The following is a 57,368-nucleotide window of genomic DNA, read 5'->3' on the forward strand; positions in this document are numbered from 1 at the left end:
CAACTGGGTGAACTCGGGCGGTTTTCGTTTCCACCTCAAGAGCGGCTCGATGACTTTGTCGACGGTGGAGGCCCGCGGCGTCCATACCGTTAATCAGGCCCCGTCGGTTTCGTTGACCTCGCCGGCCAGTGGCCAGCAGTTCCAGGCGCCGACCCAGGTCGCGCTGGCGGCCACCGCGTCCGACGGCGACGACGGCGTGCAGCGGGTGGAGTTCCATCTCGACGGCGCCAAGATCGCCGAAGACACCTCCGCTCCGTACCAGGCTTCGTGGAACGCCGTTGCGGGCAATCACTCGGTCATGGCGCGGGTGTTCGATACCCGCGGCGCCAGCGCCGATTCGAGCTACGCGACCGTCTCGGTCGCGCCTCCGGTTCCGCCGGTGGCGCCGGTATCGCGCAAATACGTCTACGACCCGCAGCAGCGGCTGTGCAAGGTCATCGAACCGGAAACCGGAGCGACGGTGACCGAGTACGACGAGGTCGGTAACGTTGCCTGGACCGCTGCGGGCTTGAACCTGCCGGATCCCGCGTCGTGCAATCGCAGCGAGGCGGCTGCGTCCGGGCGCGCGGTGACGCGCAGTTACGACGGGCGCAACCGACTGCAGACGCTCAATTTCCCGGACGGCCGCGGCAACCAGAGCTGGGAGTACTACCCCGACGGTCTGGCCAAGACGGTGACCACCAGCAACGAGGGCGCCGGGCAGGGCACGGTCGTCAACAGCTATAACTACGACAAGCGGCGCAATCTGACCGCCGAGGCGCAGGCCCAGCCCGGCTGGTACACCTGGTCCAGCGGCTACGGCTACGAGCCCGATGGTCAGCTGCGCTGGCACAGCTACCCCACCGGCACGGTCATCGACTACGCCCCCAACGCCCTGGGGCAGCCAAGGCAGGTCGCCACGACCGGCCAGACTTACGCCAGCAACGTCCGCTACTACCCGAACGGAGCGGTTTCGCAGTTCACCTACGGCAACGGCATCGTCCACGCGATGACCCAGAATGCGCGCCAATTGCCGCTGCGCAGCACCGACGCCGGCGCGCTGGATCTGCAGACCCGTTACGACCCCAACGGCAACGTCATTGAGATCCTCGATCTCGCCCGCGGCGAGACCTACGGCCGCTGGATGACCTACGACGACCTCGATCGCCTGATCGCGGCCGGTTCCTGCAGTTTCGGCGGCGACTGCTGGCATCGCTTCAAGTACGACGCCCTGGACAACATCAAATCCTGGTCCCTGGGCGGGGTGAAGGATCATCGCTATTACTACGACCCCAGCAACCGACTGACCAACGTCCAGAACGCCAGCGGCGCCAGCGTGATCGGGCTGGGCTACGACGTGCAGGGCAACCTGGAGAACAAGAACGGTCAGGTTTACGCGTTCGACTACGGCAACCGCCTGCGCCGAGTGACGGGCAAGGAGATCTACCGCTACGACGCCCTCGGCCGGCGCGTGCTGTCGGTGCGTGACGACTGGAGCACAACCAACCGGCTATCGATGTACAACAAGGCCGGCCAGATGATCTATACCGAGGCCGGCAACCCGCGCAAATCGCTGGAGCACTACTACCTCGGCAGTTCGCTGCTGGCGATCCGCGAGAACGACTGGGCCGCCGGCACGCCCGCGATCGTGCGCTACCAGCACACCGACGCCCTCGGAAGTCCGGCAGCGGTCACGGACGCCGCGGGCGCGGTGATCGAACGTACCGACTGGGAGCCCTACGGCGCGGCGATCGGCAAGCCCAACTACGACGGAGTCGGCTATACCGGGCACGTCATGGATGGCGGGTCGGGGCTGACGTATATGCAGCAGCGGTATTACGACTCCTTACTAGGACGATTCCTAAGCGTCGATCCAGTCACGGCGTACGATCAGCCGTTAGTGGCGTTCAATCGCTATCGCTATGGTAATAATGATCCCTACAAATTCACCGACCCGGATGGTCGCTTTGGGCGACCAGATCCACCGCACATGTGGATTACGGCAGTGGGTAAAAAACAAAATACCGACGGATCAGTTACCGTTCAGCGCATGATCAGTGCATCTGACACGATCTCGGGCCAGCCGACCGGAGGCGCAGTTGTCCTTCTTCCTCAAAGGTCGGCGGAAGGTGCCCCCGCAAAGGTAGGCGATGCCGTGCAGGAACGATTATTGAACTTCAGTGAAAAGGCAGGAAAGATCGTCGAAGTAACGAGTGGTCAAAGAACGGTCGAACAGAATGCCGCCGTTGGCGGTGCGCCAGCTAGCCAGCACTTGAATGACAATGCGGCAGATATCAGTATTCAAGGGAATACGCCTACGCAAACTGCTGATGCGGCATACGAATCTGGTGAGTTTAATCGAGTTAATGAATACACGAATGGCCGAGGAGTGCATGTTGATTTAAGGGAAAACGGCAATCAGGGAAGATTCGATAACTGGAGGCCAAGGGCGAATGAATAAGTATCTTTTTCTGTTGTTGTTTCTGACTTCATGTGGATCAGGTGACCGAAAAATCCCGTCCCAGCCTGCCGCTGTTCGCAATGATTCGAATGTGGGTGCTTACGTAGTCGACTCTGCTATGGGCAGGTTGAACGGGGTTTACGTGGGCATGAGTGAGTTTGAATTGTCTTCACTCAGGTATCCAGAGTCTCGAGGCGTTGTTAGGTTGGAGGGGGACGATTATGTCGCTATCGATGTTTCGATTGACGGGAAGGTGCCGATCGAGTGTATTTTGGCTGGGGATGGGAGCGTGGAGAGATTCTCAACCGCTTCGTCGTTGGTTCACGATGAGCGCGGAATTGGAGTGGGCGCTACGGTACGCGAACTGAAGATGGCATATCCCGCGGGCAGGCTTCTTGTCGGCGACGAAGACGGCCGATTTGCCCGCTTCGTTAATGGATCAAAAGTGGTCTTCTCGCTAGACAAGAGCAAAATCGATGATGTGTGTTTCGACAATCCTGTCGAGAAGTGCAAGGTTGACGAGCAGGGGGTCAAGGTGGAAAGAGTTGTTGTAAATAGGCATGTTTATTGAAAAAGGTTTAGTTGCAGACCGGCGCGGTTGGAATACGGCAACGGCATCGGCTACACAATGAGCCTGAGCGCGCCAGTTGCCGGCGCGTAGCATCAGGAATCATCTGAGCTCTAGCGGGTAGAAATGCCGGGAGGAGCCTATGGGGAAGGGGAGGTCGGCCGCTCTTTCGATCGCTATGTTAATTCTACTTTGTTCCGCAATCCGCTCTTGGTCGATGGATAGGGCGTCAACTGACGAAGTAAAGTTGCAGCGGGTCGACAGCGTGGGCCTAGCTGAGCTGTGGAACTCCGATGGTCCTCACTTGTTTACATCCAAGGATGGTCTGATTGTCGGATTTTGGCTGGCCGACCGGGAGTCCGCTCCGGCGCAGAACGGAAAAACATTGGTCGGCTTCTTCGCTGTCGGAACCGGCGATGTGGGCGAGATTCTGGTGGCTGTCAAGGTATGGTTGAACGGTTGTGATTTTTCTTCAGAAACTACGAAAAAATTCATCGAAAGGAATGGTCAGGTCGTGCTGTTTTTTCTGCCAAGCGGGTGCGCTTCGGCAGATCTGTGCGCCGAAACTATCGTTGCGCTATCGATCCGTCTCGGAGAAGGTGGCGCCTCCGTGCTTGTTAACGGAAAACCTGTGGGAGTGATTGAGGGGCCTTGATTTTTTGCTCTGCCAAGATTCAAGTCGTTCGGGTCGTATCGGAAGGTCGGGTGCATAGAGTTACTGCTCGGAGAAGAAGCAATGTCACGGCGTACTTGTTACGGATTAGTTCTACTTCTCTTGGTTGCGCCCGGGGCGTTGGCAGATGAGTCGGCAGCGAACCGACTTTCACATGCGCTCGTTGATGCCAGGTTTGTGGAATTGTATTTCGTATCCAAGACGGGTGGCTACGACTACAGCCCTGTCGAGATCAGGCGAGTCGCTTCAGTTCGATTGCGTAGAGAGTGCGGAAGGGACTGTGCAAACCTCATGGCGCCGGTCGTTTCTCATCTGCGAAATGCACGTGGCGGGGGGTGTCAGCGTGGACAGCAGGATGTTCTTATCGATTTGGGAGACGATGCGCATATTTTATATAGCTACTCCGGGCGCACTATCGAATATCAGGGGCGCTGCTACTTCAATCCAGAGGGTGTGAGAGGGATTTTGAGGTCTATTGAATTCTACTGATTGTTGGATTGGTGGCGTGCGAGTGGATATTCCGACAAATATTTCATTGATGATTGTCGGCTATCGGGATTTTCATGATGTGCCGCGCCTTATTCTTGCAAGCGATCTGGATGCGAGGTTCTGGATTCTTGATTGCCCATTCGACGATGAGGCCGATGAATACTCGCAAACCTATTCGGTCTTCTTTGTGGGTCATGATCTTCTTGAGTCGAAACGGTTGTTGGAATCCTGGCCGAGCCATTCGCGAGGACACAGCGTGGGGTCTATCGAGGTGGATCGAGTCCGTTTCGATAGCACGCGGCGTGCGGAATTTATCTGTACGTGATCCGCATGGATGGTCGTAGCGCGGACTGATTTTTCGTTGGCGATTTGCGAGTGTGCGACTGCGCCGAAAGGTCTGTATTGTCAAACGGACGGCCAGTCCATGCTCATGCCGGCAGGCACCAGGTGGTCAAGTGGCGACTATGTCGAAATCGCGGTGCTGTCGATCGAGGATTCGCAGCTCGAGCGGGCGCTGAAGGCAGCGTTGCTGCACGGTTTCGAAGCCGGCATGGGACGATGGGCGGCCATCGGAGTTCGCTTGCAATCTGGCGTCCTGGTCGAGCTGATCCGTTATGCCGACGTCGAAACAGACAGGTTTGCCTTGCGCGTCGACCGAAGTGCCGAACCCGCGCCTGCCCTGGCCGAGGTCCTCGCCCAGCTTGGTCTGGTGGAAGGGAGCGTCCTCTGGGTGGCCGATGCAGCGAAAGCGTATCGAGACTATTGCGATGAACGCTGAGCGGCTCGTCGTCTGGATGGAAGGGCAGTGGGGCGAAGACGGGTTTCTCGAAGCCTTGCGCCGCGGCGTATTCGACTCGGCCAGGGCGACGGAATTTCTTGCCGGATCGGGATCGATATCCATCGCAGACGATGCGCTCGTTCCCAGGCGACTGTTGTCGCTGGTGTGGTACTTGCCGCTCTACCTAAGTTGGCAGAAGGAGCGCGTCGTGGAGGTTTCCTCTATCGATCTGGTCGAGCGGTTTCTGAGAAGGACGTAAAAAATATCGAGGGTGGAGCCGCCCCAGGAGTAAGCCAACAGGGCGAGGTAGATAATGATTGAAGAAGACTTCACGAGAGATTGGTGTGATGCTCAGCTTCACGGGGTGGTCTGGGAGAATTCCGGTCGGGATCTCGTACTGAATGCGTTGCAAGCGAACGATGGGAGTTTGCGGAGTGTGAAGTTTAGCTGGGTGCACGAACTAGCTATTCGGTTGGACTTCGGGAAGATTGTGGCCGGAATGCCACTTGTTTGGGCGGCTGAATTTGAGCGATTGCCGAGCTCCGAGATTCGCGTCCTGGTCGATTTTGGTGACGTTGGGGAGAACCGGTTTATCTGCTCGGATGCTGATGTCTTGTAGATTGTTCGGTAAGTCGCAACCCTTATTTTTGCTGGGCAGGTTTTTTCCTGCACAACGATTTATCTGAGGCTATAGCCGAAAGTACGATAGCGGCTTTCGGCGTTGGTGTTACGTCTGCGCCAACGAAGGCTTGAAGGACTCTTCAGCGGCTGACTCGGGAGGGCAGGAAGTGCCGCCAAACGTGGCCGTCCCAGGGGCATCTCGTCCGCTCGCGCTCGGGCTGATCAACTGTATCTGCGTTGTGCTGCGGTCGGACCCGGCCCTGAGGCGGCGTCGGCCAAGGTCCGCCATGCGACAGCTGTGCCTTTCCACATAGAGCACTGAATATGATGAATTCCCTGGCGATCTCGTACATAAGGCGAAATCACGCCAAGATCGTCGTGTCGTTTGACATGGGGGCGGAGATCTTGTCGAAGCTGGCTCATGGCGCGCTAGGGGACGGCGTAAGTTCCATGGACATCAACGCCGAAGATGGCTTGTACTCGATCTCATGCGATAAGCCATGGCTGGTGATGGAGGCGTTCGACGACATGATTCCGTACCCGTCGCTGGCCGTTAACAGTTCCCGGATGGAAATACTGGTTTCGGCTTTCGCCGATTGGTTTGCGGTGGTGGACGCATTCACGGAGGTCCTTTCGCACGGCGTCAGGCCGCTTCTCGCCGACAAGATGATTTCGAAGCTCAAGTACCGCCAAGGTTTGGCTTTCTATCTGAATCCAGACCCGTCGCGTCAGCTTTGGCGCGCCGAGCTCGCTCCAGGTCCGGATTCTTTGTAGCGGAGAGTTGCGGCGATCGCGGAGCGGAAGCGCCAGTCAAGCTTGATCGAACCCCAATAAGACGAGGCTAGCCGCGAACGAGGCCGCCGCCACCCGGTTCGGCGTAGACCAGGCCCGCATCTCCACGCTGAAGTCGAAATCCGTCGCCGGGTGCGAGTCGGCCACGCGCCTCGCCGACCCTGATGGTCGTTTAAGTAAGGACGACCGGTCTCCAAGACGCGATACAAGCTCTATCGTCTTCAATTCACCTGGAGCTGCTGCGCAAATGGCGAGGCCGGCACGAGAAGCCGTTGATAGTGCCTTGCAATCGGCGTCCAGCGCTGCCACTCGGGTAAGGAGCTATACAAATTCTAACGGTGTGGAGATCGTCGTTCGAGGGGCTTCGATTGTAGGCGGCGAGGGCCAAGTCGTTGCGGGGGTTAAAGCATGCGCGGGCATTGCCACATGTATTGGAGTGGGATGCTTGTCGCTTTCGGGGAAAAGACATCCAGGAAGACATTACAGGTAAGGTTGGCTATCTTCGCAACAAGGCTCATTTTTTGGCGAGGCTACCGGCGACCTAGTGGTAGATGGTGCAAACGTAGTAACCTTCGATGCGGTTCTTCCGAAGCCTGAGGTCAAGCCTGGAGTGCGGCGGTTATTCAGAAGGTCGCCTTTTCCACCGAGGTCGTTAGTGGAAATGTAGGCGCAGCTGACACTATAAAGAGAGCGAATGACTAATGTCTGCCGAGATGCTGTTGGGGCTTTTATTTTTGTTTCTATTCGTGTTGACGGTGGTTCTGGTGATCAAGGCTGATCGGCTTTCAAAGTGGTTGCTCGTTGCTTCGAATATTGGTCTGGCGTTCGCAGCCTTGTTGCCAACGACTTTGGTTCGTTTGGGTATGCTTTCAAATGTGGGAAATGTCGGTACTTTGGCGGTGGCTTATTTTGTTTTTTTCTTCTTGGGCCTTCTTCTGATCAATTGGCGGAGCGGGTCGAAGTGAGCTGAAGGGAAGCGATTTGGTCGCTCTTGCGGCTGTCGTGTTGACTCTGTTTGTTTCTAGGCCATATTCGGCCTGATGAACGAAAGGTGACGATTCTTAATCGTAGGCAGGAGGGGCGGTTCATGCTCATGCCCGGTGTTCGTTGGCCAGCGGCGACTATGTGGAAATCGCTTTGGGCTGTCCATCGAAGATTCACAACTACAGCGAGCGTTGAAGGCAACACTGCTGCACGGTTTCGAGGCCGGTAAGGGGTGATAAGCGGCCATCGGAATTCGCTTGCTATCGGGTGTTCTCGTCGAGCTGATCGTTATGCCGACGTCGAAACGGGCAGGTGCTATCGACGATGCGTTCTACGAGCGATTTCTGACCTCGGTCCACAATGTGCTGGAAGAGGTCTTGGGCGTTCCCTGATCGAGGCGCCTGCGAAGGTGATTGCGGCGCTGCGAACGCGAACGTCACCAAGGACGTCGCGTCCGTAGCCCGCAGCCCTCAAGCCGCGTTAGCCGCCGCCACCGCCGCCCGGTTCGGCGTCGACCAGGCTCGCATCTCCACGCTGAAGCCGAAATCCGTCGCCGGGTGCGAGTCGGCCACGCGCACGGCCTGTTCGTAGCTGTCGGCGACGAAGAACAGCAGGCCGGAGACCATGAGGTCGTCGCTGCGGACCAGGTCGGAATGCGGGCCGACGTGGTGGCCTTCGGGGCTGAGCGAATGCGGGACGAGGCGGTGGCCGGCGTCGATCTTCTGCTCGACCCAGAAGGCGACGCTCTGCTTCAGGCGCAGTTCGTCGGTGGGGGCGAGCGGCTGTTGGCGGTTGCGGCGGAACAGCAGGACGTAGGTGTGCATGAGGCGTGCTCCTGGTGAGGCGATGGCCGCATGGGGCGGTCAAGAACTGTGATGCGGCGCATGCGGCGAAGGTTGCATACGCTGCCGTGCGGTCGCCTTCGGCCTGGGTCGAATGCGCCGCAACGGGTGCGAACTACTGTGTTCCCGGCAATGGCGGCTGGCTTGTAAAAAATCGGCGCCTGGCCGAGGCCGGCGGAACCGTCACGGGGCGTAGGGCGCCCGTGCCAACAAGCGCGCTCCGGGGCGAGCGGCTCAGGCGGGCGAGCGCAGAACCGGTTCGACCGAATCTGCGTGCTCAAGCTGCGTGCTCAAGCTGCTGGTTCAAGCCGCGTGCTCGAGCCGCGTGCTCGAGCCGCATGCTCAAGCCGCGTCGAAGTAAGCGCCCGGCGACCGGCCCGCGGCGCGGCGGAAGTCGTGGTTGAAGTGGGCCTGGTCGTAGTAGCCGGCGCGCAGCGCGAGTTCGGTCAGGTCGCTGCCTGGGCGATACAGGCTCAGGGCGCGTTCCAGCCGTAGCGTGGTCGCGTACCTCTTCGGCGTCACCCCGACGATGCGGCGGAAGCGGCGTTCCAGCGCGCTCTGGCTGAGGCCGATATATCGGCTCAGGGTTTCGATGCGCGCGTCGGCGGGCGCGCGTTGCAGCCAGTCGATCGCGGCGGCGACCAGCGGGTCGGGGCGGGCATGGCCGAGCCGGTGCAACAGATAGGCCTCCAGTCGGTCCAGGCGGGCCGCTGCGCCGCTCGCGGCGGCCAGTTGGTCGAGCAGGCGCTGCCGGCCACGGTCGGGTTCGTCCAGATCGTCGAGGTCGACGGTGGCCCCGGCGAACGCGTCCTGCGGCGGACGCAACAGCGCCGCGGCGCCGACCGGGGTGAACTTGGCCAGGACCAGGCTGTGGCCGCGCGGATGGGCATGGCCGCGCAGGCGGTCCTGCAGGCCGGTGAAGGCGGCCGCCGGCACGGCGCGTCCGTCGTCGAGCCGACAGCGCTCGCGGAACGAGAACGCGAGCACCGAGGCGGTGTCGGGCAGGTGGCTGTCGCGCACGTCGGCGAGGCATTCGACCGCGATCAACTGCTGCACGAACGGGCGCAACGCGGCGCAAGGCGCGCGTTGCAGCATGCGGATGTCGGTGGGCGAGGGCGCGGGCATGCGCGGAGGCGTTCCAGGGGCGCGCCTGCCGGCGGGGCGGCCAGGGCGTGCGACGGTGTCGAATGGGTTCGCGCCACGTTAGGCCGGACAGGCGGGCGCAGCAATCGACATTCGTCACCTCGTCGGGTGCGCGGCGCAGGGGGCTCGGTTGCGGCGAGGCGGAAGCGATGGGCGCGGGCTGCGATCCTGCGACGAAACCTCGCAGTCGCGGCTTGCCCGGCACGGCCCGGGAGCCGGGGCGAGCGTTGCGCCAGCCGGCGCATCACGTTACAAAGCGCCCAGCCCGCGGCGGCCGCCGCTGCGGGAGAGCTCACCCGGAACCCCTGCATGGCCGTCCTGTCCGCTGTCCTGTACTTCCTGACCCACCAACCGTTCTGGGCGTTCGTGCTGCTGTGCGGGCTGGGCTTGGGGTTGGGCTGGCTGTGGGGGCGCCGGCGCGGCCGCGGCTGGTGGGGCGGGATCAGCATCGCCTTCCTGCTGCTGGCCCAGGCCAATCTGTTCGCCGGCCGCTACCTCAATGCCTGGTTCCTCGACGCGGTCGGCACCGAGGGCTCGGCGGTGGTGACCGGCAGTAAGCGCACCAGCGCCAAGCTCAACAACAGCCCGGTCTACGCCTATGCGGCGGTGCTCAGGACCGCCGACGGGCGCGACGTCGAGCTCGCCTTCGACACCGTGTCGGCCGCGATCCACCCGGTCCGCAACGCTATCCTGATCCCGCCGAGGGGCGAACGCTTCGTCGCCAAGTACGTGCCCGGTTTCGAGCGCAATATCGTCATCCTGTCCGATCGTTCCGATTACGGCGCACGGCGGGCACTGGTCGAGGATCGCGCCGCGGTCGACCAGGCCGCGGCGCAACTGGCGGCGAGCCCCGACAACCCGACCTTCCGCGCCGAATACCGCGAGGCGCTGCGCGCGTTCCTGGCCAAGCACTACGGCTCGGACGATCCGGTGGTGAAAGAGTTCGAGCGCAAGAGCGCCGAGTTGGAGCAGGCCCCGCGCTGATCCGCGCCCGGCCTTGCGCGCCAGCGTGTGCGCCGCCGTTCGGCCGCGACGACCGTTTGCAACCGATTTGCGTTGCGCGGCGAACCCTTCGCCGCCGGCGACCTCGCCTGCGCGGGCCGCGGCCGCCGCAAAGCACACTGTCCGTTCCCGAACCGCGCGCACGTTACCGATATCGAGCCTGCGCTGCGCATCGCCGCAGCGCGGGCCGGACAAGAGGACGTCGGCGACAGCGGCCGCGCAGCGGCCTACGGGGGCAACATGAAAGCACGGATCATCGCGGCAGCCCTGGGGATCCTGGGCGGCCTGGCCGGCGCGGGCTGCGTCACCTATCCCGACCAGGCCTATTGGGGCGTGCACGACGCCAGGCAGGTCGGCAGCCGCTCGCAGCTGATGACGATCGAGATCAGCGAGAAGGGCAATCTGTTCCATCCCGAACAGCGCGAGCGCCTGCGCCACTGGCTCGGCGACCAATCGACCCGCGAGCCGATCGTCGTGTTCGTCAACGGCTGGCACCACGACGCCAGCGAGGACGACCGGAACCTGCGCGATTTCACCGGGTTCCTGGCCAAGCTCGAGCGCCGGCTCGACGACGCCGACGTGCCGGTCGACAGCGTCGACGGACTGTATGTCGGCTGGCGCGGCGACGAGTACGACCTGCGCCTGCCGGCGCAATGGCTGGATTTTCCGACCATCTGGCCGCGCAAGCGCGCCTCCACCGAAATCGGGCGCAACGGGCTGAAGGAGATCGTGGCGCTGCTGCAGGAACTGCAGGCGCAGCAATCGGCGCGGCCGCTGGTGATCATCGGCCACAGTCTCGGCGGTTCGGCGCTGTTCCAGGCGATGCGCCTGAACCTGAGCGGCCCGGCGCTGGACGGCTCGGAATACATCATGCTCAATCCGGCGGTGTCCGAGCTCGAGTTCGAAGGCTTGGAAACCGAACTCAAGCAGGCCTTGGCCGCGCAGTACGCGGCGCTGGCGCAACTGGAAGGCACTGCGGCCGACACCGCCTACAGCAAGCGCCAGCGCGAATTCCTCGACCGCAGCCATCGCAAGCTGGTGGTGCTGCAAGCCCAGGGCGACACTGCGGTCGGCTTCCTGCACCGGCTCGCGTTCAAGGGCACGCCGATCGGTTTCAGCGAGTCGAAGCAGACCCACACCGCGGAAATCTGCGGCGTCGGTAGTCCTTGTCCGCAGACCGACTTTCGCGGCTGTCAGCGCACCGTGCCGGCGGTGGTGCCGGAAGGCCGCGCCGGTTTCCTGATCACCGCGCGCGGCGCCGACGATGCGCAATGCCGGGAACGGACCCGCGAGCCGGTGTGGGTGATCGCCGGCCGCGACACGGTTTCGCGCAGCCACAACGACATCTTCAACGACGTCCAGGCCGATGCGCTGGCGGCCTTGGTGACCGACTCGATCGAACGCCAGGCCAGGCGCTGATCAGTCTTTCCCCGCGCCGGCACCGGGCGCCGGCGCGGGCGCGCCGTCCCGCAAGGCCAGGGCGAGGAACTGCGTGCCCGGCACCGGGTTGAACACGTAGGGCGCGATCGGCGCGAATCCCAGCGAACGGTACAGCGCTTGCGCAGGCGCCATGCTCGGCAGCGTGTCCAGGCACAGACGCGCGTAGCCGGCGGCGCGCGCCCGCGCGCAGATCCGCTCGGCCAGGCGCCGGCCCAGTTGCTCGCCGCGCGCCTGCGGGCGCACGTACAGGCGTTTCATCTCGGCATCGCCGTCGGCCAGCGGGCGCAGGCCGATGCAGCCCAGGGCCTGGCCGTCGCGCCAGGCGATCAGCACCTCGCCCAGCGGCGGCGCGTACTTGCCGGGCAGGCCGGCCAGTTCCTGCTCGAAATCCTGGAACGCCAGGTCCACGTCCAGGCTGTGCGCGTACTCGCGGAACAGTTCGCGGACCGGGTCCAGGTCCTGCGGCCAACGGGCGGGGCGGATCTCGATGCTCATGCGGCCTGGGATGTAGGAGGGCGATGCGGCGCTCGCAGGCACTGTACGCGCGGTGCCGCGAGCGCCGGAAACGCGGACCCGGCCGATGCGGCGCCCGACCGGGTCGCAATGCTGCAGCCTGCACCCTCGGCGGCCCGGCGTGAAGCGCACCGGGATCAAGCCGCGGGGAGCGGGGGCGAACCCGATCCGGCCGCGCCGCCGCACGGAACATCGGGCGGCGACGCAGGGGTCGTGCGTGGTCCCACCGGGCGCTCCGCCGCCGGCACCGTTACAATCCCCGCGCATTCGGCGCTGCGAGGGGGCGTCGCCGATGCCGGGCGCGACCGCGCCCACACCGGTCCGCTGCGGCGGCCGGCCTTTGTCGAATCCTGGAAACCGCGCCCATGCCCAAGCCCTCGCTCCGCACCGCGCTCGCCGCCTTGTTGGCCGTCGCCGCGTGGCCGGCCTGGGCCGGCGAGCTGCCGGTGACCTTCGTCGTCGCCGGGCGCAAGGTCGCGGCCACCCTGAGCCTGCCGGAGCGCGGCCGCAATCCGCCGGTGGTGCTGCTGTTGCCCGAATTCGCCGGCAATCGCGACGAACGCCGCGGCGGCGCGGTCAAGGAAGGCGTGTACGCACGCGCCGCGCAGCGCTGGGCCGAGCGCGGCATCGCCAGCCTGCGCATCGACTATCGCTACAACGGCGACAGCGACGGCCAGTTCGCCGACGGCAGCCTGGACGCGTACGTGATCGACGGCGTGCAGGCGCTGGAGTATCTGGCCGGCACCGGCAAGGTCGACCCGCAGCGCATGGCGGTGGTCGGCTGGGGCATGGGCGGCGCGGTCGCGACCGGGGTGGCCGCGCGCAGCCGTTATCCGCTCGACGGCCTGGCGCTGTGGAACCCGGACGTCGACGTCGGCGCGGCCTTCATCCAGCGTTTCGGCCGCGACAAGATCCGCCAGGGCCTGGCCGGCGCGGAGGCGCCGACCACCATCGATCTGGCGGTCGGGCGCACCATCGCCTTGAAGCAGCCGTTCTTCGTCAGCCTGTTCACCCTGTCGCCGCCGGCCGAAATCGCCCGTTACGGCGGCCCGCTGATGGTCGCCGTGGGCACCCGCGACGAAATCGGCGCGCCGCAACCGGCCCAGGCCGAAAGCCTGATCCGCTACCACGGCGGCGAAGGCGAACTGCTGGTGCTGCCGATGGACCGGATGTTCAATCTGAGCAAGAGCCAACGCCAGGTCGATGCGCTGATCGAGGCCACCGAGAGCTTTCTGCTGAATCACTTCCGCTAGCGCACTTCCGCTAGCCGCCACCCCCGCTAGCCGCGCCTGCGCGCGGCCGTCGCGCCGCCGGCCCTGGTGGAGCTGGGGTCAGTGCAACTGCGGTCGATGCGACTGCGCTCAGTGCGGCTGCGACACGCTGCGCATCACCTCGGTATTCAAGGAGCGCAGTTCCTGCCGCCGTTCCAGATCGGCGAGGGCGACGATGCCGCACAAGCGGCCGTCGCCGTCGACGATCGGCACGCGGCGGATGCGTTCGCGCATCATCAGGTCGGCGCATCGCTTGAGTTCGGCATCGGCTTCCAGGGTGATCGCCGGGCTGCTCATGCAGTCGCTGGCCGCGATCTGGGTCGGGTCCTGGCCGGAGGCGACCAGACGCACGACGATGTCGCGGTCGGTGACCACGCCGAGCGGGCGACGGTCCTGGTCGACGATCGGAATCTCGCCGACGTCGTGATCGCGCATCATCCGCGCGACGGTGCGCAGGGAGGTGTCCGGCTGCGCGCAGACCGGGTTGGGGGTCATGATGCTGTCGATATCCATCGTCGGTCGACTCCTGGGGACGGGCGGTGACTGAGGGATACGCCGGCGCCGCGGCGTGCGGCCGGATCGGTGCGGGGCTACAGCGGCCGCGAGTGAAGCGGAGCGGACCGCACGGCCCGCCAAGCAGGCCAGCGACGGGCGAGCGCTGACTCGGCGACTGGCTCGCCCGAGGGCTGGACCTGCTACCGGGGTGTTGCGCAGTCGCACCGGACTTCGGTCGCTTCTGCTCCGGCGCAATCAGCTTAGGCCGGCCCGCGTTAGCCAGGGATCAAAGACGGCTGCGCATCGCGCTAACGAAACGCTAGCCGGGCATCAAGGCATCGCGGCATCGCCGGCCGTTGCGGCGTGGCCGGCGCCGGTTTGTATCGCAATGTATCCACGGCCCCCAGCGCCGGGATCCGGATACAAAAACACGCTCCCGGCGACACGGTGCGGATACCGCGCACGGGCGAAATGGCGCCTCCGAAACGCAGCCGCCAACGCCCAGGAGCCCGCCATGTCCGCAATCGCGACCGTCCCCGATTCTTCCCCGCGCGCGCCGTTTCTGGCCCGCATCGACGCGGTCGGCCGCTGGCTGGCGCCGCTGGGCCTGCGCGCCCTGCTGGCCTGGGAGTTCTTCGAAGCCGGACGCGAGAAGCTGCACGGGCAGAACTGGTTCGCCGAACTGAGCGGACGCTTCCCGCCGCCGTTTTCTTGGCTGGGCGCCGACCTCAACTGGCATCTGGCGACCGGGCTGGAGCTCGGCGCCAGCGTGGCCCTGCTGCTGGGCCTGGGCACGCGCTACGCCGCCGCGGCGTTGTGGGTGCTGACCCTGGTCGCGATCGGCGCGGTGCACTGGCCGCAGCACTGGGACAGCCTGGCCGAGCTGTGGCGCGGCTACGCGATCAGCGACGCAGGCTACGGCAACTACAAGCTGCCGCTGCTGTACCTGGCGATGCTGCTGCCATTGATCCTCAACGGCGCCGGCCGGCTCAGCCTGGACGCGCTGCTCGCCCGCCGCGCACCGGCCGCGGTCGCCGCCGACCGCAATGCCTGGGGCTGGACCGCGCTGGCGATAGGCCTGTCGACCGCGCCCTTGTTGCCGGCGTTCGGCGCCACGGTGGCCGTCCTGGGCCTGGGCCTGCTGGCGCAGAGCCGCTTGCGGCGCCCGCAACCGCTCGCCGCCGCCTCTCTTTGAAGCCCGCCCCGCTTCCGCCCATCCCCAATCCCGTCGCAACAGCGACTCCCGCACGGCGCGCCCGTGCTTCCACTGGAGCAATCCCATGGCCCGTTCCGAAACCTGTAAACCCCATACCGACTCGCCCCGTTCCGACCTGCACGCCAGGCGCGCGTCCACCGGCGTGCTCGGCATCGCCCTTGCCGCGACCGTGCTGACCGGCTTGTTCGGCGGCTCCGCCTTCGCCATGCAGCCGCTGGCGCAGGGCTATCTGCTCGGCGCCGCCCACGCCGGCGCCGAGGGCAAGTGCGGCGAAGGCAAGTGCGGCAGCAGCAAGGCCGGCGCCAAGGCCGCGCAGGCCGAGGGCAAGTGCGGCGAAGGCAAATGCGGCGGCAGCAAGGCCGGCGGCAAGGCCGCGCAGGCCGAAGGCAAGTGCGGCGAGGGCAAGTGCGGCGACGCCTCGTTCGCCAAGACCGACCGTAGCGGCGATGGCCGGGTTTCGCGCGCCGAGCTCCTCGCCGTGGCGCCGCAGCGCGGTGCCGACTTCGCCAAGATCGACCGCGACCGCGACGGCTTCATTTCCGAATCCGAGGCCTACGAGTTCCTCAAGGCCACCTACGCCGCCAACGGCAAGCCGATGCCGGCCGGCCTGTTCGCCAAGCAGCCCGCCAACGGCCGCTGAGCGCGGCAACCCCCAGCGTCGCGCGACCCGTGCCCGGCACGGGTCGCGCGGCGACAAACCCGAGGACTTGTGATGGACACTGCACTCGATGCCCGTTCGGCCGGCCTCGGCCTGCGCCGCGGCCTGCTGCCGGAACTGCTGGCGATGGACGCCGGCGCGGTCGACTTCCTGGAATGCGCGCCGGACAACTGGATCGGCGTCGGCGGCCGCTACGGCGAAGTCCTGGCCGAGCTGTCCTCGCGTTTTCCCTTGAGCGCGCACGGTCTGTCGCTGTCGCTGGGCGGCACCGCGCCGCTGGACACGCAGTTGCTGCGCCGCACCCGCGAATTCCTCGACCGCCAGCGGGTCGCCTTGTACAGCGAACACCTGAGCTATTGCGCCGACGACGGCCATCTCTACGACCTGATGCCGATTCCGTTCACCGATGAGGCGATCGGCCATGTCGCCGCGCGCATCCGCCAGGCCCAGGACGCGCTGGGCCGGCGCATCGCGGTCGAGAACGTGTCCTACTACGCCGCGCCGTACCAGGCGCTGAGCGAGGCGGACTTCATCGCCGCGGTGCTGGCCGAGGCCGACTGCGATCTGCTGCTGGACCTCAACAACCTCAGCGTCAACGCGCACAACCACGGCTACGCGGTCGGCGAATTCCTGGACCGGCTGCCGGGCGAGCGGATCGCCTCGTACCACGTCGCCGGCCACTACGACGATGCCGAGGGACTGAAGATCGACACCCACGGCGCGGCGGTGCGCGAGGACGCCTGGACCCTGCTGGACCAGGCCTACCGCCGCTTCGGCGTGCGTCCGACCTTGCTCGAGCGCGATTTCAATCTGCCGCCGCTGGCCGAGTTGCTGCAGGAAACCCAGCGCATCCGCGCCCTGCAGAGCGCCCACGCGGTCGTCGCGGAGGCCGCCTGATGAGCGCACGCCTGCAGCAACAACAGTGGGCCCTGGCCCGGTACTTGCGCGACCCGGCCGCGAATCCGCCGCCGCCGGGGCTGGAACCGCGCCGGCTGCGGGTCTACCGCGAGCTGTTCTTCAACGCCGTCGAAGGCCTGCTGGCCGGCAGCTTCCCGGTGCTGCGCCAGAGCTTGCCGGCGCCGCGCTGGACCGCGTTGGTGCGCGGCTTCTATGCCGGACATCGCGCGCGGACGCCGTTGTTCCCGCAACTGGCCGCGGAGTTCGTCGATTACGTCCAGTCCTTGCCCGAGCACGGCGAGTGGCCGGCCTGGCTGGCCGAACTCGCGCATTACGAATGGATCGAGCAGGAACTGGCGCTCAGCGACGCCGTCCTCCCCGACGACGATCCGCAGGCCGATCTGCTCGACGGTGTGCCGCAGCTGTCGCCCCTGGCGCGGGTATTGGGCTACCGCTGGCCGGTCGCCGAACTGGGCCCGGCGTTCCTGCCGGCGCAGGCGCCGGCACAGCCGACCACCTTGCTGGTCTATCGCGACGGCGGACACGAGGTGCGCTTTGCCGGCCTCGCCGCGCCGGCCTATCGCTTGTTGAACGCGATCGCGCAGCGCCGCGCCAGCGGCCGCCGGCACCTGGCCGCGCTCGCTGCCGAGGCCGGGCTGAGCGATGCCGCCGATCTGCGCCGCTGGCAGGAACAAGGCCTGGACCTGCTGCGGCAGCTGCGCGCCGCCGGCGTGATTTTCGCCGCTACCGACACTCAAGGAGCTCTGTCATGACCGCAACCCGATCCGGATTCCGACTGCAAGGCTGGCTGTTGTTTTTCGCACTGGCGCTGCTGGTGCTGCTGATGTCCGCCGCGCTGCTGACCGCGCATTCCGACCCGGTCGCCGGTGTCCGCTCGGTGATCCGCGCCACCGCGCGCAGCTCGTTCGTCCTGTTCCTGAGCGTGTTCGTCGCCTCGTCGCTGGTTAGCCTGGTGCCGAACGAACTGACCCGCGCGCTGTTGCGCGAGCGACGCTATCTGGGGTTGGCGTTCGCGTTCTCGCACCTGGTGCACGCGATCGCGATCGTTCGTCTGGGCCAGCTGGATCCGGGCTTCTGGCCCGGCCGCAGCGCGCTGACCAACGTGCCAGGTTCGCTCGGTTACGCCTTCATCGTCCTGCTCAGCGCGACCTCGTTCCATGCCCTGGCCAAGCGCATGAGCGCGCAGGCCTGGAAGCGGCTGCACACCGCCGGCGTGTGGGTGATCGCCCTGATCTTCGCTCTCTCGTACTTCAAGCGCATTCCGATGAACGCCTTGTACGCGCTGCCGTTCGCGCTGTTGTGCGCCGCCGCCGCGGTGCGCGCGGTCGGTAAATGGGCGCAAGCCGACAAGCGCCGCCTGGCGCGGCAGCGCCGCGCGCCGTCCCCTCTGTCCACGAACCTGGAGTCTCAAGCATGAACCGCTCTGTCTTCGCCGCTTTCGCTTACGTCCGCCAGAGCGCACTCGTGCTCGGCCTGGCTCTGGCCTGCGCCGGCCTCGCGCCCGCCGCTGCCGCCGCCGAGACGCCGTCGCCGGCGCCCGCCACCACCGCGATCCTGGTCCACGGCGCCTTCGCCGATGCGGACAGTTGGGCCCAGGTGGCCAAGCGGCTGCAGGCGCGCGGCCTGCACACCGTCAGCGTGCGCCTGCCCCTGACCTCGCTGCACGACGATGCCGAAGCGACCCGGCGCGCGCTGCAGGCCGCGCCGGGGCCGGTGGTCCTGGTCGGGCATTCCTGGGGCGGCACGGTCATCACCGAGGCCGGCGACGACGCCAAGGTCGCGGCGCTGGTCTATGTCGCCGCATTCGCACCCGACGTCGGCCAGAACACGGCCGGGCAGGGCAGCGGCTATCCGACGCCGCCCGGGCTGGCGCACCTGGTCGCCGACGACGGCGTGCTGCGGATCGACGAGCAGGGCATGCTGCAAGACTTCGCCCAGGACTTGAAGCCACGCGTCGCGCGCGAACTGTTCCGCGCCCAGTTGCCGATCCATGCGCGGGCTTTCGACGACACCGTCGCCCACGCCGCGTGGAAGGGACGGCCGAGCTGGTATCTGGTCGCCCGCCAGGACCGGATGATCGCACCGCAGTTGCAGACCGCCACCGCCCAGCGCATCGGCGCCGAACTGCGTTCGATCGCCGGCAGCCACGCCGCGCCGCTGGCGCATCCGGGCGCGGTGGCCGAGGTCATTCTCGAAGCCGCCGGCAAGCGTCCGCCGCAAGCGGCCGCGCACGAGGAGGGCTGAGCCATGTCGGCTCCGCGATATGGGATGCGTACCGCCGTGGCGGCGCTGGCGACCGCGGCCTGCCTGCTGCTGGCCGCCTGCCGCGGCGATGCCCAGGCCGAGCCGGCGCGCCCGGCGCCGGCGCCGGAGTTCGTCGGCATCGAGCGCTGGATCAACGGCCCGCCGTTGACCCTGGCCGGACTGCGCGGCCGGGTGGCGCTGGTCGAGTTCTGGACCTACGCCTGCGTCAACTGCATCCGGGTGACGCCGCACGTCAACGAGTGGCATCGGCGCTACCGCGACCTCGGCCTGACCGTGGTCGGCGTGCACACGCCCGAGTACGAGGCCGAACGCGTACCCGGCAACGTCCAGGCGGCGGTGAAGCGCTATGGCATCGAGTACCCGGTCGCGCTGGACAACGACTACCGGACCTGGAACGCATACCGCAACCGGTTCTGGCCGGCCCTGTACCTGATCGACCGGCAGGGGCGGGTGGTCTACCGCCATATCGGCGAAGGCGACTACGACGTCACCGACGCCAAGATCCGCGAGCTGCTGGCGCGCCGGTGAGACGGCCGCGGCGGCGCGCGGCATAATCGCAACGGCACTCGCGCCGTCGTCCGGATTTTCAGGGTTGCTCGCATGGATCACGTAGATCACATCCTGGTCGTCGACGACGACCGCGAGATCCGCCAGATGGTCGCCGACTATCTGCGCAAGAACGGGTTGCGCGCCAGCGTCGCCGCCGACGGCCGCGAGATGCGCGCGGCGCTGGACGCCGATGCGGTCGACCTGATCGTGCTCGATCTGATGATGCCCGGCGAGGACGGACTGGTGCTGTGCCGCAACCTGCGCGCCGGCAAGCACCGCGCGGTGCCGGTGTTGATGCTGACCGCGCGCGACGACCCTACCGACCGCATCGTCGGCCTGGAGATGGGCGCCGACGACTATCTGGTCAAGCCCTTCGCCGCGCGCGAGCTGCTGGCGCGGATCAACGCGGTGCTGCGCCGCACCCGCATGCTGCCGCCCAATCTGCAGATCAGCGAGGCCGCGCGCCTGATCGGTTTCGGCCGCTGGCGGCTGGACACCACCGCGCGCCATCTGCTCGATCCCGAGGGCACCGCGGTGGCGCTGAGCGGGGCCGAGTTCCGCCTGTTGCGGGTGTTCCTCGACCATCCGCAACGCGTGCTCAGCCGCGATCAGCTGCTGAGCCTGACCCAGGGCCGCGACGCCGAGCACTTCGATCGCTCCATCGATCTGCTGGTCAGCCGGGTGCGCCAGCGGCTGCAGGACGACGCGCGCGAGCCTGCCTACATCAAGACCGTGCGCAGCGAAGGCTATGTGTTCAGCATGCCGGTCGAGCTGATCGGCGGTGAGGCGTGAACGCGCCGGCGCCGCGCGGCTGGCGGCTGCTGCCGCGCACGATCGCGGCGCGGCTGTACCTGGTGCTGTTCGCCGGGCTGTTGACCGCGCACGCGCTGTCGTTCGCGCTGTTGTTCTACGAGCGCTACCAGGCCGCGACCTCGATGCTGATGAGCAACCTGGAGCGGGACGTGACCGTCGCGGTCGCGATCCTGGACCGGGTACCGGCGCAGGAGCGCGCGAGCTGGCTGCCGTTGCTCAAGCGCCGCACCTTCCACTACCTGCTCGGGCCCGGGCAGGGCGGCGGGCCGCTGGCCAGCGACACCGCGCGCGAGTTCGTGGCCCGGGTCGGCGCCGCGCTGGGGCCGCGCTATCCGGTGCGGGCCAATGCGGTGTCGGCCGAACCGGAGCGGTTCCAGATCCATCTGCGGCTGAGCGACGGCGAAAGCCTGACCGTGCAGGTGCAGCCCTCGGCGATGCCGATCGCGCTCTGGCTGCCGTACGTGCTGGCGGTGCAGTTGGCATTGCTGCTGCTGTGCACCTGGGGCGCGGTGCGCCTGGCGACGCGGCCGCTGGCGCAGCTGGCGCGCGCGGCCGAGTCGCTGAGTCCGGCCGGGCAGGGGCCGCGCCTGCGCGAAACCGGACCGGTCGAGGTGGTCAGCGCGGCGGCCGCGTTCAACGCCATGCAGGACCGCATCGCTCAATACACTCAGGAGCGGCTGCAGATCCTGGCCTCGATTTCGCACGACCTGCAGACCCCGATCACCCGGATGAAACTGCGCTGCGAGGCGCTGGACGAGGGGCCGCAGCGCGACAAGACCCTGGACGACCTGGGCGAAATGGAGCGGCTGGTGCGCGAGGGCATCGCTTATGCGCGCAGCGCCCACGGCGCCGCCGAGGCGCCGCTGCGGATCGACCTGGACGCGTTCCTGCAGAGCCTGGTCTACGACTACCAGGACACCGGCCGGCCGGTCGGCCTGAGCGGCCGCAGCGAGCGGCTGTTGGTCACCCGCCCGCACGCCTTGCGGCGGATTCTCGCCAACCTGATCGACAACGCGCTGGCCTACGCCGGCAGCGCCGAACTCGAGCTGGGTCGCGACGGCGACACGGCGGTGTTGCGGGTCGCCGATCGCGGCCCCGGCATTCCGCAGGACCAGCTCGAGCAGGTGATGCAGCCGTTCTATCGCCTGGAAGGCTCGCGAAACCGCGACAGCGGCGGCACCGGCCTGGGCCTGGCGATCGCCCAGCAGCTCGCGGCCTCGGCCGGGGCGCGCCTGAGCCTGCGCAACCGCGACGGCGGCGGATTGGAAGCGATCGTGCGCCTGGACGACGTCGATGCGGCCTGAACCGCGCGTCGTCGGCTTGTAATGGATTTGTGCCGACGTGACCCGGTCGACGATTGGCCGGCGATTGGCTCGGCGCCGGCGCGGCAGATTGTTCCGGCTTTGTGATTCTGTGGCCGGCGCAGCGCCGGCGGTGACGGTTCTGCACTCCGATAGCGCGTCCGCCGATCTCGGCGACGTGTCCCCAGGAGAGAGATTCCGTGAATCGCCACCGTTCCCAACCCATCGTCCTCGCCTCGGCGAGGCGACGATTGTCCGCCGCCGCGTTGTTCGCCGGCGTCCTGCTGCTGAGCGGCTGTCCGCGTCCCGACGCCGCGCCCGCGCCTGAGGCCGAAGCGAGTGCCGCCGTCGAGGCGACCGCCGCCTCGGCGTCGGTCTCGTTCGGCGCCGCCGCCAGCCCGGTCGCCGCGTCCGCGCCTGCCGACGCCCGCGTCGCCGCCGCCGCCGAACCGCCCGCGCTGTGCAGCAGCGTGAAGCAGTACGGCATCACCTTCTCCTTCGACCGCGCCTATCCCTGCGGCCAGTTCGCCAACGGCGACTACTGGGTGGCGCCGGCCGGCGACAGCCAGGGCCGGGTGCGGATCATGTCGATCGCGCCGGGCTTCAGCAGCGGCCGCAACGGCTTCGAAGTCAATCCGACCAGCGTCAGCCGGCATGGCTTCGACCGCACCGCCTACGGCTACGACGCGCGCCTGGTGCCGGTGCTGCCGTATTCGGCCGCGCCGAACCAGTCCATCGTCAAGGCGATCTCGCGCAGCGGCGACGAAAAGACCTCGCTGGAAACCGCAGCGGTGCTGACCGTGCTCGCGGCGCCGCCGGCCGACAACGGCCGCGGCCTGTTCCGGCCGCCGTACTTCGGCACCAAGAAGCCGTTGATTCCGGTGGCGCGCCTGCGCATGGACCGACTGCCGGCCTACGCGCCGCTGCTGACCATGCCGGCGCTGAGCACGGTGACCCAGCGCTTCCGCCGGGTCCAGCTCGATCACCAGATCGGCTGGTCGGCCGACCAGATCCACCCCAAGCAAAACATGCCCGACTACGGCGCGCAGATCGCCATCGACACCGCTTCGGCCGCGCTGCGGCTGATGGTGCGCGACGACGACGCCCAGCGCCGGCAACTGGCGATGTATTTCGCCCAGTACGCGCTGGACCTGGACGCGGCGATGGCCGGCGGCCTGCATTTCTACGCCGACGGCGGCCATCGCCACGGCCGCAAGCTGGTGCTGACGCTCGGCTCCCTGTTGCTGGATGATGCGGCGATGGCCGCGCGCGTGCGCGACTTCCAGCACGACACCTACCAGGAAGACGGCCAGCTCAGCATCGGCGCCGGCAGCGGCCAGGTGCTGTTCGGCAGCCCGTGCACGATCGACGAGTATTGGGAGAACCAGAACACCGGCGCCAGCACGCGCGACTGCCGCGACCCCTACGGCTACATCGACGGCGGCCAGGAACCGGCCGGCTACTACCAGTTCTGCTGCACCGCCAAGGGCTACAAGGCGGCCGCGCTGGCGCTGCGGCTGATGCCGTCGCTGCGCTGCGTGTGGACCGACACCCGGATCCTGCTCTACGCCGACCGCTGGGTGAACCACGGCGCCTGGACCCAGCCCGACCCCTACCAGCCGCGCGGCAGCGGCGCGCTCGATTCGAACCCGAGCGACGGCATCGGCCGCTGGCCGGCACTGCACGGCGCCGGCCGCGACGACGGCTACTACGGCGACGACTTCGCCGACGCGATGTGGGCCGCCTACCGCGCCCAGGCCAGCGACACGGTGCAGTGCCAATAAGTCGGACCGAGCCCCAACCACGTCCCCGCAATGCGTCCCCCCCTTTGAAAAAGGGGGGCTAGGGGGGATTTGCTCTTGGCTCTTGGCTCTTGCCTCCAAGCCCAAAACCCAAAGCAAATCCCCCACGCGCCGATTCCTGCATCGTCACCGATCAGCGCAACGCGCAGCCCCCTCCTCAAAGGGGGCTTTTTTCGTCCCATGATGATCGACCCAGGCGCCGAAAGGCGGCCCGATCCATAGACAGCCAAGCCGCACCAACGCATCACCCACATCCGGTCAGACCATTCCCCCCTTTGAAAAAGGGGGGTAGGGGGGATTTGCTCTAGCTCCCCAGCCGAGCGCCGATGCCCCATGGCCGCGTCCGACGCCCTATGCCGTTTACGACGTCGTGAGCGCGCACCGTTCTTCGGCCGCCGCGCTCGCGCCGGCATGGCGGCGCCGCAAGCCGCCCGACAAACCACGGTCGACAGGGGGACCGGATGGCAGGAACGATCGCAGGACCGATGCGAGGCTGGGGCGCGGTCGCGCTGCTGGCGATGACGGCGCCGGCTTGGGCGCACAAGCTGGCGACCCATTCGACCGCCGAAGAACGGCGCCTGGCCGGCATCGGCAGCAGCAGTTGGATCATTCTCGAACGACAAGTCGCGCAGTGGTCGATGGTCGCCTTCACCGAGCCGGTGCACGAGGAAATCACCAACCGCATCTACGGCTGCAACGGCGATTGCGCCGGCCGCGATGCGCTGGACGCGCCGGGGCCGGTGTTGGCCGGAGTGCGCTGGAACGACGATCCTCCGTTCCGCATGACCGCCAAGCAGGCCCGCGGCATGCGTTGCAAGACGGATCAAACCATTCGCTTCGAGACCCAGCCCCTGTGCTGGGGCAGTCTTTTTGCCGATGCCAACAAGGGCGCAGCGGCCGGCAAACGCTACGGTCCCGGCGATGCGATGCTGTACCGCAGCCATTTCGGCGACCTGCAATTCCTCCATGCCATGGCCAGCCGCGACGGCGAGACTGCGGCCGATACCAAGGCCAAGCTGATGGGCTGGATGGAGTTCGCCTGGCGCACCGCGCAGGGCGAATACAATCTGGATACGCGGCTGAAGGACTCGCCCATTGCGCCGATCCAGCAAGCCTTCGGCCAGAGCGAATGGCGCGTGCTCGATCTTTACACCCAGGGCGCCAGCGGCGGCCTGCGCCGCTATTACCAGGACGTGGCCTTCGGTTCGCTGCTGCATGCGTTGCAGGACAGCTATGCGGCCGGCCATGTCGAGCGCGAAGAAGCCAGCGGCCTGCGCCAGTGCGCGATCGGCGCCGACCGTGTGGCGGCGCCGGGCGCGATCCTGGAGTTCCACGCCTACAACCGCCAAGACCACGGCCGCCATGCCGAGGCCGACACTCGCGCGGCGTTCCTGCGTCGCTTCGAAGAAAAGGGCAACATGGTCGAGGTCGGCCGGGCGTTGCTGCGCGCACGCGACGAAAAGCGCAGCTGGAGCGAAGTGCAACCGTTCTTCGACTGCGTATTCGCCTTGCAGGCGCCGGATGCTCCGGCCGGGCCGGGCGAATTCGGCCGCGGCCAGAGCGCCGACTGAGGCGCGCCCAGCGGGCGCCAGTATGCTGTCGCCCGCCATCTTCGCTGCACGCCGGACGCCGCCCTGAACCGATACCCGCATTGGACCGCCTTGGCGCTCGCGCTGGTCAGCCTGCCTGCCGGAGCGTCCTACAGCGACGGCGCCTACGGCTTGTTCCTGGCGCTGTTCTCGGTGCCGGTGGGCTTGGTCGCGATCGTGCTGACCACGGTGCTGTACTGGAAGCGCGCGTTTCGTTCCCGCGGCTTCGCCTACGGCTACGTCGCGCTGTTCTGCGCCGCCGCGCTGAGCGTGGTGGCGATGTCGACCTCGGCCGGCGAGACCGCCTCGGTGCTGACCGTGGCCGTGGTCGAAGCGATGCTGCTGCTGCCGATCGTCGGGCCGGCGCTGCTGCAGTGCTGGTCGGCCGACGAGCGCGACGAATGAGCCGTCGCGGCGCATGAGCTAGTCTGTGCCGATATCCGCGAGGTCACCAGCATGCTCATCGACGGCGCCTGCCATTGCGGCAACCTCCGCTACACCCTGGACTGGACGCCGGAGCCGGACGCGATCCCGGCCCGCGCCTGCACCTGCACCTTCTGCGTCAAGCACGGCGGCGTCTGGACCGCGTGTCCGAGCGGATGCCTGGAGGTGACCGTGCGCGACCCGCAAAGCGTCTCGCGCTACGCCTTCGCCACCGGTACCGCCGACTTCCACGTCTGCGCGATTTGCGGGGTGGTGCCGGTGGCGACCAGCGTGATCGACGGACGCCTGTACGCGGTGGTCAACGTCAACACTTTCCATGCGCTCGATCCGGCGCTGCTGCAACGTTCCGCGTCCGACCTGGACGGCGAATCGCAGGCCGCGCGCCTGGCGCGCCGAGCGCGCAACTGGATCGGCCGTGTGACGGTACGCGCCGCGGACCGGGACGGCGCCGACCTCGGCGAACGCTAGGCCTTGCGTCGGCGCATTTCGGCATGGCGCCGGTTCGGTGCGCGCCGATCGCCGGCGGGGAAGCCGCGCTCAGCGCTCGAAGCGCATCATCCGTCCGGCATTGCGGCGGTGTTCGCGGGGAATGTCGTAGCCGCGCGAGCTCAAGGTGAAGCCGACGCCGAGCATCGAAGCGGCGAACGGACCGCATTGTCCGCGGCCAGGGTCGGAAATCAGCACTTCCGCCTCGGGCGTCGCGTAGTTTCGGATCAGATTGAGCAACGCTGCGATGTGGTCGCGTTCGTAAAGCACGTCGCTGCCGACGATCAGGTCGAACTTGCCGATGGCGCGGTCTTCCGGGCGCTCCCAGGCGAGGTCGTTGTAGGGAATCGGCTTCAGGCCGTTGAGGCGGGCGTTGTGGGTCAGGAACTCGTTGGCGAGCGGATGACGGTCGCTCGCGGTGATGTCGGCGCCGCGTTGCTTCAGTACCAGGCTCGACAGCCCCAGGCCGCAACCTATTTCCAGGATCCGTCTGCCGTCGATCCGATACGACAGGCTTTCCCGGGCCAATTCGACGCCCGCCGGCCACAACTGTCCGAACAGGCTCCACAGCGCCGCGGGAACGCCGGCGCGTTCGGCCGTCCGATCGGGGTCGTGGAACTGCTGGCGATCCTTCAGGGCGCGAATGCGATAGACGACGTCGCCGATCGGGACGTCGATGAGTCGGGTGCAGAACGGCAAAAAACGCCTCGTATGGCGCTGTCGCGCCGTGTCAGGCAGGGACGGGCGATGCCGTCGATGGATCGCGGATTGCCGGGTCGCGGATCGACCATACGCGCATATTCGGCGAATAGCGAGGTTTATTTCGTTTCGCCCGTTCATCCGTTCCAGCGCGCATACTCGCATGAAGATTGTGGAGAGGCGCTATGGAAGAACACGTGGAGTGGTTCCACTTCACCTTGTGCCGCGATCAATCGGTAGGTCCGATCGAATTGCGCCGGATCTGGATGGAAGCGAGCGGAACGACCAACATCTCGGTCGGTCGCGATTATCGCGCCATGCTCGGCAAGCGTGCGGTGGTGTATTCGTTGCGCGCATCGCCGCGGTTGGCCAACCTGCACGCGATCGAAGCCAGGTTGCGCTTCCTGCTCGCCAGCGCGCGCTTGAACAGCGTGCTTACGGTAGTTACGCATTGAGGTGATGCATGCAACTGTTCGATATAGCGGTCGGCCGGTGCCGGACGATCGAGGACGGAACCATTACCGTCGGGCTCGACAGCGCGATCGTCAGCCGCCTGGTGCCCGGTTATCCGTGGCGGATGTCGGGCACCAGCGTGCTGCGGCTGAACTCGAAGCTGTGCAGCAAGCGCTTCCCGCCGGCGCCGGGACAGGAAACCTTCCTGCAGCGCGAGGAACTGATGCGCAACCCGAGCGCAAGCCTGGATCTGCTCGGCGACGGCAATTTCGTTTCGGTTCGCCTGCGCGCATTGAGCGACGGCGAAGAGCCGCAGATCGTCAAGCCGGCGACCAAGACGCCGCGTTCGAACCTGCCGCAACCGCGCCGCTCCTGAGCGCGCCGCGGCAGCGGGTTCGGCGACGGGCCTTGCGATGCCGCCATGCCGCCCGGACGCATCGTAGGCAGGCATCGGCGCATCGCCGGACGCTATCCCGGCGCTTGCGCTGGGATAGCCGGACGGGATCGAGCCCCGCTCAGTCCGTCAGCGCCGAAAACGCCTGTTGCAGGTCCGCCAGCAAATCGCGCGGCGCTTCCAGGCCGATGTTGAAGCGCACCAGGTTGCGTCCGGGTACGCCGTGGTCGCGGCGCAGGCCGAAGAAGGGCATGACCAGGCTGGTCACGCCGCCCCAGCTGTAGCCGATCTTGAACAGCTGCAGGCGGTCGATCGCGCGCACGATCGCATCGACCGACAGCTCGGGCCGGAACACCACCGAGAACACGCTGGCCGAACCGGTGAAGTCGCGGCGCCAGATCTCGTGGCCGGGGCTGCCGGGCAGGGCGGGGTGCAGGACCCGCTCGACTTCCTCGCGCATGGCCAGCCATTGCGCGACCTCGAGCGTGCTGGCCTGCAACTGGCCCAGGCGCACGCCCAGGGTCTGCAGGCCGCGCAACGCCAGGCTGCAATCGTCCGGCGAAACGCCCATGCCGAGCAGCTGATGGGTGTCGCCGATGCGTTCGTACAAGACGCGGTCGCGCACGGTGACCGAGCCCAGCAACAGGTCGCTGTGGCCGCCGATGTATTTGGTCAGCGCCTGCATGGTGATGTCGACGCCGTGGGCGAAGGCGTCGAACAGCACGCCGGCGGCGTAGGTGTTGTCGAGCGCGACCGGCACGCCGGCGGCGCGCGCGGCCGCGGCGATCGCCGGCACGTCCTGCACTTCCATGCTCACCGAGCCGGGGTTTTCGCACCACACCAACTGGGTGTTCGGCCGCAGGCGTTCGGCGATGTCGGCGCCGAGCAGGGGCGGGTAGTACTCCGCTTCCACGCCCAGGCGCGTCAGCACGCGGTCGGCGAGTTCGCGGTTGGGGCCGTAGGCGTTGTCGGGGATCAGCACGTGGCCGCCCGCGGACAGCAGGCTGAGGCCGATCAGGCTGATCGCGGCCTGGCCGCCCGGAGTGAGGAAGCAGTGCCGGCCGCCTTCCAGTTCGGCGATGCGCGCGCCCAGCTCCAGGCTGGTCGGCGTGCCGTACAGGCCGTAGCTGTACGGCACCTGCTGCTGGTCCCAATGATCGAGCACGCGGCCGGCGCTGGAGAACAGCGTGGTCGAGCCGCGGTAGGTCGGCGTGGCGAGCGATTGGAAGCCTTCGGGGGCGCGCGCTTGCGGGTGGATCAGTCTGGATTGCCAGGAGAGCGACATGGGGAGTCCGATGCGATGACGTGGGTCGCGCCGATCGGCGCATGACCCGAGTCTAGCCGCGTCGCACCGCGACTGCCTGCGCAGTCGCGCACACCGGCCCGCGCCGCTCCTCGGCGCGGCGCGCTCAGTCCGCCGCAGGCCGGCAGTCGCGGTCCAGCGGCGCCGGATCGGCGCTGGCGCAGACCTTGAAGCCCGGCGCCAGGCCGACGATTTCGCGCCGATCGCCGACCGCCACGGCGAAGCGTTCGGGTGCGGCCGCAGCGACGAACAGGCTGTAATGGCATTGGCCGCTGCGGCTGGCGGCGCACTCGAAACGGCTGATCTCGCCGGTGCTGCGCACCTGGCTGTCGATCGCGATCTTGCCGTCGACGCTGACCCGGTGGGCCACGGTCTGGCCGCCGCCGCTGCAGCCGAACAGCGCGAGCAGGTAGTAGATCAGGGCCATGAGGTTGCGCATGAGATCGTCCTTGCAGTGGGGAAAGCTCGCATTGCGCGCAGGGCATCGCCTGCGCCCGCACGCCGCCGTTACATGGCCCGGAACAGCGCCATGAACGGCTGGCTGACGCTCAGCGTCTCGCTGCGCTGGCGCAGGCGCACCGTGCCCTTGCCGCTGTCGTCGCGCACGATCGAGGCGATCGCCTTCAGATTGACGATGGTCGAGCGATGGATCTGTTTGAACAGGCTGGCATCCAGCACTTCCAGCAGTTCGCGGATCGGCTTGCGCAGCACCGCTTCGCCGTCGGCGGTCACCACCGTGGTGTATTTGTTGTCGGCGCGGAAATAGATCACGTCGTCGACCAGGATCAGCCGGGTCTCGCGGCCGGCGCTGGCGGTGATCCAGGTCAGCGCCGGCGCTTCGGGCTTGCTGCGCTGCGTGCCCAGGCGCTGGCTCAGCTCGGCGATCGCCTCGCTGTCGGCGGCGGTGCCCGACTGCTGCTGCAGCCGCTGCACGGTCACCGCCAGCCGCTCCGGGGTCACCGGCTTGAGCAGGTAGTCGATCGCCCCATGCTCGAAGGCGTCGATCGCGTACTGATCGTAGGCGGTGACGAACACGATCCGGGTCTGCGGGCTGACGTCGGCGGCGGCGCCGGCGACATCGACGCCGGTCAGCCCGGGCATGCGGATGTCCAGGAAGGCGACGTCGGGCCGGTGCTCGGCCAAGGCCTCCAGGGCCTCGGCGCCGTCTTCGCATTGGGCGACGATGCGCAGCTGCGGCCAGGCCTCGCCCAGCGCCTCGATCAGGGCCTGGCGCAGCAGCGCTTCGTCTTCGGCGACCAGCGCGGTGAAGGCGGGCTTAGCCATGGGCGGTGTCCTCTTGCCGTGCCAGCGGCACGCTCAGGGTGGCGGCGACGCCTTGCGGGAAATTGGCGACCACGGCCAGTTGCGCATCGTCGCCGTAGACCAGTTGCAGGCGTTCGCGCACGTTGCGCAGGCCGATGCCGGTGCCGCTGTTGGCGGCGTTGAAGCCCAGTCCGTCGTCGGCGATGGTGATCGCCGCGCGCTGCTCGTTGCGCCGCGCCAGGATCCACACCGTGCCGCCGCCGGGCTTGGGTTCCAGGCCGTGCTTGATCGCGTTCTCGACCAGGGTCTGCAGCATCATCGGCGGAAACGGCATGCTGCGCAGCTCGTCGGGCACGTCGATCTGCAGCTCCAGACGCGCGCCCATGCGCAGCTTGAGGATCTCCAGATAGGCGCGCGAACGGTCCAGTTCCTCGCCCAGGGTCGACAGCGCGTCCTCGGTGCGCGGCAGCGACTTGCGCAGGAAATCGATCAGGTGGCCGAGCATTTCGTCGGCCTTGGCCGCATCGTTGCGGGTCAGGTACTGGGCGCTGGCCAGGGTGTTGTAGAGGAAGTGCGGTTCGACCTGGGCGTGCAGCAGGCTCAGCTTGGCCACCGCCAGTTCCTTTTCGGTTTCGGTGCGGGTGACCGCGGCGCGCTCGTTGCGGCGGCGCTCGGCGATGCGCCGGGTGATGGCGCGGACGATGGCCTCGGCGTTCTCCAGGTTGGTGCCGCCGTCGACCCGGAACCAATCGCTCCAGGCGCCGGCCTCCGGCTCGCAGATCAGGATGATGCGCCCGCTGTCCTCGCCCGGGGTCACCGTGGCCTGGATCTGGTTGCGGCCGTGGCCGCGCAGGCCGGTGAGGTCGCGTACCTCGCGGTCGCGGCCGTATAGGTTGTGCCGGCGCACCTTGGCCCGCACCTGCAGGCTGTCGCGCGCGCTCTCGATTTCCTCCACCCGAGGCAGCTCGCGGATCGCTGCGTCGAGCAGGTCGAAGGTTTCGCCGGCCTCGAACGGCACCTCGATCTCGCGCCGCTGGCGGTTGTGCAGCGCGCCGCGGTCGATATGCCCGGCGATCAGCCGCACCCGGCGCACGTGGCTGAAGGCGCCGGTGACCACGTAGGCCACTACCAGCGCGCAGATCAGGAACAGCGGGGTCGAGTCCTGATACTGCAGTCCCGGGGTTACCGAGGCGAACAAGGCCATCAGCAGGAACAGGCCGAACCAGGCCAGGGCGAGGCGGGCGATGAAGAAGAAGCTTCGGATCACGAGGGCTGTGCCATGACGGGATGGGCGCAGCATAGTGCTGCGGCGCGCGAGCGGAAGTAGGGCAGCGACGAAGGCGGGGTGGCGGCGATGAAGCCCGGGCGCGGCGGCGCGAAGCTCCGGCGCCCGGTCGGCGGCCGGCGCCGGCTGCGCCGCGGGCGGCGGCCGGTGCCGGCTGCGCCGCCGGGCGGCGGCGCAGGGGCCTCGCTCGGGTTTTGTGATCGCCAGCCTGCTTCGAAAACCCATTCAGTCGCCGTCGCATATTCCGCAAGGCGTTTGGTTAGGCTAAGCGGCAACAACCCGGAACTGCGCAAATGGATTTGCCGCCCGCACCCACGACGCCCGCCGTTCATCGCCCGCGCACGCGTCGCCCCGGTCTTTCCCGCCCATTGCCGCGACCGCGGCCGTTCGCGTTCTACATGCGACCGGCGCACCCAGCCGCGTCCCCCGTTTCGAATTCTCCCCCTGGCCGTCCCCGCGGCCGCCACGCATGAACCGTCCAAGGAACCGACGCATGCCGCCCATCGATGGAACGAAGCCCCTGAACTTACCGCCGCGCGGCGCCGTGCCGCGCACCTGGCTGACCGGCCTGCTGCTGACCGCCGCCGCCCTCGGCGGCACGGCCCAGGCCCAGGAAGCCGGCAAGCAGTGGACCAGCACCTGGACCAGCAACGGCCCGCGCCTGACCGAGCGCGAGATCCAGCAGGATATCGAAGCCCTGTTCGCGCCGTACTCGTCGTACGGCCCGCTCAGCTTCCAGGTCGTCAGCCAGGTCCACCTGCCGGACCGCACCGCCTACTACTACGGCATCGAGCCGATGCCGCCTACCACCGAGCCGTGGTCTTACACGCATTCGACCGAGCCGGACTACACCCCGGGGCCGACCTTGGAGGGCGTGGTCGATCAGCTGAGACAGCACCTGGACCAGCGTAGCCTGGACGAGGGCTGCACGCCGAACACCGCGATCGCCCTGGCGCCGGACTGGGAGATCAGCCTGACCTGGGTCGACGACAAGACCAGCGCGGTCGAGACCCGGGCTTACGACGCCAGCTATGTGATCAAGGATGCCGATGGCGTCTGCGGCTTCACCGCCAATGACAGCCAATACCTCGAGCGGACCCGCGACGTGCATTGCCCCAACACCGTCGCGATGAGCTGGGACGCCGCCGAGCAGGCCTGCGCCGGCGGCCTGCAGCCGATGGCCTACCTCAGCCCGCCGTTGGTGCTCGACTGCCCCGACGGCGGCTGCGACCCTGCCTCGGGCGACAAGACCCGTCCGGAACCGGACTTCGACCTGGGCTGGGTCTCGTTCGGCCGTACCTATCACTCGTCTTCCTCGTCCCAGCAGGGCGGCTTCGGCCTGGGTTGGACCCACTCGCACAACCTGCGCCTGAGCCTCGGCGCCGACCCGGCCACGCCGTCCGACACCACGCAACATTTCGGCCTGATCCAGGCCGACGGCGGCCAGGTCTCGTTCAAACCGCTCGGCGCCGGCGTGTACGAGGCGCGCGACGGCAGCGGCGACCGGCTGGTCGCCGACGGCGCGCAGTGGCTGCTGTACCGGATCGAGGAAGTGGCGCGCTTCGACGCGCGCGGCCGCCTGCTCGAACGCCGCTTCGAGGACGGCAACGTCCTGGCCTATGCCTACGACGACCTCGGTCGGCTGGCCACCGTCACCCACCACAGCGGCCGCAGCCTGGTGTTCGAATACCTCGGCGCCGGCCGCAACGCGCCGATCGCCGCGATCCGTTCGGCCGGTGCCTTGCTGGCAAGCTACGGCTACACCGACGGCCTGGTGACCAGCGCGACCTATGCCGGCGGCGGCACCCGCACCTATCACTACGAGCACCTGCAGTACAAAAGTGCCCTGACCGGCGTCACCGGCGAAGACAGCCTGCGCCAGAGCACCTTCGGCTACGACGCCAAGGCCCGGGTCGGTTCCAGCCAGAACGCCGGCGGCGCCGACGGCCGCACCCTCAGCTACCCGGCCAGCGGCGGCGCGGTGATCACCGACGCGCTCGGCAAGCAGACCACCTACGCGCTGGGCCCGGCCAGCCCGAGCAACCAGCCGCGCAAGATCGGCAGCATCACCGACCCGCGCGGCACCGCCACCCGCACCTTCTATACCGAGACCGTCGACTTCCGCCGCCGCCTGGACACCGTCACCGACCGCAACGGCACCCAGACCAAGCACAGCTACGCCGAAGCCAACGACCCGGTCACCGGCCAGCCGGCGCGGACGCACACGGTCAAGGAGGCCGTTGGCCTGGCCCAGGAACGCACCAGCCTGGAACGCCGCGACATCGCCGGCAACCGCACCGTGCTGACCCAGCTCGGCAACCGCGAGACCCGGATCGTCCGCAACGCGCGCCTGCAGCCGGTCACGGTCACGGTTCGCGACACCACCACCAACCAGACCCGCACCACCACCTACGCCTACTGCGAAGCCGCCGACGTCGCCGCCGCCAACAGCACCTGCCCGACCCTGGGCCTGCTGAAGTCGGTCGACGGCCCGCGCAGCGACGTCAGCGACTTAGTGACCTACCAGTACTACGGCAGCGACGACAGCACCTGCGCCACCCAGCCGGCGCTGTGCACCTACCGCAAGGGCGACCTGCGCAAGACCGTCGACGCCCTTGGCCGCGCCACCGAGATCCTCGGCTACGACCCGCAGGGCCGGCCGCTGTCAATCCTCGATGCCAACAACGTGGTCACCGACTACGAGTACCACCCGCGCGGCTGGCTGGCCGCGACCAAGTTGCGCGGCGCCGACAACGCCGTCGAAACCGACGACCGCATCACCCGTATGGAGTACTGGCCGACCGGCCTGCTGCGCCGGGTCACCCCGCCGGGCGGCGCCTACGTCACCTACAACTACGACGCCGCCCAGCGCCTGACCTCGGTGACCGACAAGGCCGGCAACAAGCTCCAGTACACCCTGGACAAGGCCGGCAACCGCAAGCAGGAGGACACTCAGACCCCGACCGGCACGGTCCGCCAGACCCTGTCGCGGGTGTTCGACTCGCTGGGCCAGCTGCACCAGGCCAAGGACGCCGCCGCCCACGCCACCACCTTCAGCTACGACGCCGACGGCAACCCGGACCTGACCACCGACGCCCTGGGCCGGATCAGCGACCAGAACCACGACCCGCTCAACCGGCTCAGCCGACTGCTGCAGGACGTCAACGGCCTGGCGGTCGAGACCCAACTGGCCTACAACGCCTTCGACCAGGTCACCCAGGTCACCGACCCCAAGGGCCTGAACACGGTCTACGCCTACAACGGCTTCGGCGACCGCACCCAACTGAGCAGCCCGAACACCGGCATCACCGATTACAGCTACAACCCCGCCGGCCAACTGGCGACCAAGAAGGACGCCAACGACGCCATCGCCCACAGCTACACCTACGACGCCCTGGGCCGGCCGAAGACGATCTCCTACGGTTCGGGCAGCAACGACGTCGAATACGACTACGACACGGTCAACGCGGTCTGCGCCGCGGACGAGACCTTCGCCCTGGGCCGGCTGACTGCGTTGCGCACCGAAGCCACCGAGCTGAAGTACTGCTACGACCGCTACGGCCAGCTGGTGCGCAAGGTGCAGGTGGTCGACAGCAAGTCGTTCACGCTGCGCTACGCCTACACGACCTCCGGCCAGGTGCGCACGATCACCTACCCGGACAACGCCATCGTCGACTACGTCCGCAACACCCTGGACCAGGTCACCGAAGTGGGCGTCAAGCCGGCCGGCGGCGTGCGCACGGTGCTGCTCAACGGCGTCGCCTACGAGCCCTTCGGCCCGGCCACCGGCTGGACCTACGGCAACGGCCGCAGCCTGGCCCGCAGCTACGACCTCGACTACCGCGCCAAGACGATTCATGACAACGCCGCCGGCGGCCTGTCGCTGGGCTACGGCTACAACGAAGTCGGCGAGCTGACCGAGCTCAAGGACGGCCTGCAGAGCGCGGTGCTGGCTAAATACGACTACGACAACCTGGGCCGGCTCAAGATCACCCGCGACGGCCCCAGCAACACCCCGATCGAAACCTACGGCTACGACGCCACCGGCAACCGCACCAGCCTGCTGCATGGCGGCACCACGACCACCTACACCTACCCGACGACCAGCCACCGCCTGAGCAACGTCGGCGGCGTCGCCCGCGGCTACAACGCCGTCGGCAACACCACCAGCATCGGCGGCACGGCCAAGGAGTTCGTCTACAACGGCAACGACCGCATGAGCCAGGTCAAGCTGGCCGGGGGGGTCAACCGCAGCTACCGCTACAACGCCAAGGGCGAACGCGTGGCGGCCACGAACGGCGCCAGCGGCCCGGTCGCCATCTACACCCTGTACGACGAAGCCGGCCACTGGCTCGGCGACTACGACGCCAACGGCGCCACCAAGCAGCAGGCCGTCTGGCTGGGCGAGTCCCCGGTCGGCGTCCTGGCCGGCGCCGGCACCGCGCAGAAACTGCACTACATCCAACCCGACCACCTGGGCACCCCGCGCACGGTGATCGACGCCACCCGCAACGTCGCCATCTGGAGTTGGAACGCCAAGGGCGAAGCCTTCGGCAACGATGCGCCCAACCAGGACCCGGACCAGGACGGCACCGCCTTCGTGTTCGACCTGCGGTTTCCGGGGCAGCGGTTCGATGCGGCTACGGGGCTGAACTACAACTACTTCCGGGATTACGATGCGGGGAGTGGGCGGTACTTACAATCCGATCCACTCGGCCTGAATGATGGGGTTGCACTTTATTCCTATGTGCAGGGTAATCCGCTTAAGACTATGGATCCCCTTGGGCTCCAAGCTATGCCAGTACCCGGACCAGGGGGGATGCCAATTCCCGTTATGTTGCCGCCGCCGACAACGACGTTCCCTAGTAATAGTGGTGTTAGCAGCGATTACTGGTATCCGTCACGTCCGCCAAACACAAGAATTGTTGAGCGGGGCGTGTCGAATGCCGTTGATCATATATCCTTCGTGAATTCCTCCATTGGGAAGGGGCTGCATGTTTGGGCGACGCTCAATTTTTTACCATACGCGTCAGCTTGGGGGGCTTTTGCCAAGCCGCCCAAGGATGCTTATGACCCAAATGGTTCAAAAGCGCCTGGAAAGCCCGGAGCCGAAGAAGGTTTCTGTGATCCAAAAGGTGGAGAGGACTGGGTTCCTAACCCTAACAAGAAAGGTAAAGGCCATGGGTGGCTCGATGTCGACGGAAATGTATGGGTTCCAACTGGGCACGCCCCTGGCCTAGCTCATGGGGGGCCTCATTGGGATGTGCAAAAACCTGATGGCACTCACGTAAATGTTTATCCGGGCGGGCGGAGAAGATAATGTCGTCTTATTTCATCGAGCTGGAGACGGAGTCTCCGGTGTTTTTTTCTGATTTTGACGAGGATCTGTTCTTTGGGTGGCTTAATAAAATAGAATCAATCGCAGAAGTGCGTGGCGAGGGGGTGTTTATAAAAATAAACATCTCGCTTGAACGGCTGGATGAAGAGGGTTTTCGTGAGTTAATCGCGATTTTTACGCGCTTTGGGTTGAATGTGGCTGAGCTTAAGAAGCTCGATTCGGATATTTTCTTGGCTTGGCTTCATAATCCGCGAGCTTATTGGTACGAGAAAATGTTTAAGTGAGTGCTGGGTCACGAATCGCTGAGCCGGGATAGTCAGGTCATAACGCCTTCTTAAAGTAAGGTTGGGTCAGAACACGTCCCGAACCAAAACTACGGAAGGCGCTCTGGTCCGCTGCATGGAGGGCGACAATGTGTACAAGTTGAGTAATTACCCGACACCGGGCCTCGGTAGAGGCGGTTAGGCGGCGCGCGTCTCGCAGCGACGTATCGGAAGGGCAGGCGATAGCCGGGCAAATGTGCACTCTTGGGGCTGGTATGTTGCGCGCTTCGGTGAAGGGAGGGGCGGGTGAGCGGCTGGAAACTTGTTTTGGTCACCGCAGGCCTGTGGTGCATCGGCGGGGCGGCGCACGGCGCTTCGCCGGCGACGGAGCGGTGCGCCAGGCTGCACGAAATCCGCAGTATTCCGCTGAGCGAAGGATGGCCGGAGACCGACCCTGCTTACCTGGCGATCAGCGCGAACCGGGAGGCGGCCCGGGCCTGTTTGCTGGACCGTATCGGCGATGCGACGCCGATGCGCGACCCGCGGTCGGAACCGACCAAGGTCGACGTTTTCGCAGTCGGCGACTTGGCGTTCTTTCTGCTTGTCGATTTCAAGATGTTGCCGTTCGAACAGTTGTTGCCGCCGGAGGTCCGGCGGCAGTTGCCGGAGCGGGGCGTGTTCGCGTATTTCGAATGGGTCGGCAAGCCGGGCAATCGAGGCCGGTTGCAGCGCGTCGCCCGAGATTGGTCGAAAACCCATGCGCGTGACTAGCGAAAGCCGCCAGCATCGCTTTCTGCGTTGGTTTGCGGATACGCCGACAGCCGCGCTGCGAGTACCAGCCTGATGCCTGTCGCCTTCGTTGTTCTGAAGCAGGATGCGCCATGCGCATGGTCGCGAAAGCCGGGTTGTCCCTGTTGGTCCTGATCCCGCTGCTGTACCTTCTGGCTCGGATCTTCGCCGTGCTCGAACGAGATTATTCGATGATCGAGATGGACTGGAACCACGACGGCGCTACGTCGATCCAGGAGTTCCTGCAATCGAGCGATGTGGAGGGGCGGGCGATTGAGCGGGGCGGCCAGCGATGCATCGAGTACTTTTCGTACAAGGACGGTCTGCCGATAAGTGTTCGCTGCGAGGGCGGCGCGGCGCTACCGGGCGCGCGGCGAATTCATCCGCTACGACGAGGGTGGGCGCTCGATCGAGCGATTTTCGGTGGCGCAGGCCATCGCTTCGCCACGTGAGCCTTGATCTCGACCGCTCGGTTGGAGCGGCAAGCAGGCGGTCGGCCTGGCCGTAGCGCCATTGTGACCGTATTGGCAAAACCCGGCCGTTCGGATAGTTTGGCGCCCGCCAAGGACGGTAGGGGGCCGCCTTTCGATGACTGCGACTACTGGCGCGCTGATCGCGCTTCTGGCCTTGACCGGGGGCACTGCCGCGGGCAGCGGTCCGGCATCGGCCGCCGCGGCCGAGTCGCGCCCGGCTGGGGTTGCGGCTCCGGCTGCTACTCCGGTTTCTCGGCAAGCCCCGGAGTCGTCCGCCACGCCGATCTCTCCCGTGTCCGCTCCGGCGCCTGTCCTGATCATTCCCGCCGACACGCCGGTTAGGCTGGAAATCGCCACGGCGCTCAGCTCGGCCAAGGCCAAGCGCGGCGACAAGTTCTCCTTGCGCCTGGCGCAGGCGCTGAGCGTCGGCGGCGCCGAATGGCTGCCGGCCGGAACGACCGGCGTCGGCGAAGTCGTGCACGCCGCGCGCCGCGGCGCCAGCGGCAAGCCGGGCGAATTGCTGCTGGCCGCACGCTATCTCGAACACCAGGGCCGGCGCCTGCCCTTGCGCGGTTTCAGTCTCGGCGGTACCGGCAAGAGTCGCGAGGGCGTGGCGGTGTCGGTCGGCATCGCGCTGGGAATACCCGGTTTGTTCGTGACCGGCGGCGAGATCGAGATCCCGGCCGGCACCCAGGCCGGTGCGCGCACGGCGCAAGCCGTCGACTGGGGATCCGGCGCCCCGACCGTCTCCGATTCCATCGTTCCCGCGGCCGCCGCGCCGAGCGCGGGAGCCGCCACATCCGCTGCAACATCCATCACCTGGGAAGTCGTTCAATGAAGCTGTCGTCGCTGCGCGTCCTGCCGTTCGTCGTTTTGCTGCCGCTGTCGGCGGCGGCCACTCCGGCAGGCTGGAATTACAAGGCCGTGGACCCGGCCAAGCAGGTGCAGGCGCAGAGTGCGCCGGTCGTGCCGGTGGCGTCGAAGGGCGATTCCGCGCGCTCCGATGCGCCCGTGGCCGCGCCGAAACCCGGCACGGCCACGACCGCGCCGGCGGCGACCGTCGACGACGCCGTACAGACGTTCGCGCTGGAAGGCGAAAGCGACGCCGCGCCGGCGACGAGCGAGGCGGCGCCTGCCGTCGCCGCGGCAAGCCCGCCCGTGCCGGTCGCCTACGCGGTTCCTGCCGTCTCTGGCGGCCGGATCGCGCCGCCGCCGGCCGGCAAAGGCCAGGTGGTGTTCTTCCGGCCGTCGAACTTCGTCGGCGGCATGATCGGCTTCAAGGTCCGCGAAGGTAAGACCGAGCTCGGCAAGCTGCGCAGCGGCAAGTACTTCGTCGCCTCGGTCGAGCCGGGCGCGCACGAGTATGTCGTGCATTCGGAGACCAAGGACGTGCTGAACCTGGAGGTCGAGGCCGGCGAGACCTATTACGTACAGGGTTCGATCACGATGGGCTTGTTGGTCGGCCGGCCGAACCTGTCGCCGTCCGATCGCGCCGCGTTCGAGGCGGTGGCCGACAAACTCAAGCTGGCCCAGTAAGCCGCGCACCAGCCGGTCCAAACGCGAACGCCCCGCAATCGCGGGGCGTTTCGTTTTCGCGGCGAAGCATGCGGGGCCTCGCGTTCAAGCCGATTCGCGCACGCCCTTCTTGCTGCGCTTGACCTGGTACATCGCCTGGTCGGCCTTCTCCAGCAGCTCGCCCAATTCCTGGCCGTCGTCCGGGTAGACCGCATAGCCGATGCTGGCGTCGAGCGGGATCGGGCGCTGCTCGAACTCGAACGGCGGCTGCAGCGATTCGGCGAAGCGGCGGGCGCGGGTTTCGGCGCTGTCGCCGCGTTCCAGCCGCGGCAGGATCACCGCGAATTCGTCGCCGCCGACCCGGGCGACGGTGTCGCCGGCGCGCGAGCTGCTTTTCATGCGTTGGGCAAACTCGCGGATCGCGGCGTCGCCGGCGCGGTGGCCGTGACGGTCGTTGACCGGCTTGAGCCCGTCCATGTCCAGGTTGAGCACGGCGATGCGGCAGGCGTCGCGCTGGGCCAGGGCCAAGCTATGGCGCAGGCGGTCGTAGAACAGGGCGCGGTTGGGCAGGCCGGTGAGGGCGTCGTGGGTGGCCTGGTGGAACAGCTCGTTGGTCTCGTACTTGGCGGCGTGGTACATCGCCGCGGCGATCAGGCCGGACATCAGGTCGAGCACCTGCAGGTCGGCGTCGTCGAAGCCGGCGGTGCGCGCCGACATCACTTTGAGCACGCCGACCGTGGATTCGTGGTGCTTCAACGGCACCACGATCATTGAGCGCAGGCCGACCGCGCGGCAGGCCTCGCGGTCCACCCGCGGATCGGTTTCCGAATCGTCGCAGCGCAGCGGCCGGCCTTCGGCGACGCAATGGCCGGACAGGCTGGCGTTGCGGCGCAGGCGCATGCCCAGGCTGGATTCGGCGATGCCGGCGGCGGCGCGGTAGACCATGTCCTCGCCCTCGGCCAGTTCGACCACCGCGCCGATCGCGCCGGTCAGGGTCTGGGCGCGCACGGTCACCAATTGCATCACGCCGCCGAGGTCCAGGCCGAGCCGGGCGATGTCGGTTTGGGTCTGGATGACCTTGAGCAGGCGCTCGGAGGGGTCTTGCACGATAGGGTCTTGCACGATCGGGTCCTGCATGTTCGCTACGCTGCCCGGACGACGGCCCAGTATAGACCGCGGGCCCGGCAGCGGAGGCGCGGACGCTGGGCCACCTTCGGGCTGCGGCGTTCCAGGCCGGGGTTTGCGGCCGCCGTCGCAGGCTCAAGGTGCGCCAGCGCCAAGAAAGCACATTATCCGGGGCGACGGACGGCGGTCCCCTGGCGCCGAATGGAAGGGGGGTACGCGCGTGGTGGCGTTGAGTCGCCGCCGAGTACTCGGCCTGAGACTGGCCGCGGCGCGTTTGGCGGCCGGACAAGAGTTCACACGGGATCTGGCTGCGGGATCTGGCTGCGCCGTGCCGCCTGCGACCTTCAGGCGCAGGCTCCCATGCACGCAGCCGACCGGTAAGCAACGGGCGCTGCTGGCGGTATCGAAGGCGCAGCGATGCAAAGCTCGGCTGCGATCTTGCTCAGTTTGGCGAAAGCAGGCCGGATTCCGCGGGCGTCTTCAAAACCATCGCTGGACCGGCGAACCTTGGCCCAGGGAAAAGGGGCCGACATCCGTCTTCTATCAGGCCGGCGCGCCTGGCCGGTGCCGATCGGGCCTGGACGAAGTGGATTGAATGATACGCGCCGCGATCAGCGGCAGCGCGGCGCACGCCGCAACCGGAGAAGCACCGCAAGGACACAGCGACATGCCCGCCCCATACCGATAAACCTGACTTCGGCCGCCGCGTCGTTTGGCCTCCGCGCGTTTGTGCGCCGCGGCGGCGCGCGTGCGGCTGTGGATCGATCCGTCTCGGCCCGGCGCCGCTTCGCTGGCCGAGTTTTCGTATAGCTCAGTGAAGGACTCCACGTGACTTCCACACTTCGCCTGTCCGCCGCGGTCGCCGCCGCGCTCGCATTCGGACTCGCCGCGGCCGGCGGTGCCCGCGCCGAAATATCCAGTCCGACCGTGATCGAGGACTACGACGGTCTGACCAAGGGCGTGGCCGTGACCGCGCTTACCGCCGACGGCATGTTCGGCGACAGCACGAGCCTGTTCGATGGCGCGACCACGTTCACCGCGACCGATGTGGCGCTGAAGACCAACAGCGCGCTGACCGTGAGCATCGGCCGCAAGCTCAGCAACGCCGGTCTTTCGCTCAATACCTGGGCCAATACCGATCCGGACAAGGCGGTGTTCGGGCGTTACTGGACGCTGGATATTCCCCATATCCATGGCGTTTTCGACCGCCGCACCGGTTGGGTCGTGCGTGATCGCGAGTACCAGGGGCCGGACTTTCCCGATAGTTGGAGAGGTTCGACCCAGCGCTGCAGCGTGGCCGACTACACGCCTCCGACCGTCCCGGACAACGTTTCCAGCGGTCCGACCAAGACGCCGTCCTACGGCCCGACCGATTACTGGGCCGGCAACACGATCAATATTCCCGGGGCGGGCGAGGAACTCGTGCAAACCCTGTCGGGCGCTCACCTGCGACCGAGCGATGGACTGGCTTACTACGGCGGCACCAAGTCGAACTGGAAGGTTTCCTGCCTGCCGAGCATCCGCAATGGCGCGGGCGAGGGATTCCTGGCCGTGCTGCCTAACGGCCACCGGTATACGTTCGACTGGATGGTGGTGCGCAAGAGCAAGCGGATCATCGGCATCCCGACCGACACCACCGGATCGGTCGGAATCGACCGCGACGAAATTTTCCTGTACGCGACCCGGGTCGAGGATGGCCTGGGCAACTGGCTGAGCTACGAGTACGACCCGGCCAACCCGCACCGCCTGCTGTCGATCCGTTCCAACGACGGCGTCGAGGCCAGGCTGGGTTACAACGCCGCTGGAAAGATCGAGACCATTTCCAGCGCAGGACGGACCTGGACCTACGAGTACAGCAAGTACGGCAGCAACCCCGACGCCAACTATCTGCTCGCCGCTACGGTGCTGCCCGACGGAGGGCGTTGGGGCTACCAGTACAGCGATCAGTTCGAGATCGTCAACGCCAACGTCAAGAACGTGTGGCAGCAGTGCTGGCCGAACGTCGGCACGATGAGTTCGGACAAGCAGCCCGGACCGGCCGAGACCAGTTTCCTGACCGTCAGCCACCCTTCCGGCGCGGTCGGCGAGTTCAAGTTCCGCAAGCTCATGCACGGCACCAACCGTACCGTGGGCAGCTGCATCACCCGGCAGGAAGCCAGTTGGCTTTCGGTGCGCCTGGTGGGGGCGCCGATGGCCTACACCGTGGAGTCGCTGTACTCGAAAACCGTGACCGGTCCCGGCATTGCGCCGCTGAACTGGAACTATCGCTACAAGCCGTCCTGGAGTTGGCAGGCCGATTGCCAAGTGCCGGGCACCTGCTATGTCCCGTCCGAAACCACGGTGGTCAACCCGGACGGCTCGGTCAACGCCTACAAATTCAACAACGACTACAAGTCCAATGTCGGCGAGTTGATCGAAGCATCGATCAAGGACGCTGGCGGCAGGGTGCTGCGCACGCTCACGAACGCCTACGTGGAGACCGCGGAGGGTCAACCCTTCCCGGCGGCCAACGCGAACATTCCGGCATCGAATTCGATTTCGGGCAGCAAGGGATACCTTGCCAACCGGCCGCTCAAGACCCGCCAGATCGTCCAGGACGGGGTGACCTTCGTTACCGAGAACCAGATTTTCGATAGTTTGGCCCGTGTCCTGCGTTCCACCGGGTACAACACGCTCGGTTATAGCCGCAACGAAGGAACCGAATACTACGACCATGCTGGCAAGTGGATTCTCGGCCAGGTATCGGCCACGTCGGTCAACGGCGTCGAGACAGCGCGTGCGGAATTCGATCCGGCCACCGCGTTGCCGGTGCGCGCTTTCGCCTTCGGCAATCTGAAGAGAACATTCGGCTACCGCGCCGACGGCAACGTGGAAACGGTCAAGGACGGTAATGGCCAGATCACCGTCTATGCCGACTGGAAACGCGGCGTGCCGCAGAGCATTCGCCGGCCGGCCACCCCCGAGAGCCCGGCTGGCGCGACCGAAAGCGCCGTGATCGACGACCGCGGCTGGGCGACGTCCACCACCGACGAGAACGGGTTCACCAGCCAGTACAGCTACGACGGCATGGGACGCCTCGCAGGCGTGGTCTACCCGCAAGGCGATACCGTCGATTGGCACCCGGTGACCCAGGAGTTCGTACGCGTAGCGGCTCCAGAATACGGTTTGGAAGGCAACCACTGGCGCCGGGTGTCGGTGTCCGGAAACCGCCGTAGCGACACTTACTACGACGCGTTCCTGCGGCCCGTGCTGGAAATGGAGTTCGATCTGGGCGATGCCAGCCGCAATACCCAGAAGCAAGTGTTTACGCGTTACGACAACATGGGGCGGGTCGCGTTCAAGTCCTTGCCGACCCGGCACGTCGGCGACTTCCGCCAGTCGATGCCAGGCACGTCCTACGCCTACGACGCGCTGGGGCGCCAGACCGCCGCCGTCCAGGACTCGGAGCTGGGACCTCTGACCACCTTCACCGAGTACCTGTCCGGCTTCAGGCGCAAGGTCACCAACCCGCGCGGCCTGGCGACGACAGAGACATTCCAGGTTTTCGGCGAACCCGGCTACGACGCGCCGGCGGTGATCGACGCGCCCGAAAGCGTGCGTACCCAGATCATGCGCGACGCCTATGGCAAGCCGCTGGAAATCCAGCGTACGTCGGTGGCTCAGTGAGGCCGCGCCATGGATAGCATCCGACCGAACAGTAAAAACCGCTCCGCCGCCGCCGCGCGTGGGGACCTGGTCCGAGTGGAGAACAAGGCGTTGAATTCTGCAGGGGTATTGGAGTGGGCGACCAACGCCAGGTCGTTGGCGTCGGCATGGCTGTTGGTGCTGCTGTCCGCGTTGCCGTCCTTGGCGACCGCGGCGCCGGCATGGATCAAACTCACGCCGCCGGCCCAAAGCAGCTATACGGTCCCGGTGTCGTACGAGATCGTGGCTTCCTCCGGCAACGGAACCAGCGGGTCGAGTGTCGAATCGATCGAGAACATCACGATCTATCGCAACGACCAGCCGGTAGCCAGCTACCGCAGGGGCGGAACCCTGGTCGAAGCCGGGCTGGCACCGGGCACGTATACCTATCGGGCGACCGGCAAGGCCGTGAGTATCTATCAGGGCGAAGATCGGACCCGCAACCTGGCGACCCCGTCCTTCACCATCACGGTCAACCCACCGCCCGCGTTGTACAACGAGGCCGAATTCGTATCGCAGACGTTCTCCGACACCTCGCCGACGATGTACTCGGGCGAGACCCGGACCCTGAGCGTGCAGATGCGCAACACGGGCACGACCACCTGGGCGTCGTCGCGCGCGTACGCGCTGGGCTCGCAGAACCCTCGCGACAACGGCAACTGGGGCATGGGGCGGGTGTATCTTCCGCACGACGTCGCGCCCGGCCAAACCGTCGCGTTCAACATGACCTTGACCGCGCCGCAGGTCAGCAGCCGGATGGTCGGCTACTACGTGCAATGGCGGATGGTCCAGGACGGGGTGGAGTGGTTCGGCCAGCAGACGACCGCGCAGCATGTTTACGTCAATCCCGTTCCGACCGGATCGCTGAGCGCCCAGCCCAATCCTTGCGAACTGACCAAGGGCGCCACCAGCTGCGGTACCACCTTGAGTTGGCAGGCCGTGGCCGACTTGCCCGAATTGTGGCGCAGCGACATCAACGGCAGCGGCGCGGTAAGGCTGCTGGCCCAACCCGGAACGGGCGAGAACAAGACCTCGGTCGCGGACATCACCGAGGCCGGCAGCCGCTTCGAGGTGCGGGGCGACGGCCGCGTGCTCGCGTCCGTCGATGTCTACGCACGTCGCCCGCAACCGGTGATCACCGGCAATATCGACGGCTTCACCGCCGACGGCAGCGCGCTGCTCGGTTGGGCCTGCGCCACCACCTACCAGGCGCCGGTGAACGTGCAGATGTACGTCGGCGGTCCCGCCGGTGCGACCGGCTCGGCGCTGATCGGCACTTATCCCGCAAACCAGGCCAGCGAGGCGGGCGTCGCCGCGGCGTGCAAGGTCGATGGCGGCAACTACCGTTTCGCGATTCCGATCAGCAACGAGCTGCGCAGCCAGTACGCAGGCCGATTGGTCTACGTCTATGGCGTGTCGCCGGTGGGCGGCGAGAACCTGGCGGTAGCCGCATCGGGCCGTTTCGGCGTTCCGGCGCCGCAGGTGCCGGTGACCCAGCCTAATACCCGTCGTTACGTCTACGACGCGCAACAGCGCCTGTGCAAGGTGATCGAGCCGGAAACCGGGGCGACGGTGACGGACTACGACGGCGAGGGCAATGTCGCATGGTCGGCTTCCGGCCTGAACCTGCCGGCCACCGACAACTGCAACCGCAGCGAAGCCGCGGCGTCCGGCCGCGTCGTTTCGAGAACCTACGACGCGCGCAACCGGCTCAAGGACCTGGCCTTCCCCGACGGGCGCGGCAATCAGAGGTGGGAGTACACGCCCGACGGCCTGGCGAGCAAGGTCGTGACCTATAACGAACCGGACAACGGTGCGCCGGTCGAGAATCACTACAGCTACAACAAGCGCCGCCTGCTGATCGGCGAGGCCATGGCGCAGCCGGGCTCGCATCGTTGGGACCTGGGCTACGGCTACGATCGGATCGGCAATCCGGCCAGCCAGGTCTACCCGACCGGTCTGGCGGTGACCTTCGAGCCGGACGCGCTGGGGCAGCCCAAACGGGTCAGCAGTCCTGGTGCGGTATACGCGTCGCAGATCGACTACTACCCCAACGGCGGAATGCAGCGCTTCGTCTACGGCAACGGCGTGGTGCACACCATGTCGCAGAACCTGCGCCAGCTGCCGCAACGCAGTACCGATGCCGGCGTTATCGACCTGGAAACCGTGTACGACGCCAACGGTAATGTCGGCGCCATTTACGACCGGGCACGAGGGGACAACTACAGCCGGACGATGGAGTACGACGGCCTCGACCGGCTCAAGTCGGCCGGCTCGTGCAGTTTCGGCGGCGATTGCTGGCATCGATTTACCTACGATGCGCAGGATAATCTGCGTTCTTGGGTGTTGCCGGGAAGCAAGGATTATTCCGCCTACGTCTACGACGAGCGTTCGAGATTAACGAACGTTCGCAACAGTCGAGGCGAATCAATCGTTGGCTTGGGCTACGACCCGCAAGGTAACTTGGAGAACAAGAACGGGCAGGTCTATGCTTTTGACTATGGCAATCGCCTGCGCGTCGTTGCCGGAAAGGAAGGATACCGGTACGACGCCAACGGGCGCCGTGTTGCCAGTTTGTCGATGGCGGGCGCCGTGCGGGCGGTCTTCATCTACGATGCCTCAGGGCAGCCGGCATATATCGAGAACAATGCCGCGGGCGCGACCAGCGTCAATATTTTCCTGGGCGGTAGCCTACTCGCCGCTCGCGAACTGGCGGGGGGCGTCGAAAGTACGAAGTACAGCCATAACGACGCATTGGGCAGCCCTGTGGCCGTGACTGCGGCGACCGGGGAGGTGCTTCAGCGTACCGACTACGAGCCGCTCGGTAAGACAATCGGAGATGCGATCTACGATGGTATCGGTTACGCGGGGCACGTGATGGACGGGCTGACGGGCCTGGTTCAGATGCAGCAGCGCTACTACGACCCGCAGCTCGGGATATTTCTCAGCGCAGATCCCGTGTCTGCTCTGAGCGATCCTGTCGGAATGTTCAATCGTTACAGATACGCAGCAAGCAATCCCTACTCGTATGTCGATCCCGATGGGCGTCAGTGTCAGAAGATAACCGGATCCAATATTTGCGGGGGAGAGAGCTGGGGCAAGCTCTCGATTACTCAGGTTAATCCAGCGGGCGAAGGGGATACGCAAAAAGGCAGTTCTCCGGCAGCCAACCAACGCACCGAAGCCGCGTCGCTCGCTAGGGCCTCGTCTGGCGCACCGACTTCCGACGGCAGGATTCCGGTGCCGGGCGTCGTTGGGTGGAAGACCGGCGAGTACGACATGTCGAGGACTCCCGAACAGTTGGATTCCTCGGGCATGGTCATTACAGCGGCGGCAGCGTTAGGCGCAGGGGCTATGGCGTGGGAGGCCGGAGCCCCTTACGCCGCCGCGGCGACGAGCGGGCTGATTTCCAGCGCCAAAGGCCTCTATAAGAACCTATCGTTTGATGGGCCGTCGGCGGGCGCTTGGCACGCTAATGGCCGGTTGTTCGGCGTTCGCTGGAAACAAAGCCAATGGGGCGCACGCCTCGACCTGCACCCGCTCAAGCACAGTGGCAAGACTCCTATACTGCATATCAACTTTGGTCCTCCGTCGCGGGGCGAAGCGGCTCACCTGATTCTGTTCGATCCTCGTTGGATTAGAAGGGAAGGAAAATGAATGTTCAGGAAATCAAGCGGCAGCTCATCGCGATCGTGCGGGAGTTGTTGGATACCGAACCTGCCTCGAAAGCGGAAATGAAGGACTGGTACGAGAAGGCTCGCGAGGCGAAGGCCTTGATGGAGCTTGATGTCGGCGAGTTGGACGTGCCGCATGCGCTATGGCACTACTTGGAAGATGCCGATATTCGTCTTAAGGATCCGGAGTATTCGAAGGTGCAGATCGCCCATATCGAGGAAACCATCCGGGATTGGGCGGCCGGGAGTTGATTGACGCGACAGCGAGCGAGGACGATCGATAGGGGGCGTCGCCACCACATGACGATGATCGGGTGTTGATCAGGCATTGCAAACACAAAGGCCCCGCGTGAGCGGGGCCTTCGGTTCGAGCCGGATGGCTGCCGACGCTTACGCCTCGGTTTCCTCTTCCTTGTACGCATCCACCGGGATGCAGGCGCACATCACGTTCTTGTCGCCGTAGACGTTGTCCACGCGCGACACCGGCGGCCAGTACTTCTGCAGCTTCAGCGAGGGCAGCGGGAATGCGGCCAGCTCGCGCGGGTAGGCGCGGGTCCACTCGCTGGCGGTGACCTGGGTGGCGGTGTGCGGGGCGTGCTTGAGCGGGTTGTCCTCGCGGTCCAGGCGGCCTTCCTCGACCGCGCGGATTTCGTCGCGGATCTGGATCATCGCGTCGATGAAGCGGTCCAACTCGTGCAGCGATTCGCTCTCGGTCGGCTCGACCATCAGCGTGCCGGCGACCGGAAAGCTCAGGGTCGGGGCGTGGAAGCCGAAGTCGATCAGGCGCTTGGCGACGTCCTCGGCGCCGATGCCGGTGGCGTCCTTGATCGGGCGCAGGTCGAGGATGCACTCGTGCGCGACCAGGTCGTTGCGGCCGGTGTACAAGGTCTCGTAGTGCGGAGCCAGGCGCTTGGCGATGTAGTTGGCGTTGAGCAGGGCGACCTGGGTCGCCTTGCGCAGGCCGGCGGCGCCCATCATGGTGACGTACATCCACGAGATCGGCAGGATCGAGGCCGAGCCGTAGCTGGCCGCGCTGACCATGCCGACCGCGCCGTCGCCGCCGAGGGTGCGCGGCAGGAACGGGGCCAGGTGCGACTTGACCGCGCAGGGGCCGACGCCGGGGCCGCCACCGCCGTGCGGGATGCAGAAGGTCTTGTGCAGGTTGAGGTGGGACACGTCCGAGCCCCACTTGCCCGGCTTGGCCACGCCGACCAGGGCGTTCATGTTGGCGCCGTCGGTGTACACCTGGCCGCCGTGCTTATGGATGATCTCGCAGATCTCGACCACTTCCTCCTCGAACACGCCGTGCGTGGACGGGTAGGTCATCATGATCGCGGCCAGGCGGGCGCTGTACTTCTCGGCGTTGCGGCGGATGTCGTCGACGTCGACGTTGCCGTTGGCGTCGGTCTTGGTGACCACCACGGTCATGCCGCACATCTGCGCCGAGGCCGGGTTGGTGCCGTGCGCCGAATCCGGGATCAGGCAGATGTCGCGATGGCCTTCGCCGCGCGAGCGGTGGTAGGCGCGGATCGCCAGCAGGCCGGCGTATTCGCCCTGTGCGCCGGAGTTCGGCTGCAGGCTGACCGCGTCGTAGCCGGTGCATTCGACCAGCATCGCTTCGAGTTCGTCGATCAGCTGCTTGTAGCCCACCGCCTGGTCGGCCGGCGCCAGCGGATGCAGGTTGCCGAATTCCGGCCAGGTCACCGGGATCATCTCGGCGGTGGCGTTGAGCTTCATCGTGCAGCTGCCCAGCGGGATCATGGTGCGATCCATCGCCAGGTCCTTGTCGGCCAGCGAGCGCATGTAGCGCAGCAGCTCGTGTTCGCTGTGGTGGGTGTTGAACACCGGGTGCTGCAGGAACGCGCTGCGGCGGCGCAGGCCGGCCGGCAGGGCGTCGGCGGTGGCGGCGTCGAGCGCGTCGATGTCGTCGATACGGGCGCCGAACAGCTCGGCGAGCTGGACGATCTCGGCGCGGGTGGCGGTTTCGTCCAGGCTGATGCCGACCCGGTTCGGGTCGCCGGAGTAGTTGAGGTTGATCCGTGCCGCGGTCGCCTTGGCGCGCAGGGCGTCGGCGTCGACGCCGACCACGTCCAGGGTGTCGAAGAAGTCCGGGCCGACGGTCAGGCCGGCCTGGCGCAGCGCGCCGGCCAGGATCGCGGCCAGGCGGTGGACGCGGCGGGCGATCCGGGTCAGGCCCTCGGGGCCGTGGTAGACCGCGTACATCGAGGCCATCACCGCCAGCAGCACCTGCGCGGTGCAGATGTTGGAGGTGGCCTTCTCGCGGCGGATGTGCTGCTCGCGGGTCTGCAGGGTCAGGCGGTAGGCCGGCTTGCCCTCGGTGTCGACCGAGACGCCGATCAGGCGGCCCGGCATCGAGCGCTTGTAGGCGTCGCGGCAGGCCATGAACGCGGCGTGCGGGCCGCCGAAGCCGAACGGCACGCCGAAGCGCTGGCTGTTGCCGACCACGATGTCGGCGCCCCATTCGCCGGGCGCGGCGATCAGGGTCAGGGCGAGCAGGTCGGTCGCGACCGCGACCAGGCCGCCGCGCGCGTGGACCGCGTCGGCCAGCGCCTTGTGGTCGCCGATCTGGCCGTAGGTGTTGGGGTATTGCAGCAGCACGCCGAAGCTGTCGCTGGCCAGCGCCTGGGCGTCGTCGCCGACCTGCAGCTCGATGCCCATCGCCTCGGCGCGGGTGTTCAGCACTTCCAGCGTTTGCGGGTGCACGTCCTTGGAGACGAAGAACAGGTTCGACTTGGACTTGGCCGAACGCTTGGCCAGGGTCATGGCCTCGGCCGCGGCGGTGCCTTCGTCGAGCAGCGAGGCGTTGGCGATCTCCATCCCGGTCAGGTCGGCGACCATGGTCTGGAAGTTGATCAGCGCTTCCATCCGGCCCTGCGAGATTTCCGCCTGGTAGGGCGTGTAGGCCGTGTACCAGGCCGGGTTCTCGAGGATGTTGCGCAGGATCACGTTCGGGGTCAGGGTGCCGTAATAGCCCTGGCCGATGAAGCTGCGGAACACCTGGTTGCGGGTGGCGATGGTGCGGACCTTGGCCAGCGCTTCCACTTCGCTGATCGCGGCCGGCAGGGCCAGCGGCTGGGTCGACTTGATCGAGCCGGGAACGATGGCGTCGGTCAGCGCTTCGAGCGAGTCGTAGCCGACCTGCTTGAGCATGTGGCCGATCTCGGCGTCGTTGGGGCCGATATGGCGCTCGATGAAGGCGTCGTGGTGCTCGAGATCGCGCAGGGAAGTGGCGTTGTGGCTCATGGGCAGGGGCGTCCGTTGGCAGCGTGCGGTGCCGCACGCGAGGCGCCCCTCTGTCCTTTTGCCTGAGAGTTTGGAAGCGCGCTGCGGCTCAGGCCGCTTGGGGGAGGGGGGCGCTAAGGCCGCTCCTGTCCGCGCTCGCTTCGTGCACCTTCGGCGCCGGTTCCGTCCCGCGTGTCGCTGCGGGCCGGTCGGTCTCTCCAGAGTTTTGTACCCGGCGGCGGTATGGGGCCTGAGCGATTACGGGCGTTGCGCCTTCGGCAGCGACGGGCCAGGGGCCGGCCGCTTCTCCCACCGCGGGTGTCAAGCTGGCGATTATAGCCGCTGGCGAGCGCGGCGGGGGCGGGCGGCTGCGGCCGCCTCCGGCCGGCCCCGGCCGCGGCCCGCCGGCCATGCGGCCCCGCGCAGGCCTTATGGACAGATCGAAACAACTCCGCCGCCCGTGCGGTGGGCCGGGCGGGAGTATGCTGACGCCCCGTTCATGCGATAAGGCCCGACGATGTCCGAGCGACCGTTCAGTCTGTTGCACCTCGATCACGTGGTCCTGCGAGTGCGCGACACCGCGGCGATGGCGGCCTTCTACTGCGACGTGCTCGGCTGCCGCCTGGAGCGGCGCCAGGACGAGATCGGCCTGGTCCAGCTGCGCGCCGGCCTGTCGCTGATCGACCTGGTCGACGTGAACGGCAAGCTCGGCCGCATGGGCGGGGCGCCGGCCGGCGCCGAGGGCCGCAACATGGACCACCTGTGCCTGCGCGCCGAGCCGTTCGACCGCGCTGCCATCGTCGCCCATCTGGAAGCCCACGGCGCGCGCATCGGCGATTTCGGTTCGCGTTACGGCGCCGAAGGCGAGGGCCCCTCGCAGTACCTGTACGACCCCGAAGGCAACCTGGTCGAGCTCAAGGGCCCGCCCGACGAGGTCCCGATCGACACCGACGCATCCAACGCCGCGAGCTGATGAGCGCACCTTCCCAGTCTTCGGCGCCCGCACGGGCGCTGCCGTTGTCGATCCGCCGCCTGGCTCTGTTGCTGGGCGGGCTGGCGATGTTCGGCCCGTTCTCGATCGACACCATCTTCCCCGCGTTCCCGGTGATGGGCGCCGAGTTGGGCGCCGACAAGCTGGCGATGCAGCAGACCATCAGCGTGTACCTGATCGCCTACGCGCTGATGAGCGTGGTGCATGGGCCGCTGTCGGACGCGATCGGCCGGCGCAAGGTGATCCTCGGCGGGCTGGGGGTGTTCACCCTGGCGTCGGTGGCGTGCGCGTTGTCGGAGCAGCTGTCGACGTTGTTGTTCTTCCGCGCGATCCAGGGCCTTTCGGCGGGGGTGGGGCTGATCGTCGGCCGCGCGGTGATCCGCGACCTGCTGCACGGCGACGACGCGCAGCGGCTGATGAGCCAGGTGATGATGATCTTCGGCATCGCCCCGGCGATCGCGCCGGTGATCGGCGGCTGGATCCTCGGCTGGGCGCACTGGCCGGCGATCTTCTGGTTCCTGGTCGTATTCTCGGTGCTGCTGTGGATCGCGGTCGCCCTCGGCCTGCCCGAGACCCATCCGCCGCAGGCGCGCTTGTCGCTCAAGCCCAAGCGGCTGCTGCGCGACTACGTGGCGATCTGGCTCAACCCGCGTTTCCAGCGCCTGACCGCGGTCGGCGCGCTCAATTTCGGCGCGCTGTTCCTGTACATCGGCTCGGCGCCGGCGTTCGTGCTCGACATCCTCAAGCTCAGCGAACGCGAGTTCGCCTGGTTCTTCGTGCCGACCATCGGCGGCATGGTGCTGGGCTCGTTCGCCTCCGGCCGCGCCGCCGGCAAGATCAGCGGCGATCGCCTGGTCGGCATCGGCTTCGCCTTCTGCGCGCTCGCCATCGCCTTGAACCTGGGCTACAACCTGCTGGCGCCGGCGCCGCAGGTGCCGTGGGCGGTGCTGCCGATGTGCATCCTGGCGTTCGGCATCGCCCTGGTGTTCCCGATCGTGACCTTGTCGATCCTCGACATGTACCCGCACCAGCGCGGCTCGGCTTCGTCGCTGCAGGCCTTCGGCGGCCTGGTGGTGAACGCGCTGCTGGCCGGGGTGATCTCGCCGCTGGTCAGCGGCAGCGCCGTGGTCCTGGCGATCGTGTCCTCGGTGCTGACCGTCGCGGCCTGGGGCTTTTGGTGCTGGGAAGCCTGGGTTTCGCGCAGCGGCCGCTGCGCGCGGGTGCCGGAGGACGCGCCGGTGATCGAACCGCAGGATTCGCTCTAGGCCAGGGCCGGCCGGCGCGGCCGTTCGTTCCGCCGCCCTTGCCGCGGCGGGCGCCCAGGCCGGGCGCTGGACCGGGCCGGGCGCGGCGCGGCTATACTCGGGCTTTCCTCCATCGCAAAGGAATGCCATGACGCAGACGGCGATCCCCGACGTATCCCTGGTCGACAACACCGAACAGCGCACGCCGCTGGTGCTGGTGCTCGACTGTTCCGGCAGCATGAACGGCGCGCCGGTGGGGCAGTTGAACGAAGGCCTCAAGCTGCTCGAGCGCGAGCTCAAGGACGATGTGATCGCGGCCAAGCGCGTGCGCGTGCTGGTGATCCGCTACGGCGGCTTCGACCATGCCGAAGTCGTCGGCGACTGGTGCGACGCGATGGATTTCACCGCGCCGACCCTGGAAGCCGACGGCACCACGCCGACCGGCCGCGCGGTCGAACTGGCGCTGAGCGAAATCGAGAACGAGAAGCAGCGCTTCAAGCAGGCCGGCGTCGCCTACACCCGGCCGTGGCTGTTCCTGATGTCGGACGGTTCGCCGACCGACGCCTGGGAAGCGGCGGCCAAGCGCGCGCGCGAAGCCGAACAGGCCAACAAGGTCGCGATCTTCCCGATCGCGGTCGGCGAGGGTTCGCAGGAACAGGCCATGGGCCAGTTCAGCAGCAAGGGCCTGGCCGGGGTCAAGCGCCTGCACGGGCTGCAGTTCCGCGAACTGTTCCTGTGGCTCAGCGCGAGCATGCAGGTGGTGTCGCAGTCGCGGCCGGGCGGACAGGCCCAGTTGCCTTCGACCGACACCTGGTCCGCGGTGCCGACCTGAGCGGCGCCGGGTCATGGGCTGGCAGGTACATGCGGCGTCGGCGACCGGCAAATCCCACCTCGACAAGGACATCCCGTGCCAGGACGCGTTCGCGTACCGGGTCGACGGCGAACGTCTGGTCGCGGCGGTATGCGACGGCGCCGGTTCGGCCGCTCACAGCGAAATCGGATCGCGGCTGATCGCCGATGCGGTGGTGGCGACGCTGGGCGAACGCCTGGCGGCGCAGCCGCACTGGCTGCAGGCCGATGAGGCGGCCTTCGCCGGTTTCGCCGGCGAGGCGGTCGGGTTGGCGCGCGAGGCGCTGGTCGCGCGCGCCGCGCGCGACGGCGCGGCTTTGTCGAGCTACGCCGCGACCCTGGTCGCCTTCGTCGGCGATGCCCGGCGCGGTTGGTTCGTGCATATCGGCGACGGCCTCGGCGTGGCCGAACCGACGCAGATCGACGCGCCGGCGCGGATCTCGCTGCCGCACAACGGCGAATACGCCAACGAAACCTACTTCGTCACCGGCGAAGCCTGGCGCGCCTGCCTGCGCGTGCTCGCGGTCGACGAGCCGGTGCAACGGGTGGCGCTGATGTCCGACGGGGCGATGCCGTTCGCGATGCAGAAGGGCAATGCCGGCCTGTATCGTCCGTTCATGGAGCCGGTCGAGCGTTATCTGCGCTCGGTCGACGAAGCCGCCGGCAGCCGCGCCCTGCACGGCACGCTCGACGATCCGCGGACGCACGGCATCACCTCCGACGACAAGACCCTGTTGATCGCGCTGCGGGCTTGAGCCGGTGAGCAAGAGTCCGGCCAGCGGCAGCAGCGTCCGCATCGGCGACCGGCGTACCCGCCTGGGCGCGCTGATCAAGAGCGGCGGCGCGGGCAGCGTCTACCTGCTGCCCGAGTTCCCCGAGCGCGTGGCCAAGATCTACCACGAGCGGGTCGATCCGCCGAGCTATACCGACCGCGTCGAGGCCATGCTCGAGCTGCGTCCGCAGTTGCCGGACCAGTTCGAAGGCGGCAAGCGCTATGTGCAGATCGCCTGGCCGGACGCGGCGGTGCGCGACGAGCGCGGCGGTTTCGTCGGCTTTTCCATGCCGGCGCTGGACGTGCAATCGACCTCCGAACTGGAGCAGGTGCTGCAGGAGCGCCAGGCGCGCGCGGCCGGGTTGCCGGTCGGCCTGGGGCCGAAGATCACCCTGGCCGCCAACCTCGCCGCAGTGCTCGCGGCCCTGCACGCGCAGCACCATTACGTGGTCGACCTCAAGCCGGTCAATCTGCGCTTCTATCGCGCCTCGTTGTACATCGCCTTGCTCGATTGCGACGGCTTCAGCATCCAGGGCCGCGGCCGGCGCTACTCCGCGCCGCAATTCACCCCCGATTACCTGGCGCCCGAGTTCCAGCAACGCGGGCCGGATCCGCTCGGCGAAGAAGCGCAGGACCGTTTCGCCCTGGCGGTGGTGATCTTCCAACTGCTCAACTTCGGCCTGCATCCCTACACCGGCAAGCCCGGCGCGGACCGGGTGCCGACCGATATTCCCAGCCGCATTCGCGAGCGCTACTACGCCTACGGCCTGCGCGCGCACCGGCTGATGGCGCCGAGCCCGGTCAGCGCCCACGCCAGCGTGCCGCGCGAGTTGCGCGAGCTGTTCGACCGCGCCTTCGGCGACGGCGGCGAGCGGCCCAGCGCGGCGGACTGGAGCGCGGCGCTGCGCGATTACGCGCGCCCGTCCAGCGGCCGGCTGGTGGTGTGCAAGCGCGAGCGCGAACACCAGCATTACGCTGGCCAGGCCTGCGCCTCGTGCGCGCGCCAGGACCTGCTGGCCAAGACCGCGCGCAAGGCCAGGCCGCGGCCGGTGGTGGAACCGCCGCGCATGCCGGCGGCGCAACCGGCCGCGGCGCGGTTGCGCGCGCCGCGTCTGGGCCGGCCGCCGCCGCGGTTGACCCCGGCGGCAGCGCCGGCGCGATTGCCGCGTCCGGCGTGGTGGTCGAACCTGCGCCTGGCGACGAAATCGCGCGGCATGCTCGCGGTCGCTTTTCCGGTCCTGTTCGCCTTCATCGCCCAGGGCCTGCACCGGGTGTACGCGGCCTTGCAGCCCGATCCGGCCAACAGGCCCTTGGAGGCCTGGCTCGATGCGATGCTGATGACCGGGCTGGGCGCGGCGTTCCTGGTCCTGTGCTGGGTGTTCGCGGTGACCCTGCCGCGGCTGTTGAAGACCCGATGATGCGCATCGTCCTGCCCATGCGCTGGCGTCCCTCGTGGCTGTCCTGGCTGAAGATCGGCGTGCTGGTGTTTTTCGTGGTGCTGGTGCTGGCGCCGTACACCGGCTGGCTGATGTCGCTGCCGATGTGGGCGATGACGGTGTTCGGGCAGTGGCTGTCGCCGCCGCAGGCGAATACCGGCGACCGCTGGTTCCGCGCCGGCCTGGTGCTGGCCGGCGTGCCGAGCCTGTTGGCGGTGGCCTGGCGCGCCTACGAGGACCGCGACCGCGAGCTGGCCGCGCGCGCCGCGATCGCGACCGCGGTGTTGGGCGTGCTGCTGCTCGGACACGGCTACATGGTCGTGCAGCGCGAGCGCAAGGCCGGCCAGGAGGCGGCGCAATCGCGCGAGGCTACGGCGCGGATGCGGCAGGCGGGAGTGACGCCGGCGATCGAGATCGACCCGCCGCCCGGCCTGAGCCAGGCCGATTACGAAGCCGAGAGCGCGCGCCTGATCCGCGCGGCGG

At 67.1% G+C, this 57,368-nt stretch carries 52 protein-coding genes and 1 riboswitch (2 of these 53 running past the window's edge); of the genes, 41 read left to right on the forward strand and 11 right to left on the reverse strand.

The annotated features are described in order from the left end of the window. From K4L06_RS13260 to K4L06_RS13295, 8 genes are all read left to right on the forward strand, one after another. A protein-coding gene (locus tag K4L06_RS13260; protein ID WP_221671810.1) for an Ig-like domain-containing protein crosses the window boundary here: on the forward strand, nt 1-2,440 show its 3' portion. It extends 731 nt beyond the left edge of the window; 2,440 of the gene's 3,171 nt are visible here — the last part of the coding sequence; the start codon falls outside the window, past its left edge; its stop codon occupies nt 2,438-2,440. Further along, nucleotides 2,433-3,011: a hypothetical protein gene (locus K4L06_RS13265; protein WP_221671811.1), complete on the forward strand. Its 579-nt coding sequence runs from the start codon at nt 2,433-2,435 to the stop codon at nt 3,009-3,011. Before K4L06_RS13260 ends, K4L06_RS13265 begins: the two co-directional genes overlap by 8 nt. A 244-nt stretch (nt 3,012-3,255) precedes the next feature. Continuing rightward, on the forward strand, nt 3,256-3,663 hold the full coding sequence (locus K4L06_RS13270) for a hypothetical protein (RefSeq protein ID WP_221671812.1): 408 nt from the start codon (nt 3,256-3,258) through the stop codon (nt 3,661-3,663). Between the two features lie 523 nt (nt 3,664-4,186). Next, nucleotides 4,187-4,495 carry a hypothetical protein gene (locus tag K4L06_RS13275; protein WP_221671813.1) on the forward strand — a complete coding sequence of 103 codons (309 nt, stop codon included), beginning with the start codon at nt 4,187-4,189 and terminating at the stop codon, nt 4,493-4,495. A 99-nt stretch (nt 4,496-4,594) separates the two neighbouring features. Next, on the forward strand, nt 4,595-4,948 hold the full coding sequence (locus K4L06_RS13280) for a hypothetical protein (RefSeq protein WP_221671814.1): 354 nt from the start codon (nt 4,595-4,597) through the stop codon (nt 4,946-4,948). Then, nucleotides 4,938-5,207: a hypothetical protein gene (locus tag K4L06_RS13285; protein WP_221671815.1), complete on the forward strand. Its 270-nt coding sequence runs from the start codon at nt 4,938-4,940 to the stop codon at nt 5,205-5,207. Before K4L06_RS13280 ends, K4L06_RS13285 begins: the two co-directional genes overlap by 11 nt. A 686-nt stretch (nt 5,208-5,893) precedes the next feature. Beyond that, complete coding sequence (locus K4L06_RS13290) at nt 5,894-6,343, forward strand: hypothetical protein (protein ID WP_221671816.1); 450 nt, start codon at nt 5,894-5,896, stop codon at nt 6,341-6,343. 719 nt (nt 6,344-7,062) lie between these two features. After that, entirely contained in the window at nt 7,063-7,326 is a 264-nt protein-coding gene (locus K4L06_RS13295; RefSeq protein WP_221671817.1) for a hypothetical protein, read from the forward strand. A 489-nt stretch (nt 7,327-7,815) separates the two neighbouring features. Here the strand turns inward: K4L06_RS13295 and K4L06_RS13300 are convergent, their stop codons facing one another. Further along, nucleotides 7,816-8,169 (reverse strand): hypothetical protein, encoded by a 354-nt coding sequence (locus K4L06_RS13300; RefSeq protein WP_221671818.1) that lies wholly within the window; start codon nt 8,167-8,169, stop codon nt 7,816-7,818. 360 nt (nt 8,170-8,529) lie between these two features. Further along, nucleotides 8,530-9,312 carry an AraC family transcriptional regulator gene (locus tag K4L06_RS13305; RefSeq protein WP_221671819.1) on the reverse strand — a complete coding sequence of 261 codons (783 nt, stop codon included), beginning with the start codon at nt 9,310-9,312 and terminating at the stop codon, nt 8,530-8,532. A gap of 327 nt (nt 9,313-9,639) precedes the next feature. On the opposite strand from K4L06_RS13305, the gene K4L06_RS13310 reads away from it, so the two are divergent. Next, complete coding sequence (locus K4L06_RS13310; RefSeq protein WP_221671820.1) at nt 9,640-10,314, forward strand: hypothetical protein; 675 nt, start codon at nt 9,640-9,642, stop codon at nt 10,312-10,314. Between the two features lie 258 nt (nt 10,315-10,572). Next, on the forward strand, nt 10,573-11,751 hold the full coding sequence (locus tag K4L06_RS13315; RefSeq protein WP_221671821.1) for an alpha/beta fold hydrolase: 1,179 nt from the start codon (nt 10,573-10,575) through the stop codon (nt 11,749-11,751). On the opposite strand, the gene K4L06_RS13320 is transcribed toward K4L06_RS13315, so the two are convergent. After that, nucleotides 11,752-12,267 carry a GNAT family N-acetyltransferase gene (locus K4L06_RS13320; RefSeq protein WP_221671822.1) on the reverse strand — a complete coding sequence of 172 codons (516 nt, stop codon included), beginning with the start codon at nt 12,265-12,267 and terminating at the stop codon, nt 11,752-11,754. It lies immediately after the preceding gene. Between the two features lie 383 nt (nt 12,268-12,650). Here K4L06_RS13320 and K4L06_RS13325 point away from each other — a divergent pair, with 383 nt between their 5' ends. Further along, complete coding sequence (locus K4L06_RS13325; RefSeq protein WP_221671823.1) at nt 12,651-13,538, forward strand: alpha/beta hydrolase; 888 nt, start codon at nt 12,651-12,653, stop codon at nt 13,536-13,538. Between the two features lie 108 nt (nt 13,539-13,646). Here the strand turns inward: K4L06_RS13325 and K4L06_RS13330 are convergent, their stop codons facing one another. Then, on the reverse strand, nt 13,647-14,069 hold the full coding sequence (locus K4L06_RS13330; protein WP_221671824.1) for a CBS domain-containing protein: 423 nt from the start codon (nt 14,067-14,069) through the stop codon (nt 13,647-13,649). 496 nt (nt 14,070-14,565) lie between these two features. Between K4L06_RS13330 and K4L06_RS13335 the strand changes: the two genes are divergently transcribed. The 13 genes from K4L06_RS13335 (at nt 14,566) to K4L06_RS13395 (ending at nt 26,074) form a co-directional block, all read left to right on the forward strand. Next, nucleotides 14,566-15,246, forward strand: coding sequence for a DoxX family protein (locus K4L06_RS13335; protein WP_221671825.1), 681 nt, complete (start codon nt 14,566-14,568; stop codon nt 15,244-15,246). An 85-nt stretch (nt 15,247-15,331) separates the two neighbouring features. Continuing rightward, nucleotides 15,332-15,907, forward strand: coding sequence for an EF-hand domain-containing protein (locus tag K4L06_RS13340; protein WP_221671826.1), 576 nt, complete (start codon nt 15,332-15,334; stop codon nt 15,905-15,907). 72 nt (nt 15,908-15,979) lie between these two features. Continuing rightward, on the forward strand, nt 15,980-16,822 hold the full coding sequence (locus K4L06_RS13345) for a DUF692 domain-containing protein (RefSeq protein WP_221671827.1): 843 nt from the start codon (nt 15,980-15,982) through the stop codon (nt 16,820-16,822). After that, the gene (locus tag K4L06_RS13350) at nt 16,822-17,595 is read left to right on the forward strand and encodes a putative DNA-binding domain-containing protein (protein WP_221671828.1); all 774 of its coding nucleotides are present in this window, start codon (nt 16,822-16,824) and stop codon (nt 17,593-17,595) included. Before K4L06_RS13345 ends, K4L06_RS13350 begins: the two co-directional genes overlap by 1 nt. Beyond that, the gene (locus K4L06_RS13355; RefSeq protein ID WP_255595116.1) at nt 17,592-18,260 is read left to right on the forward strand and encodes a hypothetical protein; all 669 of its coding nucleotides are present in this window, start codon (nt 17,592-17,594) and stop codon (nt 18,258-18,260) included. The genes K4L06_RS13350 and K4L06_RS13355 overlap by 4 nt, the downstream gene beginning before the upstream one ends. After that, the gene (locus tag K4L06_RS13360; protein WP_221671829.1) at nt 18,257-19,087 is read left to right on the forward strand and encodes an alpha/beta hydrolase; all 831 of its coding nucleotides are present in this window, start codon (nt 18,257-18,259) and stop codon (nt 19,085-19,087) included. The genes K4L06_RS13355 and K4L06_RS13360 overlap by 4 nt, the downstream gene beginning before the upstream one ends. Before the next feature lie 24 nt (nt 19,088-19,111). Next, a complete protein-coding gene (locus tag K4L06_RS13365; RefSeq protein ID WP_255595117.1) occupies nt 19,112-19,636 on the forward strand; it encodes a redoxin family protein in 525 nt (174 codons plus the stop codon). Between the two features lie 72 nt (nt 19,637-19,708). Continuing rightward, nucleotides 19,709-20,449, forward strand: a complete 741-nt coding sequence (locus K4L06_RS13370; RefSeq protein WP_221671831.1) for a response regulator — start codon at nt 19,709-19,711, stop codon at nt 20,447-20,449. Beyond that, nucleotides 20,446-21,774, forward strand: coding sequence for an ATP-binding protein (locus K4L06_RS13375; protein WP_221671832.1), 1,329 nt, complete (start codon nt 20,446-20,448; stop codon nt 21,772-21,774). The genes K4L06_RS13370 and K4L06_RS13375 overlap by 4 nt, the downstream gene beginning before the upstream one ends. 197 nt (nt 21,775-21,971) lie before the next feature. Then, on the forward strand, nt 21,972-23,555 hold the full coding sequence (locus K4L06_RS13380) for a hypothetical protein (protein WP_221671833.1): 1,584 nt from the start codon (nt 21,972-21,974) through the stop codon (nt 23,553-23,555). Between the two features lie 503 nt (nt 23,556-24,058). Beyond that, a complete protein-coding gene (locus tag K4L06_RS13385; RefSeq protein ID WP_221671834.1) occupies nt 24,059-25,144 on the forward strand; it encodes a hypothetical protein in 1,086 nt (361 codons plus the stop codon). Nucleotides 25,145-25,234: 90 nt separating this feature from the next. Further along, on the forward strand, nt 25,235-25,567 hold the full coding sequence (locus K4L06_RS13390; protein ID WP_221671835.1) for a hypothetical protein: 333 nt from the start codon (nt 25,235-25,237) through the stop codon (nt 25,565-25,567). A 51-nt stretch (nt 25,568-25,618) separates the two neighbouring features. Further along, nucleotides 25,619-26,074: a hypothetical protein gene (locus K4L06_RS13395; RefSeq protein WP_221671836.1), complete on the forward strand. Its 456-nt coding sequence runs from the start codon at nt 25,619-25,621 to the stop codon at nt 26,072-26,074. A gap of 69 nt (nt 26,075-26,143) precedes the next feature. Here the strand turns inward: K4L06_RS13395 and K4L06_RS13400 are convergent, their stop codons facing one another. Next, nucleotides 26,144-26,956 (reverse strand): protein N-lysine methyltransferase family protein, encoded by an 813-nt coding sequence (locus tag K4L06_RS13400; protein WP_255595119.1) that lies wholly within the window; start codon nt 26,954-26,956, stop codon nt 26,144-26,146. 20 nt (nt 26,957-26,976) lie between these two features. On the opposite strand from K4L06_RS13400, the gene K4L06_RS13405 reads away from it, so the two are divergent. Next, on the forward strand, nt 26,977-27,246 hold the full coding sequence (locus K4L06_RS13405; protein ID WP_221671837.1) for a hypothetical protein: 270 nt from the start codon (nt 26,977-26,979) through the stop codon (nt 27,244-27,246). Between the two features lie 8 nt (nt 27,247-27,254). Then, nucleotides 27,255-27,620: a hypothetical protein gene (locus K4L06_RS13410; RefSeq protein WP_221671838.1), complete on the forward strand. Its 366-nt coding sequence runs from the start codon at nt 27,255-27,257 to the stop codon at nt 27,618-27,620. Nucleotides 27,621-27,759: 139 nt separating this feature from the next. Here K4L06_RS13410 and K4L06_RS13415 read toward each other — a convergent pair whose 3' ends face one another. The 4 genes from K4L06_RS13415 to K4L06_RS13430 all read right to left on the reverse strand — a co-directional run bounded on the left by K4L06_RS13415 (nt 27,760) and on the right by K4L06_RS13430 (nt 31,471). Beyond that, nucleotides 27,760-28,923, reverse strand: coding sequence for a cystathionine beta-lyase (locus tag K4L06_RS13415; RefSeq protein WP_221671839.1), 1,164 nt, complete (start codon nt 28,921-28,923; stop codon nt 27,760-27,762). A gap of 124 nt (nt 28,924-29,047) precedes the next feature. Further along, complete coding sequence (locus tag K4L06_RS13420; RefSeq protein WP_221671840.1) at nt 29,048-29,380, reverse strand: hypothetical protein; 333 nt, start codon at nt 29,378-29,380, stop codon at nt 29,048-29,050. A gap of 68 nt (nt 29,381-29,448) precedes the next feature. Next, nucleotides 29,449-30,225, reverse strand: a complete 777-nt coding sequence (locus tag K4L06_RS13425) for a LytTR family DNA-binding domain-containing protein (protein WP_221671841.1) — start codon at nt 30,223-30,225, stop codon at nt 29,449-29,451. Further along, complete coding sequence (locus K4L06_RS13430) at nt 30,218-31,471, reverse strand: histidine kinase (RefSeq protein ID WP_343225759.1); 1,254 nt, start codon at nt 31,469-31,471, stop codon at nt 30,218-30,220. The genes K4L06_RS13425 and K4L06_RS13430 overlap by 8 nt, the downstream gene beginning before the upstream one ends. Nucleotides 31,472-31,982: 511 nt before the next feature. On the opposite strand from K4L06_RS13430, the gene K4L06_RS13435 reads away from it, so the two are divergent. From K4L06_RS13435 to K4L06_RS13460, 6 genes are all read left to right on the forward strand, one after another. Then, a complete protein-coding gene (locus K4L06_RS13435; protein ID WP_221671843.1) occupies nt 31,983-36,809 on the forward strand; it encodes an RHS repeat-associated core domain-containing protein in 4,827 nt (1,608 codons plus the stop codon). Beyond that, nucleotides 36,809-37,111, forward strand: a complete 303-nt coding sequence (locus K4L06_RS13440; protein WP_221671844.1) for a hypothetical protein — start codon at nt 36,809-36,811, stop codon at nt 37,109-37,111. The genes K4L06_RS13435 and K4L06_RS13440 overlap by 1 nt, the downstream gene beginning before the upstream one ends. 285 nt (nt 37,112-37,396) lie before the next feature. Then, nucleotides 37,397-37,861 (forward strand): hypothetical protein, encoded by a 465-nt coding sequence (locus K4L06_RS13445; RefSeq protein ID WP_221671845.1) that lies wholly within the window; start codon nt 37,397-37,399, stop codon nt 37,859-37,861. A 110-nt stretch (nt 37,862-37,971) separates the two neighbouring features. After that, the gene (locus K4L06_RS13450) at nt 37,972-38,331 is read left to right on the forward strand and encodes a hypothetical protein (protein WP_221671846.1); all 360 of its coding nucleotides are present in this window, start codon (nt 37,972-37,974) and stop codon (nt 38,329-38,331) included. Between the two features lie 313 nt (nt 38,332-38,644). Continuing rightward, on the forward strand, nt 38,645-39,190 hold the full coding sequence (locus K4L06_RS13455) for a hypothetical protein (protein ID WP_221671847.1): 546 nt from the start codon (nt 38,645-38,647) through the stop codon (nt 39,188-39,190). After that, on the forward strand, nt 39,187-39,888 hold the full coding sequence (locus tag K4L06_RS13460; protein ID WP_221671848.1) for a DUF2846 domain-containing protein: 702 nt from the start codon (nt 39,187-39,189) through the stop codon (nt 39,886-39,888). The genes K4L06_RS13455 and K4L06_RS13460 overlap by 4 nt, the downstream gene beginning before the upstream one ends. 84 nt (nt 39,889-39,972) lie before the next feature. Here K4L06_RS13460 and K4L06_RS13465 read toward each other — a convergent pair whose 3' ends face one another. Beyond that, entirely contained in the window at nt 39,973-40,989 is a 1,017-nt protein-coding gene (locus tag K4L06_RS13465; RefSeq protein WP_221671849.1) for a sensor domain-containing diguanylate cyclase, read from the reverse strand. Nucleotides 40,990-41,820: 831 nt separating this feature from the next. On the opposite strand from K4L06_RS13465, the gene K4L06_RS22795 reads away from it, so the two are divergent. From K4L06_RS22795 to K4L06_RS13480, 3 genes are read left to right on the forward strand one after another with little or no spacing between them, the layout of a single operon-like run. Further along, on the forward strand, nt 41,821-44,658 hold the full coding sequence (locus K4L06_RS22795) for an RHS repeat protein (RefSeq protein WP_221671850.1): 2,838 nt from the start codon (nt 41,821-41,823) through the stop codon (nt 44,656-44,658). 9 nt (nt 44,659-44,667) lie between these two features. Continuing rightward, a complete protein-coding gene (locus tag K4L06_RS13475; RefSeq protein WP_221671851.1) occupies nt 44,668-48,333 on the forward strand; it encodes an RHS repeat-associated core domain-containing protein in 3,666 nt (1,221 codons plus the stop codon). Beyond that, nucleotides 48,330-48,602, forward strand: a complete 273-nt coding sequence (locus K4L06_RS13480) for a hypothetical protein (RefSeq protein WP_221671852.1) — start codon at nt 48,330-48,332, stop codon at nt 48,600-48,602. The genes K4L06_RS13475 and K4L06_RS13480 overlap by 4 nt, the downstream gene beginning before the upstream one ends. 138 nt (nt 48,603-48,740) lie before the next feature. Here K4L06_RS13480 and gcvP read toward each other — a convergent pair whose 3' ends face one another. After that, the gene (gene gcvP, locus K4L06_RS13485; protein WP_221673631.1) at nt 48,741-51,620 is read right to left on the reverse strand and encodes an aminomethyl-transferring glycine dehydrogenase; all 2,880 of its coding nucleotides are present in this window, start codon (nt 51,618-51,620) and stop codon (nt 48,741-48,743) included. Between the two features lie 202 nt (nt 51,621-51,822). Further along, nucleotides 51,823-51,915: riboswitch (glycine riboswitch) on the reverse strand. A 195-nt stretch (nt 51,916-52,110) separates the two neighbouring features. On the opposite strand from gcvP, the gene K4L06_RS13490 reads away from it, so the two are divergent. The 6 genes from K4L06_RS13490 to K4L06_RS13515 form a co-directional block, all read left to right on the forward strand. Further along, nucleotides 52,111-52,566 (forward strand): VOC family protein, encoded by a 456-nt coding sequence (locus K4L06_RS13490; protein ID WP_221671853.1) that lies wholly within the window; start codon nt 52,111-52,113, stop codon nt 52,564-52,566. Beyond that, nucleotides 52,566-53,849, forward strand: a complete 1,284-nt coding sequence (locus tag K4L06_RS13495; RefSeq protein WP_221671854.1) for a multidrug effflux MFS transporter — start codon at nt 52,566-52,568, stop codon at nt 53,847-53,849. Before K4L06_RS13490 ends, K4L06_RS13495 begins: the two co-directional genes overlap by 1 nt. A gap of 127 nt (nt 53,850-53,976) precedes the next feature. Next, nucleotides 53,977-54,660 carry a VWA domain-containing protein gene (locus K4L06_RS13500; RefSeq protein WP_221671855.1) on the forward strand — a complete coding sequence of 228 codons (684 nt, stop codon included), beginning with the start codon at nt 53,977-53,979 and terminating at the stop codon, nt 54,658-54,660. Nucleotides 54,661-54,673: 13 nt separating this feature from the next. Then, nucleotides 54,674-55,432 (forward strand): PP2C family serine/threonine-protein phosphatase, encoded by a 759-nt coding sequence (locus tag K4L06_RS13505; protein WP_221671856.1) that lies wholly within the window; start codon nt 54,674-54,676, stop codon nt 55,430-55,432. A 4-nt stretch (nt 55,433-55,436) separates the two neighbouring features. Further along, complete coding sequence (locus K4L06_RS13510) at nt 55,437-56,867, forward strand: hypothetical protein (protein ID WP_221671857.1); 1,431 nt, start codon at nt 55,437-55,439, stop codon at nt 56,865-56,867. After that, nucleotides 56,864-57,368, forward strand: the beginning of a protein-coding gene (locus tag K4L06_RS13515; RefSeq protein WP_221671858.1) for a hypothetical protein. 1,088 nt of this gene lie beyond the right edge of the window; 505 of the gene's 1,593 nt are visible here — the first part of the coding sequence; its start codon is at nt 56,864-56,866; its stop codon lies off the right edge, out of view. The genes K4L06_RS13510 and K4L06_RS13515 overlap by 4 nt, the downstream gene beginning before the upstream one ends.

The sequence above is a fragment of the Lysobacter sp. BMK333-48F3 genome, from assembly GCF_019733395.1.
Classification (GTDB): Bacteria; Pseudomonadota; Gammaproteobacteria; order Xanthomonadales; family Xanthomonadaceae; genus Lysobacter.

Excerpts from the sequence above, each read along its gene's own strand:
- K4L06_RS13265 (WP_221671811.1), top strand. The coding sequence starts at position 2,433 with ATGAATAAGTATCTTTTTCTGTTGTTGTTTCTGACTTCATGTGGATCA.
- K4L06_RS13280 (WP_221671814.1), top strand. The coding sequence starts at position 4,595 with ATGCTCATGCCGGCAGGCACCAGGTGGTCAAGTGGCGACTATGTCGAA.
- K4L06_RS13285 (WP_221671815.1), top strand. The coding sequence starts at position 4,938 with ATGAACGCTGAGCGGCTCGTCGTCTGGATGGAAGGGCAGTGGGGCGAA.
- K4L06_RS13290 (WP_221671816.1), top strand. The coding sequence starts at position 5,894 with ATGATGAATTCCCTGGCGATCTCGTACATAAGGCGAAATCACGCCAAG.
- K4L06_RS13295 (WP_221671817.1), top strand. The coding sequence starts at position 7,063 with ATGTCTGCCGAGATGCTGTTGGGGCTTTTATTTTTGTTTCTATTCGTG.
- K4L06_RS13300 (WP_221671818.1), bottom strand. The coding sequence starts at position 8,169 with ATGCACACCTACGTCCTGCTGTTCCGCCGCAACCGCCAACAGCCGCTC.
- K4L06_RS13305 (WP_221671819.1), bottom strand. The coding sequence starts at position 9,312 with ATGCCCGCGCCCTCGCCCACCGACATCCGCATGCTGCAACGCGCGCCT.
- K4L06_RS13310 (WP_221671820.1), top strand. The coding sequence starts at position 9,640 with ATGGCCGTCCTGTCCGCTGTCCTGTACTTCCTGACCCACCAACCGTTC.
- K4L06_RS13315 (WP_221671821.1), top strand. The coding sequence starts at position 10,573 with ATGAAAGCACGGATCATCGCGGCAGCCCTGGGGATCCTGGGCGGCCTG.
- K4L06_RS13320 (WP_221671822.1), bottom strand. The coding sequence starts at position 12,267 with ATGAGCATCGAGATCCGCCCCGCCCGTTGGCCGCAGGACCTGGACCCG.
- K4L06_RS13325 (WP_221671823.1), top strand. The coding sequence starts at position 12,651 with ATGCCCAAGCCCTCGCTCCGCACCGCGCTCGCCGCCTTGTTGGCCGTC.
- K4L06_RS13330 (WP_221671824.1), bottom strand. The coding sequence starts at position 14,069 with ATGGATATCGACAGCATCATGACCCCCAACCCGGTCTGCGCGCAGCCG.
- K4L06_RS13335 (WP_221671825.1), top strand. The coding sequence starts at position 14,566 with ATGTCCGCAATCGCGACCGTCCCCGATTCTTCCCCGCGCGCGCCGTTT.
- K4L06_RS13340 (WP_221671826.1), top strand. The coding sequence starts at position 15,332 with ATGGCCCGTTCCGAAACCTGTAAACCCCATACCGACTCGCCCCGTTCC.
- K4L06_RS13345 (WP_221671827.1), top strand. The coding sequence starts at position 15,980 with ATGGACACTGCACTCGATGCCCGTTCGGCCGGCCTCGGCCTGCGCCGC.
- K4L06_RS13350 (WP_221671828.1), top strand. The coding sequence starts at position 16,822 with ATGAGCGCACGCCTGCAGCAACAACAGTGGGCCCTGGCCCGGTACTTG.
- K4L06_RS13355 (WP_255595116.1), top strand. The coding sequence starts at position 17,592 with ATGACCGCAACCCGATCCGGATTCCGACTGCAAGGCTGGCTGTTGTTT.
- K4L06_RS13360 (WP_221671829.1), top strand. The coding sequence starts at position 18,257 with ATGAACCGCTCTGTCTTCGCCGCTTTCGCTTACGTCCGCCAGAGCGCA.
- K4L06_RS13365 (WP_255595117.1), top strand. The coding sequence starts at position 19,112 with ATGCGTACCGCCGTGGCGGCGCTGGCGACCGCGGCCTGCCTGCTGCTG.
- K4L06_RS13370 (WP_221671831.1), top strand. The coding sequence starts at position 19,709 with ATGGATCACGTAGATCACATCCTGGTCGTCGACGACGACCGCGAGATC.
- K4L06_RS13385 (WP_221671834.1), top strand. The coding sequence starts at position 24,059 with ATGCGAGGCTGGGGCGCGGTCGCGCTGCTGGCGATGACGGCGCCGGCT.
- K4L06_RS13395 (WP_221671836.1), top strand. The coding sequence starts at position 25,619 with ATGCTCATCGACGGCGCCTGCCATTGCGGCAACCTCCGCTACACCCTG.
- K4L06_RS13400 (WP_255595119.1), bottom strand. The coding sequence starts at position 26,956 with ATGCGAGTATGCGCGCTGGAACGGATGAACGGGCGAAACGAAATAAAC.
- K4L06_RS13405 (WP_221671837.1), top strand. The coding sequence starts at position 26,977 with ATGGAAGAACACGTGGAGTGGTTCCACTTCACCTTGTGCCGCGATCAA.
- K4L06_RS13410 (WP_221671838.1), top strand. The coding sequence starts at position 27,255 with ATGCAACTGTTCGATATAGCGGTCGGCCGGTGCCGGACGATCGAGGAC.
- K4L06_RS13415 (WP_221671839.1), bottom strand. The coding sequence starts at position 28,923 with ATGTCGCTCTCCTGGCAATCCAGACTGATCCACCCGCAAGCGCGCGCC.
- K4L06_RS13420 (WP_221671840.1), bottom strand. The coding sequence starts at position 29,380 with ATGCGCAACCTCATGGCCCTGATCTACTACCTGCTCGCGCTGTTCGGC.
- K4L06_RS13425 (WP_221671841.1), bottom strand. The coding sequence starts at position 30,225 with ATGGCTAAGCCCGCCTTCACCGCGCTGGTCGCCGAAGACGAAGCGCTG.
- K4L06_RS13435 (WP_221671843.1), top strand. The coding sequence starts at position 31,983 with ATGCCGCCCATCGATGGAACGAAGCCCCTGAACTTACCGCCGCGCGGC.
- K4L06_RS13440 (WP_221671844.1), top strand. The coding sequence starts at position 36,809 with ATGTCGTCTTATTTCATCGAGCTGGAGACGGAGTCTCCGGTGTTTTTT.
- K4L06_RS13450 (WP_221671846.1), top strand. The coding sequence starts at position 37,972 with ATGCGCATGGTCGCGAAAGCCGGGTTGTCCCTGTTGGTCCTGATCCCG.
- K4L06_RS13460 (WP_221671848.1), top strand. The coding sequence starts at position 39,187 with ATGAAGCTGTCGTCGCTGCGCGTCCTGCCGTTCGTCGTTTTGCTGCCG.
- K4L06_RS13475 (WP_221671851.1), top strand. The coding sequence starts at position 44,668 with ATGGATAGCATCCGACCGAACAGTAAAAACCGCTCCGCCGCCGCCGCG.
- K4L06_RS13480 (WP_221671852.1), top strand. The coding sequence starts at position 48,330 with ATGAATGTTCAGGAAATCAAGCGGCAGCTCATCGCGATCGTGCGGGAG.
- K4L06_RS13490 (WP_221671853.1), top strand. The coding sequence starts at position 52,111 with ATGTCCGAGCGACCGTTCAGTCTGTTGCACCTCGATCACGTGGTCCTG.
- K4L06_RS13495 (WP_221671854.1), top strand. The coding sequence starts at position 52,566 with ATGAGCGCACCTTCCCAGTCTTCGGCGCCCGCACGGGCGCTGCCGTTG.
- K4L06_RS13500 (WP_221671855.1), top strand. The coding sequence starts at position 53,977 with ATGACGCAGACGGCGATCCCCGACGTATCCCTGGTCGACAACACCGAA.
- K4L06_RS13505 (WP_221671856.1), top strand. The coding sequence starts at position 54,674 with ATGGGCTGGCAGGTACATGCGGCGTCGGCGACCGGCAAATCCCACCTC.